General features: G+C 30.7%; 42 protein-coding genes, 1 tRNA gene and 3 riboswitches. Of the genes, 9 read left to right on the top strand and 34 right to left on the bottom strand.

Features of this window, described 5'->3' with window-relative positions; genetic code table 11:
- The coding region (locus tag B2694_RS16140; protein ID WP_346886612.1) for a DedA family protein at positions 1 to 644 on the top strand (644 nt) is incomplete at its 5' end.
- A gap of 63 nt (positions 645 to 707) precedes the next feature.
- Here the strand turns inward: B2694_RS16140 and asrC are convergent.
- The 19 genes from asrC to B2694_RS16045 form a co-directional block, all read right to left on the bottom strand.
- The gene (gene asrC, locus B2694_RS16135; protein WP_346886611.1) at positions 708 to 1,670 is read right to left on the bottom strand and encodes a sulfite reductase subunit C; all 963 of its coding nucleotides are present in this window, start codon (positions 1,668 to 1,670) and stop codon (positions 708 to 710) included.
- 15 nt (positions 1,671 to 1,685) lie between these two features.
- Entirely contained in the window at positions 1,686 to 2,480 is a 795-nt protein-coding gene (gene asrB / locus B2694_RS16130; protein ID WP_346886610.1) for an anaerobic sulfite reductase subunit AsrB, read from the bottom strand.
- The gene (gene asrA, locus B2694_RS16125; RefSeq protein WP_346886609.1) at positions 2,481 to 3,488 is read right to left on the bottom strand and encodes an anaerobic sulfite reductase subunit AsrA; all 1,008 of its coding nucleotides are present in this window, start codon (positions 3,486 to 3,488) and stop codon (positions 2,481 to 2,483) included.
- A gap of 9 nt (positions 3,489 to 3,497) precedes the next feature.
- Positions 3,498 to 4,271 (bottom strand): formate/nitrite transporter family protein, encoded by a 774-nt coding sequence (locus tag B2694_RS16120; RefSeq protein ID WP_346886608.1) that lies wholly within the window; start codon positions 4,269 to 4,271, stop codon positions 3,498 to 3,500.
- 73 nt (positions 4,272 to 4,344) lie between these two features.
- Positions 4,345 to 5,037: a Crp/Fnr family transcriptional regulator gene (locus B2694_RS16115; protein WP_035129674.1), complete on the bottom strand. Its 693-nt coding sequence runs from the start codon at positions 5,035 to 5,037 to the stop codon at positions 4,345 to 4,347.
- 437 nt (positions 5,038 to 5,474) lie between these two features.
- Positions 5,475 to 6,182 (bottom strand): CbiQ family ECF transporter T component, encoded by a 708-nt coding sequence (locus B2694_RS16110; protein WP_346886607.1) that lies wholly within the window; start codon positions 6,180 to 6,182, stop codon positions 5,475 to 5,477.
- Complete coding sequence (locus tag B2694_RS16105) at positions 6,176 to 6,487, bottom strand: energy-coupling factor ABC transporter substrate-binding protein (protein WP_346886606.1); 312 nt, start codon at positions 6,485 to 6,487, stop codon at positions 6,176 to 6,178. Before B2694_RS16105 ends, B2694_RS16110 begins: the two co-directional genes overlap by 7 nt.
- Before the next feature lies 1 nt (position 6,488).
- Positions 6,489 to 7,229, bottom strand: coding sequence for an energy-coupling factor ABC transporter permease (locus tag B2694_RS16100; protein ID WP_346879760.1), 741 nt, complete (start codon positions 7,227 to 7,229; stop codon positions 6,489 to 6,491).
- Positions 7,230 to 7,615: 386 nt separating this feature from the next.
- Complete coding sequence (locus B2694_RS16095) at positions 7,616 to 8,398, bottom strand: cobalt-precorrin-6A reductase (protein ID WP_346886605.1); 783 nt, start codon at positions 8,396 to 8,398, stop codon at positions 7,616 to 7,618.
- 21 nt (positions 8,399 to 8,419) lie between these two features.
- Positions 8,420 to 9,145: a precorrin-3B C(17)-methyltransferase gene (gene cobJ / locus B2694_RS16090; RefSeq protein WP_346886604.1), complete on the bottom strand. Its 726-nt coding sequence runs from the start codon at positions 9,143 to 9,145 to the stop codon at positions 8,420 to 8,422.
- Between the two features lie 16 nt (positions 9,146 to 9,161).
- Complete coding sequence (gene cbiG / locus B2694_RS16085) at positions 9,162 to 10,157, bottom strand: cobalt-precorrin 5A hydrolase (protein WP_346886603.1); 996 nt, start codon at positions 10,155 to 10,157, stop codon at positions 9,162 to 9,164.
- A 36-nt stretch (positions 10,158 to 10,193) separates the two neighbouring features.
- Positions 10,194 to 10,946 (bottom strand): precorrin-4 C(11)-methyltransferase, encoded by a 753-nt coding sequence (gene cobM, locus B2694_RS16080; RefSeq protein ID WP_346886602.1) that lies wholly within the window; start codon positions 10,944 to 10,946, stop codon positions 10,194 to 10,196.
- An 11-nt stretch (positions 10,947 to 10,957) separates the two neighbouring features.
- Complete coding sequence (locus B2694_RS16075) at positions 10,958 to 11,623, bottom strand: cobalt-factor II C(20)-methyltransferase (protein ID WP_346886601.1); 666 nt, start codon at positions 11,621 to 11,623, stop codon at positions 10,958 to 10,960.
- A gap of 104 nt (positions 11,624 to 11,727) precedes the next feature.
- Positions 11,728 to 12,291, bottom strand: coding sequence for a precorrin-6Y C5,15-methyltransferase (decarboxylating) subunit CbiT (gene cbiT, locus B2694_RS16070; RefSeq protein WP_346886600.1), 564 nt, complete (start codon positions 12,289 to 12,291; stop codon positions 11,728 to 11,730).
- Positions 12,292 to 12,897: a precorrin-6y C5,15-methyltransferase (decarboxylating) subunit CbiE gene (gene cbiE / locus B2694_RS16065; RefSeq protein ID WP_346886599.1), complete on the bottom strand. Its 606-nt coding sequence runs from the start codon at positions 12,895 to 12,897 to the stop codon at positions 12,292 to 12,294. It lies immediately after the preceding gene.
- A 10-nt stretch (positions 12,898 to 12,907) separates the two neighbouring features.
- Complete coding sequence (gene cbiD / locus B2694_RS16060) at positions 12,908 to 13,987, bottom strand: cobalt-precorrin-5B (C(1))-methyltransferase CbiD (RefSeq protein WP_346886598.1); 1,080 nt, start codon at positions 13,985 to 13,987, stop codon at positions 12,908 to 12,910.
- Positions 13,988 to 13,996: 9 nt separating this feature from the next.
- Positions 13,997 to 14,623, bottom strand: a complete 627-nt coding sequence (locus B2694_RS16055; RefSeq protein WP_346886597.1) for a precorrin-8X methylmutase — start codon at positions 14,621 to 14,623, stop codon at positions 13,997 to 13,999.
- A 58-nt stretch (positions 14,624 to 14,681) separates the two neighbouring features.
- Positions 14,682 to 15,998: a cobyrinate a,c-diamide synthase gene (locus B2694_RS16050; protein ID WP_346886596.1), complete on the bottom strand. Its 1,317-nt coding sequence runs from the start codon at positions 15,996 to 15,998 to the stop codon at positions 14,682 to 14,684.
- Positions 15,999 to 16,009: 11 nt separating this feature from the next.
- The gene (locus B2694_RS16045) at positions 16,010 to 16,840 is read right to left on the bottom strand and encodes a sirohydrochlorin cobaltochelatase (RefSeq protein WP_346886595.1); all 831 of its coding nucleotides are present in this window, start codon (positions 16,838 to 16,840) and stop codon (positions 16,010 to 16,012) included.
- A gap of 144 nt (positions 16,841 to 16,984) precedes the next feature.
- A riboswitch (cobalamin riboswitch) is annotated at positions 16,985 to 17,165 on the bottom strand.
- A gap of 204 nt (positions 17,166 to 17,369) precedes the next feature.
- Between B2694_RS16045 and B2694_RS16040 the strand changes: the two genes are divergently transcribed.
- Positions 17,370 to 17,636 (top strand): GIY-YIG nuclease family protein, encoded by a 267-nt coding sequence (locus B2694_RS16040; RefSeq protein ID WP_346886594.1) that lies wholly within the window; start codon positions 17,370 to 17,372, stop codon positions 17,634 to 17,636.
- 254 nt (positions 17,637 to 17,890) lie between these two features.
- Positions 17,891 to 18,268, top strand: coding sequence for a hypothetical protein (locus B2694_RS16035; RefSeq protein WP_346886593.1), 378 nt, complete (start codon positions 17,891 to 17,893; stop codon positions 18,266 to 18,268).
- A 97-nt stretch (positions 18,269 to 18,365) separates the two neighbouring features.
- Here the strand turns inward: B2694_RS16035 and B2694_RS16030 are convergent, their stop codons facing one another.
- The 6 genes from B2694_RS16030 to B2694_RS16005 all read right to left on the bottom strand — a co-directional run bounded on the left by B2694_RS16030 (position 18,366) and on the right by B2694_RS16005 (position 23,027).
- The gene (locus B2694_RS16030; RefSeq protein WP_346886592.1) at positions 18,366 to 19,517 is read right to left on the bottom strand and encodes an MGDG synthase family glycosyltransferase; all 1,152 of its coding nucleotides are present in this window, start codon (positions 19,515 to 19,517) and stop codon (positions 18,366 to 18,368) included.
- Positions 19,518 to 19,738: 221 nt separating this feature from the next.
- Positions 19,739 to 20,269, bottom strand: coding sequence for a hypothetical protein (locus tag B2694_RS16025; protein ID WP_150844086.1), 531 nt, complete (start codon positions 20,267 to 20,269; stop codon positions 19,739 to 19,741).
- 55 nt (positions 20,270 to 20,324) lie between these two features.
- On the bottom strand, positions 20,325 to 20,996 hold the full coding sequence (locus tag B2694_RS16020; protein WP_346886591.1) for a hydrolase: 672 nt from the start codon (positions 20,994 to 20,996) through the stop codon (positions 20,325 to 20,327).
- A gap of 290 nt (positions 20,997 to 21,286) precedes the next feature.
- Positions 21,287 to 21,362, bottom strand: a tRNA-Trp gene (locus tag B2694_RS16015).
- Between the two features lie 83 nt (positions 21,363 to 21,445).
- Positions 21,446 to 22,006 (bottom strand): DUF3867 domain-containing protein, encoded by a 561-nt coding sequence (locus tag B2694_RS16010; RefSeq protein WP_035129734.1) that lies wholly within the window; start codon positions 22,004 to 22,006, stop codon positions 21,446 to 21,448.
- Between the two features lie 400 nt (positions 22,007 to 22,406).
- Positions 22,407 to 23,027 (bottom strand): CBS domain-containing protein, encoded by a 621-nt coding sequence (locus tag B2694_RS16005; RefSeq protein ID WP_346886590.1) that lies wholly within the window; start codon positions 23,025 to 23,027, stop codon positions 22,407 to 22,409.
- A 270-nt stretch (positions 23,028 to 23,297) separates the two neighbouring features.
- Between B2694_RS16005 and B2694_RS16000 the strand changes: the two genes are divergently transcribed.
- The 4 genes from B2694_RS16000 (at position 23,298) to rimI (ending at position 26,247) form a co-directional block, all read left to right on the top strand.
- The gene (locus B2694_RS16000) at positions 23,298 to 24,551 is read left to right on the top strand and encodes an HD-GYP domain-containing protein (RefSeq protein WP_346886589.1); all 1,254 of its coding nucleotides are present in this window, start codon (positions 23,298 to 23,300) and stop codon (positions 24,549 to 24,551) included.
- A gap of 94 nt (positions 24,552 to 24,645) precedes the next feature.
- Positions 24,646 to 25,104 carry a tRNA (adenosine(37)-N6)-threonylcarbamoyltransferase complex ATPase subunit type 1 TsaE gene (tsaE, locus tag B2694_RS15995; RefSeq protein ID WP_346886588.1) on the top strand — a complete coding sequence of 153 codons (459 nt, stop codon included), beginning with the start codon at positions 24,646 to 24,648 and terminating at the stop codon, positions 25,102 to 25,104.
- Positions 25,101 to 25,808: a tRNA (adenosine(37)-N6)-threonylcarbamoyltransferase complex dimerization subunit type 1 TsaB gene (gene tsaB / locus B2694_RS15990; protein WP_346886587.1), complete on the top strand. Its 708-nt coding sequence runs from the start codon at positions 25,101 to 25,103 to the stop codon at positions 25,806 to 25,808. The genes tsaE and tsaB overlap by 4 nt, the downstream gene beginning before the upstream one ends.
- On the top strand, positions 25,801 to 26,247 hold the full coding sequence (rimI, locus tag B2694_RS15985; RefSeq protein ID WP_346847021.1) for a ribosomal protein S18-alanine N-acetyltransferase: 447 nt from the start codon (positions 25,801 to 25,803) through the stop codon (positions 26,245 to 26,247). Before tsaB ends, rimI begins: the two co-directional genes overlap by 8 nt.
- 136 nt (positions 26,248 to 26,383) lie before the next feature.
- Here rimI and B2694_RS15980 read toward each other — a convergent pair whose 3' ends face one another.
- Positions 26,384 to 27,013, bottom strand: a complete 630-nt coding sequence (locus B2694_RS15980) for an ECF transporter S component (protein ID WP_346886586.1) — start codon at positions 27,011 to 27,013, stop codon at positions 26,384 to 26,386.
- Between the two features lie 314 nt (positions 27,014 to 27,327).
- A riboswitch (FMN riboswitch) is annotated at positions 27,328 to 27,441 on the bottom strand.
- A gap of 147 nt (positions 27,442 to 27,588) precedes the next feature.
- Positions 27,589 to 29,763 carry a Tex family protein gene (locus tag B2694_RS15975; protein ID WP_346886585.1) on the bottom strand — a complete coding sequence of 725 codons (2,175 nt, stop codon included), beginning with the start codon at positions 29,761 to 29,763 and terminating at the stop codon, positions 27,589 to 27,591.
- Between the two features lie 124 nt (positions 29,764 to 29,887).
- Between B2694_RS15975 and B2694_RS15970 the strand changes: the two genes are divergently transcribed.
- A complete protein-coding gene (locus B2694_RS15970) occupies positions 29,888 to 31,231 on the top strand; it encodes a M28 family metallopeptidase (protein ID WP_346847019.1) in 1,344 nt (447 codons plus the stop codon).
- Between the two features lie 8 nt (positions 31,232 to 31,239).
- On the opposite strand, the gene prfB is transcribed toward B2694_RS15970, so the two are convergent.
- The 3 genes from prfB to hpf all read right to left on the bottom strand — a co-directional run bounded on the left by prfB (position 31,240) and on the right by hpf (position 35,635).
- Positions 31,240 to 32,347 (bottom strand): peptide chain release factor 2 gene (prfB, locus tag B2694_RS15965; protein WP_346886584.1). Its coding sequence is split into 2 segments (ribosomal slippage): positions 31,240 to 32,268 and positions 32,270 to 32,347, totalling 1,107 coding nucleotides; the frame shifts between segments, so codons are not numbered across the junction.
- 2 nt (positions 32,348 to 32,349) lie between these two features.
- Positions 32,350 to 34,851 carry a preprotein translocase subunit SecA gene (gene secA / locus B2694_RS15960; RefSeq protein ID WP_346886583.1) on the bottom strand — a complete coding sequence of 834 codons (2,502 nt, stop codon included), beginning with the start codon at positions 34,849 to 34,851 and terminating at the stop codon, positions 32,350 to 32,352.
- Positions 34,852 to 35,104: 253 nt separating this feature from the next.
- Positions 35,105 to 35,635: a ribosome hibernation-promoting factor, HPF/YfiA family gene (hpf, locus tag B2694_RS15955; RefSeq protein ID WP_150844074.1), complete on the bottom strand. Its 531-nt coding sequence runs from the start codon at positions 35,633 to 35,635 to the stop codon at positions 35,105 to 35,107.
- A gap of 410 nt (positions 35,636 to 36,045) precedes the next feature.
- Between hpf and B2694_RS15950 the strand changes: the two genes are divergently transcribed.
- Positions 36,046 to 36,222, top strand: coding sequence for a hypothetical protein (locus B2694_RS15950; protein ID WP_346886582.1), 177 nt, complete (start codon positions 36,046 to 36,048; stop codon positions 36,220 to 36,222).
- 683 nt (positions 36,223 to 36,905) lie between these two features.
- Here the strand turns inward: B2694_RS15950 and B2694_RS15945 are convergent.
- From B2694_RS15945 to metK, 4 genes are all read right to left on the bottom strand, one after another.
- Complete coding sequence (locus B2694_RS15945) at positions 36,906 to 37,586, bottom strand: ComF family protein (RefSeq protein ID WP_346886581.1); 681 nt, start codon at positions 37,584 to 37,586, stop codon at positions 36,906 to 36,908.
- Entirely contained in the window at positions 37,559 to 38,581 is a 1,023-nt protein-coding gene (locus B2694_RS15940; protein ID WP_346886580.1) for a hypothetical protein, read from the bottom strand. Before B2694_RS15940 ends, B2694_RS15945 begins: the two co-directional genes overlap by 28 nt.
- A gap of 14 nt (positions 38,582 to 38,595) precedes the next feature.
- Entirely contained in the window at positions 38,596 to 40,803 is a 2,208-nt protein-coding gene (locus tag B2694_RS15935) for an ATP-dependent RecD-like DNA helicase (RefSeq protein ID WP_346886579.1), read from the bottom strand.
- 310 nt (positions 40,804 to 41,113) lie between these two features.
- Positions 41,114 to 42,289 carry a methionine adenosyltransferase gene (gene metK / locus B2694_RS15930; protein WP_346886578.1) on the bottom strand — a complete coding sequence of 392 codons (1,176 nt, stop codon included), beginning with the start codon at positions 42,287 to 42,289 and terminating at the stop codon, positions 41,114 to 41,116.
- A gap of 97 nt (positions 42,290 to 42,386) precedes the next feature.
- Positions 42,387 to 42,489: riboswitch (SAM riboswitch) on the bottom strand.
- Between the last annotated feature and the right edge of the window lie 227 nt (positions 42,490 to 42,716).

The raw sequence follows: 42,716 nt of genomic DNA, 5'->3' as shown, positions 1-42,716 counted from the left end.
AGTTCATTATACAAGGTGCTTATATGGATTTTGTAAATGATTTTTTAAATACAATAATAACTACTATACAAGGATTTGGATATCCTGGTGTATTCTTAGCGGTATTTTTAGAATATTCCTGTTTTCCATTGCCTAGTGAAGTACTGTTACCTTTTATAGGTCTTTTAGCTTCTTATGGTAACTTTAGCTTTATTGGAGTTATTCTTCTTAGTACTGGGGCAGGATTAATTGGTTCAACTCTTTGCTATATCATTGGATACTTTGGAGGTTCTCCTATAATAAATTGGCTTTGTAGTAAATCATCTGGTGCAAAAAAGAGTTTCAATAAGTTAGATTTATTTCTTGATAAGTATGGAAAACCTGCTGTGTTTCTAAGTAGATTATTCCCTTTAACTAGAACTTACATATCACTAGCTGTAGGGGCTGTAAAAATGAGTTATTCTCAATTTATATTATACTCCCTTGGGGGTATAACTATTTGGAACATAATTCTTATATCTTTAGGATATTTTTTAGGTGAAAATACTGACCTAATTCAAAAGATTTTGAAAGATTACTCTATCGTAACCATAGCTATTCTTGTAATTTGTTTTGGATTCTTAGCTTATAAATTTATGAAAAAAAGAAAGAATTCCTTGGAGTAATTTTAAAGAGGCTATGTGAAAATAATTATTCTCATAGCCTCTTTTGAGATTAATTAATAATTTTTAATACTTAATTCCATCCCAATACATGGTTTCTTGAACAACAGTTTTATCAGAAAGCTTAACTCCCTCCATTGCCCACTTTTTAAATTCTGGGAATCCTGTTCTATCTACAATATATCCTATATGTTCCTTACCACCTGGTGCATCCTTATCTATATATTCCTTAACATAGCTGTAGGTGTTACAGATTATTTTTATTATACTCTCTTCGTCTACCCAAGCTATAAAATCCTTAGCTAAACGTGGATTTTTCTTTCCTGTTCTACCTAAAAGTACAAGCTTATAATATTTTTCTCTGCTTCTAGTCCATGCATCAGTTGGACATGCTATTACACACTCTCCACACCCTATACACTTCTTATGATCACGCTGGACTTTGTAGTTATTCATAGTTAATGCTCCAGTGGATTTCTTTGTACATGCTCTTATACAAGCTCCACAGGATACACATTTATTTATATCATATTGAGGTTCTGTCATCCCTATTATTCCAAAATCATTTAGTCTAACTTTTCCACAGTCATTAGAACATCCTGTTAAAGCTACTTTGAAGTGTAAATCATTGGGGAAGATGGCCTTTTCTATCTTCTTTGCAAATTCCGTTGTATTGTAATTAGCATATGGGCAGATATTGTTTCCTACACAGGCAGATATATTTCTAGTTCCAGCTGCAGAGTAACCCTTTCCTTCATCTGTTTGATTAATTTCTAATCCTTCAATGATTGGTTGCAATAATTCATTTACTTTATCTATATCTCCAACGCTAATACCTGGTACTTCAAAGCCTTGCCTCATAGTAATGTTTACAGTTCCATCACCGTATTTTTCTGCAATCTCTTGAATCATGGCTAAATATTTAGCATCCATCTTTCCCCCTGGAACACGAATTCTTGATGCTGTATATCCTCTTCTTTTTGTAACCCTAAATGCATTCTTTTTTAGGTTTTTAGTGTTTATATCCATGTAATTCACCTCCAATTAATCTATTAACTCTTTGCCCTTTGTATAGTTAAACACAGGTCCATCTAGGCATATATACGTATCATCTATCTTACAATGTCCACATTTTCCAATACCACAACACATTTTTCTCTCTTGAGAAATCCAAATATTTTTTTCTAGAATTCCTCTTTTTAAGAATTCAGCCACAGTAAACTTCATCATAATTGGTGGTCCTACCACAACTACTTGTACATCATTAATATCATCTATCTTCATATCTGGAATGTACTTAGTCACCATTCCAACATTTCCTCCATAGCTCTCCTCTGCCTTATCTACAGTAAGAATTAATTCCATGGTGTTATTCCATCTCTTAATATCTTCTTTAAATAAAACATCTTCAGGAGATTTAAATCCACAAATTAGAGAAAACTTTTTAGCATCCTGTGGATTATTACCAAAATAGTCCACAATTCCTCTTACTGGAGAAAGTCCTGTACCTCCAGCTACTACAATAACTTCATGATCTTTATAATTATCTATATCGAAACCATTTCCATAGGGTCCTCTTAAAAATAATTTATCACCTACATAGTTACTAAATATTTCATCAGTAACCTTTCCTACCTTACGTATTGTTAAATCAACAGTTCCTTCTCCAATACCACTTACTGATATAGGTGCTTCTCCATATTTAGGTATTGATACTTCAAAGAACTGTCCTGGTTTCACATCACCAATATAGCTCATTCTGAAGGTATACTCAATTTCTGTATGCTTTATTACTTCCTTTATTTCTGAAATAAAAGGTATATATTCATTCTTATTCATCTATTTCACCTCATCACATGCTGATTGCAATTTATTAATACAGTTACTAAATGAAATGTATTCCGGGCATATATCATTACATCTACCACAGCCTACACACATATGGTAACCCCATTTTTTCTTGTAATCATATACTTTGTGTAGCACCTTAAAACGCATTCTTTGACCCTTATTTTGTCTAAAACTATGTCCTCCAGCCATATCAGTAAATCCATCCACTTGACAGGAAGACCATACTCTTCTACGCTCTCCTACATTTTTATTATCTTGATAGAAAATATCTTGCATAGTGAAGCAAGTACATGTAGGACAGACAAAATTACAACGACCACAAGCAATGCATCTTTGATTATATTCCTCCCACATGGTGGATTTCATAACATCTAGACTAAGTTCTTCTGTAATGTTAACGGTAACATTGTTTTCAGAAATAAATTTAGGTTCTACCTCTAAAGTATCAGCCTCATTTTTCTCTAATAAAATGTCAAAAGTTTCACATTTACTATCAAAGTAAACTTCATGATTTTCTACCCTAATGTATCCATCATAATTATTTGATTTATTAGTTCCCATATCTACACAGAAACAATTTTCAAAGGTTCTTTCACACCCCATCAATATGAATTTTGTATTCTCTCTAAGTCTTTTGTAATAGTAATCTTCAAAGCCATTTCTTAAGTATATATCATCCATTCTTTTTACAGCATGTAAGTCGCAACTTCTTAAAAATACTATTGACCCTTTAGATTTAGGGGCTGCTTCCTTTACTTCATCTTCAGTAAAATAAAGTAGAGTTTCAGATTGTGGTAATAACACTTCCTTAAAGGAAAAATGAGATTTTTCATCAAATACTATATCTTCAACCTTTGATATTTGCCCATATCTAACCCTGTCTGTATCGGAAAAGTTTGCACCACCTTTAATTAATATAGGAGCATATATTATATACTCTGATGAAAGCTCTTTTAAAATTTCATTGAATTTTTCTAAATATAATTTGTAACCCATAATTCACCTCTAATTTACTTTTTTTCTTGATATAATGTAGTATGGAAGAGCTACGAAGAAAATACCTCCAACCATATTACCAAGTGTTACAACTAAAATATTATATATATATCCACCTATGGTGACATAAGCATCAAAAGGTGATAATAAACCTATTGTTAATACTGTCATATTAGCGATACTGTGCTCAAATCCTACTGTAATAAAAATAAATAAGCACCAAAATATCATAATTAATTTTGCTACTTCTTCTTTGCATTTAAATCCACACCAAACTGCTAAACACACTAATATATTGCAAAATACTCCACGGAAAAATAATGGTATAAGTGGTATTGTCATTTTTATTTCTGATGCCTTTGCAATGTATTCACCGACACTACCTGTAGCTAAACCTGATAATTTAAACATTACTCCTGCTATAATTGAACCTAGTAGATTTCCTAAAAAACATACTAACCATAGCTTCATAGTACCTTCCCATGGTACATCCTTATTTAGGGATGCTGATGCTAGTACAAAGTTATTTCCTGTAAATAATTCCCCCCCTGCCATTATAACTAGACTCAATGCTCCACCAAAAGCTAATCCCATAACAATCTTTACAGCACCTGAACCTGCTGATGTCAGTTGACCTCCTATGGTAAAGATAAGAATAGAACCTAATCCTATAAATAATCCCGCCAATATAGAAGAAATAAAATATCCTATAGGGTTTTCATTTAACAATTGCATCTTTGTTTTACCAGCTGCACATACTTTGTTAAAATCTCCACAAACCATAATAAATCCCTTCCCTCTTTTATAATTATAGCTTCATTATAGGCTTATAAAATTTAAAGCACCGTGATAAAAATCACGGTGCTTTAAAATATTCTAAAAGTTTTTCTTTATTTTTTATTATAAATTTTTTATTATTGTATTCAATTAATCCCAATTCACTAAGTTCTTTACATGCCCTTGATATGGTCTCCCTTTGTGCTCCAAATAAGTCTGCTAGATAGGTTATACTAATCTCCATATCTATTAATATACCATTGTCATCAGCTACCCCATAATCCCTACCTAGTTTCCAAAGCTTTGATGCAACTCTCTTTCCCATATTTAAAACTCCAGTAGTATTTTTAAATTGTCTATACATTCTTCTTACTTTTAAAGATAAAGATGACAGTACCATTTTTGTAAACTCAAAGTCTGATTCCATGACTTGTAAAAGCTCCATAGTGTTACAATACATTATTTGAGAGTCCTCTATGGTTTCACAATTTATAGATGCAGTAGAACTTTGTAATATAACTTCATTTATAAGATCACCTAGCCCCAATATAAATATAACCTTTTTTTGACCCTTTTCATTGAACTTATATAGTGATACTTTTCCCTTTAATACTATGTAGATATTATCTACAATATCCTTATCTCTAAATAGTACCTTCCCCTTTTCATACCTAGTGACTCTAGTAATATTAGATAACTTTCTTAAAGTATTTTCATCTATGTTATTAAAACCTGGGAGCTCTTTCAATTCTTCTAAATTAACATATCTCATTTTCTAAATTACCCCAATCATTTTTTAATTAATTTATTATCCATATCCCACATGTTTTTTTAAATTTATTTATATAAATGTATTACAAGTCTCCTCTTAATAATATATTAACAAGTATGTTTACTAAATACATTAATTTTTAATTGAAAATTATTTTCAATTATATTGACATATGTAAAATATTATAGTAATATGAATTTATTGATAATAGTTATCAATTATTAAATCCTTAATCTTTTATATTTATCTTATATAGGAAATTTCTTTCTATTTACTTCAGGAGGATTTTTCCTATTTTTTGTCCTTTTAAGTTCTATACTTTAATTTATATTTTTTTACAACCTATATTATATAGTATATACCTTTAACCATATAAACTACAAAATTCTATATTAAATTAAGAGAATTATCAAAAAAATAAAAAGTATACCCAGCTTCTAAAACCACTTAGGTATACTCACCAAAATAATAAGAAATGTAATATATCCTACTATTATAGATATTCTTTTATATGACAAACTGAATTCTTCAAAGCCATAATAAATATTTCCTCTATAGCCTCTACTGTTAATTCCATCCTTAATTTCTTTCCAACGTTTTAAAGTATTAATAAAAAGTAAAGCAGCAAGACTTCCTGAATCCTTAACCTTATTCTTAAAACCACCAAAGGCGCCTCTACATAACATACTCTTCCGTAATGTTTGAAATTCATCATCTATAAGTATTAAAAATCTCTCCATAGACTTTCCTATATCACAAATATCTCTAAGCCAACTTATCTTAGAGAATATATAAAATACATGATCTGTAGGTGTAGTTAAAGTTAAAAAACTAACGGATATCCCCCCAGACACCGCCTTTAATATAAGTATTAAAGTACTATACCATCCATAATCAAATACAAAGGTTATAGAAGAAACTAAAGCAAATAAAAAAGTTGCCTCTACAAAGTGTTTTACTATATGCATAGGGTTCTTATAAACAATATGAAGTACAAGAAAAAAAATTATATTTATAACCAAAGGATAGCACCTAGTACTAAAACTAAGTGCTATTATTGGTAATATACATAAAATTATTTTCTCTATAGGATGAATATTTGCTAATTTACTTAGCTTTGAATATGAAAGTACTGTCCTTAACATTCTTTCACTTTTCCACCTATATTAGTCTTAGCTCCCTTATTCTTTGAAGCTCCTTTTTTAACACCAATGTAGTATCCTATGAATCCAGCCCCAATTGCTGCTTGTAAACAGAAAAGGAAGCTTTCAATTTCTCCTGATGGTGGTTCCCACATAGGCGCTGCCCAAGGCTCATAATCTCCATTTAATTCTTGGATTTTAACTTCAATTTCTCCATCAGCACCATTAAATTCACCATTTCTACCTAAGAATAAAGATCCTACCACAATTGCTATACATAATAAAATTAATCCTATATTTTTTTTCATATTATCTTACACCTCCAACTTCTAATAACTCCTCAGAGGCATGTTTTTCTATAAAGTCAAATATCATAACAGTTATTATTCCTTCTACTACAGCAAGTGGAACTTGAGTTATAGCAAATATTGATACAAACTTTATAAATGCCGCTGCAAATCCACCTGTAGTAGCTGGGAATGCAAGTCCAAGTTGAATGGATGTAACTAGGTATGTTGCTAAGTCCCCTAAAGTTGCACCAAGGAATATTGCTAATTTTTTATTTTTATTTTTAAATACTTTATAAATTGCAAAGGCTACTATCGGTCCTGCAATACCCATTGATAAAACGTTAGCTCCTAAAGTTGTTAATCCTCCATGCGCTAGGAAAAGTGCTTGGAATAAAAGAACTACTATAGAAACCACAGACATAGCAAATGGTCCAAATATCATTGCTCCAAGACCTGTACCTGTTGGATGTGATGAACTTCCTGTAACAGAAGGTAATTTCATTGCTGATAATACAAAAGCAAAAGCCCCAATCAATGCTAATAGCATTTTTAAATCCTTGCTACTCATTGTTTTTTTTCTTATATCTCTAATTCCTAATGCTACAAATGGAATGCATGCTACAAAATAAAAAGCACACCAAGCCATTGGTAAAAACCCTTCTGCAATATGCATACCATAAGCTAATTTAGGCACTGTAAAGAATAGTGCTAATGCCCATATAAATACAAATGATTTTTTAGTAATACTTGATTTATTCATAATTTTTCCCCCTTATATTTAGTAAAATTGATTTAATTTAAATATAATACCGCTAGCATTGCTTATATTTAAATTTCTATATACTTAACTGTAGCTAATTAATGTGATTATAAGTAATATACTTAACGTGCACTTTAAATATATTAGTATACAATCTATAACATAACTTTTTGTTTTGTATAAAAAAGTTACTCCCACCGTCACCCGAGTCTTTCATTATACTTTGAAATGTTATTAATAATTTTCTTTAGGCATCTAAAAATAAATAATAAGTCAAAGATGGGAAGTATATTTTGAGTTAGACAAGGAAACAGGTTCCGCAGATAGTAGAACTATCTAAGGGTTCTGTTGACGCAGTATAACACAAAATAGACGAGCATTCTAACTTATTTATTTTTTGAAGATGCCTTATTGCTACAGATATAGTGACTTAATTTTTCTTCATCATTAAAGACAATGCCGTAATCCATGGTCTTTCTTTCTACTACAAAAACTTTAATTCCCATGTCTATGGCAGCCTTTATTTTTTCATAAGTTCCACCTTGTGGACCACTGTCCTTTGTTATTAAAGCCTTACCATCATATTCTTTTATAAAGGCTTTATTTAGTTCATAGCCTATAGGTCCTTTTATGAATATCAAATTCTCCACTCTAACACCTAACGCAAATACTTCCTCCATAACTTTTAAAGAAGGTAGCACTCTATGAACTATTCTATTTTCAAGTTTTAAATCTAATATCTTATCTATATTTCTACTTCCTGTAGTATTTAAAATACATCCATCTATATCTTTTAGGGCTTCTCCTAATTTTTCATAGGTTGGCACCTCTATTATCAAATCATTTTTAGGTAACGTATCTAAAGTACTTTGTCTTTCATACCTTACATACTCTATGCCCATGTCCTTTGCTATCTTCATAGCTGTTCCACTTATTTGAACTGCATAGGGATGAGATGCATCTACAATTACCCTTACACCACTTTTCATAAATAATGCTTTTAACTCTTCATAAACTAAAGGTTTATCATTTAATATTTTATATTTATAATCCACTAAAAGCTCTCCACCATAGGTTGTAGCTGTGGATACTAAAATGTTATCTGTATATTTATTTAGATGGGAAAGAATTACCTTTCCCTCTGATGTACCTACTATTAAAGCTATCATTGTAATTCTCCCCCTTAATGTCTACTTGTTTTCTAATTTATATCCTCTTGGAGTTATAAATAATCCATCTTTTATATAACTCTTAGTGTTTCCTATAATAACCATAGTCATCATATCTACTATAGAATCATCAAAAGTTCCTATAGTGCAAACTGTAGCTTCTTGACCTTCTCTTAAAGCATGCTTAACAATAGCAACTGGTGTATCTTCATTTCTATATTCCTTTATTATATCTATAGCTTCTCTTAAGTAGTGAGGTCTTCCCTTACTCTTTGGATTATAAAGAGATATTATAAAATCCCCTTCTGCTGCAAGCTTAACTCTCTTCTTTATATCTTCATATGGAGTCATTAAATCACTTAAGCTTATGTTGCAGTTATCATGCATAAGTGGAGCTCCAACTATTGATCCTGCTGAAGATGATGCTGTAACCCCTGGGATTACCTCTACTTCTTCATCCTTTTTCATTTCAAGAATTAACCCAGCCATACCATAGATTCCAGCATCTCCTGTACTCACTACAGCTACCGTTCCTTCACTAGTTAATCTTAAAGCTTCCTGGCATCTTGCCTCTTCACCCATCATTCCTGTAGAATAAACTTTCTTACTATCTAAAAGTGGCTTTATCATTTCTATATACTTTGTGTATCCTACTACTATATCACTTTCTTCTATAGCCTTTACAGCTTTAATTGTCATGTAATCAAGTCCTCCTGGACCGATTCCTACTACATATAATTTTCCCATTATTTTTCCTCCATTATCAGTAGACTAACTTTCCAATACAAAGGGTTATACCCTCAAAACTAATTTTATCTGTAAGTAACTCTCCCCCTGCTAATTCAACACAAGGCTCACATACCGCTCTCACACCTATAGATTTCTTAACAAAATCACTGCCCTTGTATTTATGTTCTATGCTTTCTATTTCTTTTAAAGAATGAATCTCCATAGGACAGTTTAAAAATTCACTTAAAGCAATTAATGCTCCTTCATTCTTTTTAACTTCCACTGTAGAAATAGTTTTTATGGCTCTTAAATCTATATTATATTTCTTTAAAGTATCCACAACAAAGTTTTTAACTTTGTCCTTATCCACATCTTTTCTACATCCCATACCTAATATGATGTTTCGCCTTATGAGCTTAAGGTGAATCAAGCCTTCAACAGGTGGCAAGTTATCCACATCCATTTTATTAGATACTGTAACCATACCCTTAATATCTCCTTCAGGAATTACATATCCCTTTGGCATTTTTATTTGGCCTTCATCATCTAAAAAACCAACCTTAGCTTTATCAACTAATTTGGCAGCTATGTCTTTAGCTATTTTCATATCATCTATAATCAGGTTATTATTCTTAGCAATCATATCTGGAGCATCTATTCCCATGGTATCTGTGGCTGTAGTTATAACTGGTGTAGCCTTAAGAATTTCTGATACCTTTAAAGCAAGTTCATTAGCTCCTCCAAGATGTCCTCCTGCAAGACTTATGGCGAATCTGCTTTCACAGTCTACTACTACCACTGCTGGGTCCTTATCCTTTCCTTTTAGAAAAGGTGCTATTCCTCTTACTGCAATGCCTGTAGATGAGATAAAAATTATTCCATCTACAGTATTCATAAGCTCTTCACATACAGATTTTAGTTTGAAGTTTTTGTTATTATAACTAGAGTAAAGCTTAAGCTCTAAAGTTTCACTTAGTTTTTTTGCAATATTATCTCCTTGTCTTGTTACAGACACCGCTGCTAACTTCATAACTCTCCTACTTTCTAGAATTGTACATTCTAAGAATTATTTTTGTCCTTCTCTAAACATATGAGTAAAGGATTTATCATATAGAAGACTCTTATCATAATCACAATTTATAAAGTCCCCTACTAATATTTGAGCACATTTAGTGATTCCTGCTTCTTTAACCTTTTCTGCTATATCATCTAAAGTTCCAATTATAGCTCTTTCATCTTCCCAAGTAGCTCTTTCAACTACAGCTATATTAACATTCCTTCCATAACCTTTTCTTAGCTTTGCAACTACCTTATCTATCATGCTAATAGAAAGGAATATAGCCATGGATGCACCAATTGATGCAAGTTTTTCTAAGCTTTCTGTTTCTGGTACTGGAGTTCTTCCCTCAACTCTAGTTAATATTACAGTTTGAGTTACTGATGGAAGTGTAAATTCCTTTTTTATTACAGATGCTGCTGCTGTAAATGAGCTAACTCCTGGAATTACCTTGTACTGAATATTTAATTTATCAAGTTCATCCATTTGTTCTTTGATAGCTCCATATATAGCTGGATCACCTGTATGAAGTCTTACTACCATTTTGTTTTCTTTTTCAGCCTTATTCATAACTTCTATAACTTGTTCTAAAGTCATAGATGCTGAATTATGTATTTCACATCCAGCCTTACAATAATTCATATGCTCCTTGCTTACAAGAGAGCCTGCATATATAACTACATCCGCCTTTGCAAGTGTATCTCTTCCCTTTACTGTGATTAACTCTGCATCTCCTGGACCTGCTCCTATAAAATAAACCATTCTTCTTCCTCCTAATCTCTATTTGCTATTATAAGTGACATATATTCTTTATTATCTAAAATATCTTCTCTCTTATGTAAAATCTCTTGCCCTTCTCTTCCAGCTTTTTTTATATATACATAGTTAAAGCCTTTTTCATCAAGAACGTCTAATACTTCTTCTTCTCTTTTATAGACCTTCATTAAAACTACATACTTTTCATCCTTTATATCCGAAACTCTGCTAGCTGGGGTAATAAGTAATGGTTCATCACCTATAACTAATGGTTTTTGTGCAAGACTAGCACTAGCACAGAAGGAAGTTATCCCTGGAATTGTTTCAACTTCAAAGCCATGCTCTTCTATATATTTCAGTAAATATATATATGTACTATAAACAAAAGGATCTCCTAAAGTTAAGAATGCTACATTCTTTCCTTCCTTAAGCTTCTCTTCTATAGCTTTAAAGGCTTCATAGATTTTTTCTTCTTGGTCTTCTCCACCCATTGGAAATTGCTTTATCATAACTTCTTTATCCTCTGATATAAAGTCCTCTGCAATGCCTAAAGCTATACTTTTTCCACCTTTCATAGCACTTGGTGAAACAATTACTTCACACATTTCTATAGTTTTAACCGCCTTTAAGGTTAATAGCTCTTTATCTCCTGGTCCTACTCCAACTCCATATAACTTTGCCATCTATTTCACTCCTCTATTTCTACTATAAAACAATATTTTCAATTCTCAACTATTTTCTATTTATGTATTTCCTTATACTGCAAACCTACTATATAACAATATTTTTAATTCTTATAAGCCTCTACAATAAAAATTGGATTATATCCAAATAACATATAACTTTGGCCTCTTGTTTTACTGACACCAACTTGAGTACAGCTAATTTTCATGTTTAATTCTTTTAAAGTACTCATTGCTTTATATACATTATCAATGGTTATAAAATTTAAAACCATTACTCCATCATCTTCAAGAAGGTTATGGCATTTCTCAATTATTTTTTCAAGATTTCCACCACTACCTCCAATAAAAATACTATTAAACTTTTCCTTAATAGAGTCTAAAGCTTCTAAAGCTTCACCTTCTATAACCTCTAAATTATCACAATTAAATTTATCTTTATTTTTATAGATTACCTCTAAGGCTTCTTCATCTCTCTCTATTGCAACTACGCTACCAGAAGTGCAAATTTTACTTCCTTGAATTGATATGGAACCAGTTCCAGCTCCTACATCTAGAAGTTTAGAATTTTCCTCTAAATTAAGTTTTGCTACACTTAGAATTCTAACTTCTTCCTTTGTCATAGGACAGTTTCCTCTTATAAACTCTTCATCTTTTATATATTTCATTTAAACTTCCTCCACTACAAAGACACTTAATGAAGAAAATTCCTTCTCCATTATCTCCTCTGGTGTACCTACTGTTATTTTCTCATCTTCATAGGATAAATTTTCTCCTACCCATATATTACAACTTATATTTTCTATAAACAGTTTATTCGCTAAAACCTTAGGTGAATTTTTACTATCTGTTAAGAATATACACATACTATTTTCTTTAACAACAGTTAAAAAATCTTCTTCTCTTCCATGGACACTGCCTAAAAATTTTCCATTCCAACTCTTCCCTATCTTGCTCATTAGATATTGAAAAGAGCTAAGTCCTGGTATTATCTCTATAGGATCCTCTTTTATATTTCTCTTTATATAATCAGTAACTCCATAAAAACATGGGTCTCCCGATGCAATTATAGATATTTTCTTGCTCTTATTCTCTTCTACTATTTTCAAAATATCTGATAAAGACTTAACTGCCACTCTTTCAGTACTTATAAAATTTACACTTTCCAAAGCTCTAGAAAATCCTACTAACATATCACTATTTTCTAAAGTTTCAACGGCCTTAGGAAGTATATACTCCCTACTTCCTGGACCAAGTCCTACTACATAAATCATCTTTCCACCTCTATAATGTTGTAGCTAATATCTTAGGATTAGTTGCACCCCAATACATAACTACATCACATTTAAGTTCACCATAGCTATAAAGCTCCATTCTTTTCTTCACTTTATCTACAATAGTTTTATATATCTCACTATATTCACCCTTTAAAGCTTTTATAGCACCCTCTGTAGTCTTTTCATTATATATACTTCTAACTAAGTCATGTGGAGCTCCTGCTAATGCTAATTCTAATGCTATTACTTCTAGTCTTACATCACATACTCTACTGTGAGTGTTAAAGCTACCAGCAGATATCTTACATATCTTACCAATATGACCTATTATAATTATCTCTTTAACTCCACAGCTAACACAACATTCTATAGCAAATCCAACAAAGTTTGATATTATAGCCACTTGATCTATAGAATATCCCATAGATTCTGCAACCTTTTCTCCCATGTTTCCAAAGGCTAATATAAGAACCTTATTTTTTAAAGCCTTTTGAGTTATCTCAATTTTTATTGATTCTTTAATTGATTCTTCAGACATAGGATAAACAATTCCTGTAGTTCCTAATATGGATATTCCTCCTATTATATTAAGTCTGGGATTAAAGGTTTTCTTTGCTACTTCTTCTCCCTTTGGTACAAATATAGTAATAGTAACTCCTTCATCCTCTGGAAGCACACTACTTACCTCTTGCTCTATCATAAGTCTAGGTACTGGATTAATAGCAGCTTCACCCTTTTCAATATAGAGGCCTTCACCATTAACTACTCCTACACCTTTTCCACCTTTTAAAATATATCTTTCTTCACCCTTTTCAGCTCTCGCCCATATAGGTAATCCGTGGGTAGCATCTATGTCATCTCCACCATCTTTTATAATGGAACATTCCACATAGTCATCACCAAAAACTACTTCATCTATTACTAAATTTAAAATTATTCCCTTTGGTGTATTAATTTCTATCTCTTTAATCTTTTCACCAGTAAAAAGCATGTAAGTAGCTGCCTTAGCAGCAGCTGCTGCACAGGACCCTGTAGTATAACCACATCTTAACTTTTTACCATTACTGTTAACATATAAGTCTAACATTCTAATACCTTATCTTTCTACTAACATATACATAAGCGCATTGACTATAGCTGCTGCTACTGCACTTCCGCCCTTTCTTCCTCTAACTGTCATCATATCTATATCTTTCAATTTTTCTATTTCTTCTTTTGATTCAGCTGCTCCTACGAATCCTATTGGAGCTCCTATAATAAATTTACAATTAGACTTTCCTGATTCAATAAACTCTTTAAGTTTGAATAAAGCCGTTGGAGCATTTCCAAATACAAAGAACTCTACTCCATCTCCTACTGCCTTTTCTACTGCAGCCATAGAACGAGTTATGCCTCTTTCCTTTGCAATCTCTGCAACTCCTGGTTCTGATACATAACATACAACCCTGCAATTTAACTTTTCTAAGGCTCTTTTATTTATTCCTGAAAGTGCCATATTAGTATCTGTATATATAGTTGTTCCCTTTTTTAGAATTTCTAGGGCTGTATCTATAGCATCATCTGTCATATAAACTAAATCCTTATATTCAAAATCTGCTGTAGTATGAATAACTCTCTTAATTATAGAAAGCTCTCTATCATCGAAATTATGAGATCCCATTTCTTCTCCTATAATTTCAAAACTTCTCTTTTCTATGTCCATTGGTATTTTTATATAATCCATTTCTCCTCCTACTTAAGGAAATAACTTCCCCTTATAAATCTCTATTTTAAAATTACATCTACTTAATTAAGCTATTAAAAAAATCAATATTAGAAAAGAAATGTATATGTCCATAAGCTGCTAAAACATTATTTTTTACATACCCACACTTCCACTTCTTTGTGGTTCCATCGTAGGCTTTCTTTTCTAATTCATATATTTCTTCTTCTTTTAAATCTACCAGTGATTTATGGAATTCATGACAATTAATCATCATATCCTTTGGCACTATAGAATTTTCTTCTTTTATCTTTATAGTTGCGTATCCAAAATTATTAAGTTTTCCAGTCATATAAGATGTTCCATTAAAGAAACCTACTGTTTCAACTCCATCTATACTCTCTGTAAGATACATAAGTCCACCACATTCTGCATAGCATTTTACTCCACTGTTTAAGGCTTTTCTAATACTATTTAACATAGATTTATTAGAAGATAACTCTTCCTTGAATACTTCTGGGTATCCTCCACCTATATATATAAAATCTACATCCTTTGGCACTTCTCTATCTTTTAGGGGGCTAAAATACTGAACTGTTCCAACCTCTTCCAAAAGCTCTATATTCTCTTTATAATAAAAACTAAAGGCTTTATCATAGGCTACTGCAATCTTTATATCTTTGTTTTCAGCGTGGAAATCTTCACTGTTAGTAGATTGAATATCTGAAGCTTTAAATTCTTCTATAAGGCTATCTACATCTACATACTCTTCCATAAGGCTACTGCATAACTCTATCTTCTTTGATAAATCTTCAACCTCGCTACTCTGCACAAGGCCTAAATGCCTACTTTTTAAAGCTAACCTCTCATCCTTAGGTATGTATCCGAAAACTCTAATCCCGCTGCAATTTACTTCAATAGCTTTTTTCAAAAGTTTATAGTAACTTTCACTAATATTATTAAGTATTATCCCTACTATGTTCACATTTTCATAATTTCGAAGTCCTTCTATTTCAGCACATAAAGTTGCTGATTGAGCTTTAGGAGATAATACTAATACCACAGGCAAATCTAAAGTTCTAGATACATGAGCTGTAGAAAAACTAGTATCTATACCTTTTCCATCATAAAGTCCCATAACACCTTCAATGATTCCTAGATCACCCTCACCTCTTAGATAACTCTCCTTAACCCCTGGTTCTCCCATTAGAAATAAATCTAAGTTTCTTGTAGCTACTCCTGTTATTTCTCTATGAAAGGCTGGATCTATATAGTCAGGTCCAACTTTATATCCTTGAACCTTATATCCTCTATCTATAAGAGTTTTCATAAGTGCTAATGTAACAGTGGTTTTTCCACCACCACTACTATTTGAAGAAACTATTATACTTTTCATAATTTACTCCTTTACGGTGTTTTCTTCGTATCTCCTAAATGAAGATATTTATTATCTATTACATCTTGTACATGATTCACATATATATGTCTAAACTTCTCAATCTCACCTAAACCATGAAGATATATGTCTACTTTAATTCCAGCTTCTTCTAAAATAGTCTTCCATGAATCTTCTTCATCAGAAGCCATATCATTAGTTGCATGATCTCCAGCTACTAGCATAAGTGGTGCTAACTTAACATGATCAATACCTTCTCTTTTAAGAATTTCTACTATCATATCTATGGTAGGATATCCTTCTACTGTTCCAACGTATACATTATTATAATTTAAGTAAGTAAATACGCTTTGAAGTGCTACAAAGGCTGAGTTAGCTGGATGATTACTTCCATGCCCCATAAATACCATAGTCTTATCCTTTGGTATAATTTCTTTTATAGCATCTATAAACACCTCATAATCATTAGGTGTTTCTTCCCCTCCTTGAAAGTGAAGGGCTGGTCTACCTACTTTTATTGATTTAAATTTATTACTACCTCTAAACTTATCAACTACTAATCTAACATATTGGAACTCTTCCCCTGGTATTATATGGAGTGGCTGAACTATAACTTCTTCATAGCCTTCTTTGTATAGTTGCTCTAAAGCTTCCTCCGGAGTAGGTACAATTATTCCATCTCTATTTTTTATTTTTTTAATTATCATATGGGCTGTAAAAGCTCTCATAACATGATACTCTTTAAATCTTTCTCTTATTTCATCCTCAATTTTTTCTATAGTTAATTTTAATGTATCCTTATAAGTAGTTCCAAAGCTTACTACTAATATAGCCTTTTTCATTTTAGTTCCTCCAAATTTAATAAATTAGTGCAAAATAAAACCTCTACCCAAAAGGTAGAGGTTAAAATTCAATTTAACTCATAACAGAAATATAATTTGTAATAAATATACAAACTAAACTATTAACTCCCTTCCCTCCGAAGTGTCATATCTATGCTTTAGGCAGGTCTCCTGACTCACGTATCATCCTCCATCTCACCTTCCCAGAAATACACTCCAGTGGTTTTTCTATGAGATTTCGTCTTCGTACACAGTAGCGGGGGCTGTAGCGGACTTTAACCACTTTCCCTATTAAACATAATGTACCTAAAACTATACTTTATTCAATTTAAATCAACATATTATTTACTATTTATCTTTAATCCAATTTAATTATACCCTATGATTTAATTTAATTCAATATGAATATACTAGTATTTATAAAATAGTATAATATATTCATGCTAAAATAATGATATACTATTTAAATAGTATTATACAACAGTAATAATTATTCTAATTTTTAATATATTTTATATGAGGTAAAGATATGTTTTTTGTTTATATATTAAGATGTAATGACAATACTTTATATACAGGATGGACAACTGATTTAAACAAAAGGCTTAAATGCCATAATAGTGGTAAGGGAGCTAAGTACACCAGATGCAGATTACCTGTAGAAATTGTTCACTATGAAAATTTACCTGACAAATCTTCAGCTTTAAAAAGAGAATGTGAAATAAAAAAACTTTCTAGAGCAGAAAAACTTATTCTTATAGAAAACACCATAAATAGCACGGAGGGAAATCAATGAAAAATACAAAGTCTTCTTTTTCTTTATTTTTCAAATGGATATTTAGATCAATTTTATTAATACTATTTGTTTATTACTCATTTGTAAAAACTGATAATAATTCAAATTACATCAGCAACATTCTATTAATTCTTATCACGTCCTTTATACCAGATATAATTTTATATATATTTAAAGTTAAATTATCTAGTTTATCTGACTTCTTATTACAATTCTTTATATTTTTAGCTCTACTCTTAGGTAGGATGTACAATATGTACTCAATACTACCTTGGTGGGACATATTTCTTCATTTTGCTTCAGGGGCTCTTTTAGGGTTTTTATCTTTAATAATTTTAAAACCTCTTATAGGTGAAAATAATATCAAAACCCTTCCACCATTATTCATAGGTATATATATATTACTCTTTACTGTTTCTGGAGCTGCACTGTGGGAGTTCTGGGAATTTGCAGGAGATCAACTATTTGGGTTTGATTCTCAACTTAATAGTCTTACGGATACTATGACAGATATGATAAGTGGTTCTTTAAGTGGTGTTATATTATCTATAATGGGATTTTTACACATTAAAAATGGTTCATTTAAGTTTTTAGATAAATTTATTAATGCCATTAAAAAATCTCATAAATAAACCTAAAGACTTGTATTACAAAGTCAAATTCCAAACATTTACATTGCAGGATTAAAAGACCAAGGTCTTAAAAACCTTGGTCTTAATTATTTAAGTTTTATGCAATTTCTGAATTACATTCAGCTTCATTTTCTTTCATTAATCTTCTTATAAGTTCTAGTAACTCATTTGTTGAATTTGATTTATCGAAAGTCATACAGTTTTCTTTAATCTCTCTTAATTTGTTTTTGTCCTTAATTAAAGCCTCTATAGCTTCAGTACAATTATCACCTCTGCCTATAGATATGGACATGCCATGATCTAATAGAAACTTTGCATTTGCTTCTTCTTGTCCAGGTATTGCATCAAAGGTAATTAAAGGAAGATTTGCTGCTAACGCTTCTGATACTGTAAGACCTCCTGGTTTAGTAATTAAGACGTCTGCTAAGTTCATATATCTATGAACCTCATTTGTAAACTTAATAAGCTTTGTTTGTTTTTTACTAAACTTAATCTGTTCCTTAATTTTATTATATAGTCTTTTATTATTACCCGTTAGAATTACAATTTGAAAATCCATAGGAATATTATTTATATTCTTATAGATTTTTTCTATGTTATATACTCCGAAGCTTCCAGCCATCACTAACACGGTCATTTTATTTTCGCTTAATCCCAGCTCATCTAATAGTATTTTTTTATCATCTTCATCTTGATGAAAAAAACCATCATATACAGGGATTCCATAAGGATGAACTTTTTCTGGAGGAACTCCTCTATCTACCATACCTTCTACCATATCTTCACATGCTACACAATATTCATCTACATTAGGTTTTATCCATGTTTTATGTGGTGCATAATCAGTCATTATACATATTGATGGCACCTTTATACTTTTATTCCCTTTTAATATAGAAATCATTTCTGTAGGAAAGGGATGAGTAGTTATGATTACATCTGGAGCAAATTCTTCTATTAGTGGGATCAATTTTTTCGAAAATAAATAAATTAACTTTGTCACTAAACATGTTAAGACCCCAGACTTGTCCGTTAAACTATATAAATTCTTATACAAGGCATTTAAATACTTTGCCAGTACTATATATCCCTTAGTTACTACTTTATTTATAAATGGATTAACATACTCTAAGGTATCCACTACTTTTACTTTAGCACCTAACTCATTTTCTAAAATATATGATTCTAAAGCCTTTGATGCTTTTAAATGTCCTCCACCAGTAGATGCAGATAAAATAAGAATATTCATATTTACAATCCTCTCTCTATTTACTTCACATGGTCTTATGTAGTAAATTTAACTATTCTATTTTACCACACCTATTATGCTTTAGTCCAATTAATTAAATCTAACATAATCCATTTAAAATCATAAACATTTCATATACTTTTATTATCAAATACAAATTTGATAATCCATTCATAGTAACACTGTCTTAGAATAAAATATATTCACTATAAATATTTATATTACTTATACTTTTCTATAGATAGTTCTAACACTACGGATAAAATGTTCTTTTCTATTGTATTTAAAACTTCTATCAATGTATCTACACAAGTTTCTACTTTTTCAGAAGTAGTACCGTAGTTTTCTCTATCTTTTAATTCTACTACTATTGTTTGGCATAACTTAAGTACATTTTGTGCATATTCATTTATCTTTTTGTCATTAATATAACCATTTACAAATTTATAATTATTTATAATCTCTTCAAATTCTATTATAAATTCGTCTCTATAATAGCTTTCTACGTTTATCCAATTAGGTATTGTGTTATTTTTAATTTTATCTCCAAAGACTTTAATTTTTTTATTTAGTTCAAATAACTCCTTATAACTTTTTATTTTATCGTTATTAATATCTATAGCACGTTCTTTCTTAGATTTTTTTCTCTCTTCCATAATTAGTTTTCTCATAATTAATAGAGATATACCTCCACCAAATGCTGCAGATATTAATGGAACTATTATTCCTAACATCCAAGTTGCCTTGTCCATAAATAAATCACCTCAAATATAATATTCGTTGCAAATATTACATTTCTGAATGAAATCAGTCTTCATATCTTTTTCTATGTTTAATCATTATTTCATTTAATATATCACTAGTACTTTGTGGTGTATATGTTATAGCATTAGCCCCAGCAATTATAGTTTCACGTATGCTCTCATCTGTAGGACCTCCTGTTGCTATAATAGGTACATCTGGGTACTTACTTCTTATATGTCTAATAATATTCGCAGTTTCTTTAGCTCCTGATACATTAAGTATAGTTGCTCCTGCTGCTATTCTTCCATCTATATCATCTTTTTCTGAAACAACAGTAACTAATATTGGTAAATCTATAGTTTCTCTCATCCCTGCAATAACATCATTGCCTATAGATGAATTAACTACAACCCCCATAGCTCCCTTAAATTCAGCATCCAATGCTAGATTTATTACCCTTTTACCTGTAGTAATAGATCCACCTACCCCACAAAATACTGGGATATCTGATGCTAGTAATAGTGCTTCAGTTATTCTGGGTTGAGGCGTAAATGGATATACTGCAATAACAGCATCTGCATTAGTATTTCTTATAACTGCTACATCAGTTGAAAACACTAAAGATTTAATTCTTTTCCCAAATATAACAATTCCAGTAGCGTCCCTAATAACCTTAGGTAACTCAATCATATGACTTCTTAGTAAACCTTTAAATTCTGGCACACGTTTTTCCATAAAATTTCTCCCTTCACCATATAAAGCTATGTCCTTTCTAAAAACATAGCTTAAATCACGCCTCACATAGATAACTTTAACTTACATATATAAACTTAAAATGTGATTAATAACTTATTTTATTTTCTTAACTTACAGATTATATCACAGGTTTATTACTTCCTCAATAAATTTATTTAATTATTTTCATGGAATTATACGGTACATTTTTACTCTCTTTATCTATGTAAAAATAAGATAAAAGAAAACAATAAAAAAACCTAGTGATTACTAAAATCACTAGGTTTCTATGGCAGGGGCACGAGGACTTGAACCCGGAACCAACGGTTTTGGAGACCGCTACTCTACCAATTGAGCTATACCCCTTCGTTACTCGTTTATTATATTATATAATAAACATAAATGCAAGAGGTTTTATATAAATTATTCAACATATTCTTAAGTCAATATTAGTATAAATAAGTGGAAGTATTCTCACATATTGAAATATTTAGCATCTTATTATTCATTACCTTTTTATAGGAACATAAAAATTCATTTAACTCATTATCAGTTAAATCTATTTTCCCAAAACTTTTTAATATAACATTCTCATCTTGAAGCATTAACTCTAAATCATTCTTATCATTTTTAATGCTATATGAAGTTACACTTTTTACTTTAAGCTTTCCTTTATACTTTTCTTGAAACCCAACCATTTTTCTTGCATCTTCATACTCAATACCTAATCCACTTAGAGGATTTTCTATACCCATAGACTTCATTTGGCTTTCTACATCTTCAGTAGAAATTCCATACCTCTCCATAACCTTATTCTGGATATTCATAAATTTCTCTTGAGATATATTATTTTCCTTCATATACTTAAATATTTCTCTGCTCATTTCCGCCATAGATAGCTTCCCTTGAGCCATTGAGTAATACATAGAATATATGTAATCCTCAAATTTGTCTACATCTTTATCTGTAGCCTTATTTTTCAGTTCATTAAAATCTATTACATCACTAATTTTAACCAGCTCCTTGAATACAATATTTCTTCTATCACATTATTTATTTTATCCCATTAATTTGTATTTTAGTATCTTATTATTTATTAAATCTAATTTATAATCACTTTTATTCCCCATAATCATAGAATATTGAAAATAAAAGTGTCACGAATCTACTTAAGTATAACTGAGGTTAAAAGATGATAAACAGAGCTCCTTACTCCCACTTTAAAGAAGGTGGGAGTATTAGAGCTGGTAGTCATCGGATAAATTTAAGAAACATGTTTGTAAATCAGTATATTATAAAAGTATTCAAATTACTACTATATTAATTATGTATTTAAAATATATTAATCTTTTCTTAATATATAGTTATGTACTGTTGAGTATGTAGTTCACCTACATACTCAACGATATGCTACTGTATCTTGAATCCAGCTTCTTTCACCTTGTCAAGAATTTCATCCATATTGTCTGTGCTTAATCTTATTACTATCTCTTTAACTTCTGTTATGCTCTTAGGATCAACAACTACAAAGCTTATAATTTGCCCTTTGTTTTCAGTAATTATTTTTGATAGTTTAGATATTTGTCCAGGTATGTCATAAGCAATTACAGCTAATCGTTTACCTTTATTTAATCCAAACAATTCTGTAAATTGATGAAAAATACCGTGATGTGTTACTATTCCTTGCATTTCTCCATTTTTATTTATTACTGGTACAAAGGAAACACTTTTAGTTTCTAGGAAATGTGCAGCCTCTTCAATTTCATTAAAAGGAGTTATTGATGGTACATCAGTTCTCATTACATTTTCAACTAGAAAATCTGATAGTAAACACTGTCTCTCTATAGATTTTTCATAGTAGTATGTGTATATTTGCTCTTTTGAAATTACTCCACAGAATTTATCTCCTTCTACTACTGGTATGGATAAAAACTTATTTTCTTCCATTACCTTAAGAGCTTCTCCTATGGTTACCTTTGGTGTTACAGTTATTAACTTTTCTCTAGATAACATCAAATTATTTACAAACATAATTTATCCTCCTCTACTTATTTGTTATTCTATATTATACCTTATTTTAGTATACTATGTTAGTATTTTAATATATTTCATTATTAATATATTAAATATATTTTGATTATTGCATCAATTATTACTATTTTACGTATCCAAAATATAATACGTAAAATATATAGATTTGTTTACTTAAATATAAATTTACTTTTACAATATTTAGTACCATTCCACTGCCAAATATGCTAAAATTTTTATATAGATAAATGGTATGCTTTGGAGGACAAAATGAATATTAGTATAAAGAATATAGTTTCTGCTCTATCATTATCCTTGGATCTTACAGACAATGATTGGGGTAAATTTGAGGATGTTATAAACCCAACACATGCTAAAGATATTTCAAATAAGCAATTTTCTAATCATTCTAGATGCACCTCATATATAGCCTTAGAAATTGCTCAAACTATGAAACTAGATGAAAATTCTTACTACAATTTATATATTGCTTGTATGATTCATGATATTGGAACTCAAAATATATTTGATGAGTCTCACACCTCAAAATGGTATATAAAAAAGCATTGCATTGCTGGCTCTGAAATGATTCAACGTATTCCATCCTTAATACAAGTATATGATATAATACGTTATCATCATGAAAATTATGATGGTAGTGGATGCTTAAAATTAAAAAGTTCACTAATTCCTATAGAAGCTCAAATTCTCAGAATAGCTGATTTAATTGAAATCCAGGTAGATTATTCTAAACCTTACCACATCCAAAAGGATATTCTTATTGATTGGGTAAAACTACACAATGAAACTTTATTTTCACCACAGGTTGTAAAAGCTTTTCTCATGGTAGCTGACAAAGAAGAGTTTTGGTTAAACCTTATAAATCTACCTAATATGAATTTCATACTTGATAATATAATACCGGAGAAAGATATTTTTATCTCTCTATCGGAATTTGAAGCAATTGCTGATGTATTTGCAAGCATTATTGATAATAAGAGTTCTTTTACTGCAGAACATTCTAAAGAAATTGCTACTTTAGCTTATAATGTTTCTAAGCATTTAGGCTACACTGAAGAAAAGTGTCTTAAAATGAAAATTGCAGGATTACTTCACGATATTGGAAAATTAGCTATTCCCATCAGTATATTGGACAAGGATGGTCCTTTAACCGAAGAAGAATATTCTATTATCAAATCTCATACCTACTATACTAAATTAATTCTAGATAAAATAGACCACATATCTGATATTAGTTTATGGGCTTCTAGTCATCATGAAAAATTAAATGGTAAAGGCTATCCACGAAGACTCAAGGCTGAGGATCTTAGTGAAGAATGCCGCATTATTGGAGTATGTGATATATATCAATCTTTAACTGCTGATAGACCCTATAGAAAAGGTATGTATATGTACGAAGCATTTAATATATTAGATGATATGGTAAATAGGAACTTAATTTGTAGTAATGCAGTAAGCCATTTTAAAAATACTTTAGTATCTCGGGTAGAAAAGAAACCTTAATTTAATTATTATACAGTTATTTAATGAAAAGTAATTTTACTATTTGCTTTTCATTTTTTTTCTTTTAGGCTAAAATATTAATGAGGTGAATCATATGGAATTTATAGTTAGTAATGTTGATGAATTAGATTCCCTAGGTATACAGCTAGGAAAAATGTGTAAAGAAAATGATATTTTATGCCTTATAGGTGATCTTGGTACTGGTAAGACTCATCTTACCAAAGGAATTGCAAAAGGTCTTGGCATAGATGAATGTATAACTAGTCCTACCTTTACAATTGTTAATGAATATGAAGGTAGATTAAAATTGTATCATTTTGATGTGTATAGAGTAAATGATCCCGATGAGATTGCTGCCATCGGCTTTGATGAATATATATTTGGAAATGGAGTTAGCGTCATTGAATGGGCTAACTATATAGAAGATTTAATACCAGAAGAAAGTTTAACTATAAACATAGCTAAACTTCCAAACTTAGGTGAAACCTATAGAAAGATTACTCTTTCCTATACTAATGATAGATATAATTATATAAAGGAGTTGAAGCTATGAAGATTTTATCCTTAGATTCTGCAACCGAATGTGCAACTGCGGCTATTATTGATAGCGATAAGATATTAGGGGAAACTATTATAAATTATAAAAAGCAGCACTCTGTAATTATGATGCCTATGATAGATAACCTTTTAAAAAATTGTGGTTTATCCATATCAGATATAGAAGGCTTTGTAATTTCTAGCGGCCCTGGTTCTTTTACTGGTCTTAGAATCGGTATGTCCACTATAAAAGGTCTTGTGCAAGCAACTAATAAACCCTTTGTGTCTATAAATTCTTTAGATGGACTTGCAAATAATCTCTTTAATATCCAAGGTATTATTTGTCCTATAATTGATGCGTTGAGGGGTAATGTATATACTAATTTCTATAAATTTGAAGATAATAATTTAGTAGTCTTAGGTGAGCCTGAATTATTATCAATGGAAGATGTAATAAATATCTGCTCAGGATTTAATGAGCCTATTACTTTTATAGGTGATGGTACATCAAAATTTAAGGATGCCATATTAACTTCTCTACCTAATGCTTCCATAGCACCTAGTCATATCAATGTGACAAAGGCATCTTCTATAGGCTACTTAGGCTATCTTAGATTAATAAACAATGAAGGTGATAATGTACTTAGCAGTTCACCTATATATCTTAGACTTTGCCAAGCCGAGCGTGAATATGAAGAAAAGGTAAAAAATCATGACTGATGTAACTGTTGAAAGAATGAGTTCTCTTAATATATTAGGAGTTAAAGAAATTTCTGACCTAAGCTTCTCAAGCCCTTGGTCTCTCCTATCTATGGAAAAAGAACTAATTAATAAAAACGCTGTCTATATAGTTGTAAAGTTAGGTAATAAAGTTGTAGCCTTCGGTGGAATGTGGGTTGTCTTTGATGAAGGTCATATAACCAATATAGCAGTTCATCCCGACTATAGAAGAAATAATTTTGGAGATGTGGTAGTAGAAAACCTCATTACAATTGCTAAGGATATAAATATTGTTTCTATGACTCTAGAGGTTAGAGCCTCTAATATAGCTGCAATAAATCTTTATAAAAAACACCATTTTTCTGTAGAAGGTATAAGGAAAAACTATTATCAACATCCAAAAGAAGATGGATACATTATGTGGAACCACAACATATAGGTGGTATATATTAAAATTTTAAAGACGATAAAAGAATTTTTCTTTTATCGTCTTTTTGTAAATTATCTTTATATATTTTAATTTTAACTTCAACTTATTTTTTAAATTGTTAAAGATATGATTTAGTACATTTTTATTAGGCACCCTTTTTCATAGCTTGTTCAGCTAAAACATTCTCTCTATTTAGTAGTGGTGATATTCTCTTATAAGATACAAAGGTTATAAGAGATACTATGGCCCCTTTTATAATGTTAAAAGGAGTTATTCCTAGAACAATTATTCCTGTTAAGCTAGAAATATTAGAGTTTCCTGCTGCTGATGCTCCTATAACATTAGCCATACCACCCATTATTGTAGCATATAATGGAATTAGTATAAAGTAATTAAATACTGCTCCTACTATAGTCATTATTATAGTTCCTAAAATTAATCCTATAATTGCACTCTTTTTAGTTTTATTTTTATGATAAACATATGATGCTACAAACACAAAAGACCCACCAATTAAAAAGTTAGCAAATTCTCCAACTCCACCGGTGTAAGTGCCATGAAAAACTAGATTTAATATTACTTTTCCACCTTCTATAATTACTCCTGCCACTGGTCCCAAGGCAAATCCACCTATAAGTGCTGGTAAATCACTAAGATCAAGTTTTAAAAATGGTGGAAATCCCGGTATTGGAAATTCAAATAACATTAATATAAATGCTATTGCTACTAATAAAGAGATTTTTACTAATTTGTTTACATTTTTAGATGTGTTCATTATTAATACCCCCTAAATTTATTGCATACTTCATAGGGTGAATTTATCCGATGACTATCCACTCCTAATACTCCCATCTTCTTCGAAGTGGGTGTTAAGAGTGTCTACGTCCCTGGATAACGATTTCTAAAACTTCAAAGAAGCTAAGAACTCTGTTTATAGTACCCTAATGCCCTCAGATTTGTTATTTCTCTAATGACTATCTCATTAATACTGTTCATTATAACTTAATTGTTAAAAATAATACTTATAACAAATCTAAAAAAGCCCTGATTAAAAATCAGGGCTAAAACAAGCATCACTAAAATACTATATACCTACTTCTTTCATCCAGACTATACTGTCGGCTTCGGAGTTTCACCGAATCAGCCTTTCGGCTCGCGGGCTTTACCGCCGGTGGGGAATTACGCCCCGCCCTGAAGTGCATTATTAACTTTTATTACACTTTCATCTTACCATGAAAATCATTACACTTCAATATATTTTTTAAAATTCATAGATAAAATAGATATTTTTTTAACGATATTTTTAAACTTATATCTTACTTTTTAAGTGTTATTCCACATAAACAGAGTTTATTTTAACTCTACATCTTTTTTCATTGATAAAGATATCCTATTTCTCTTCTCATCAATATCTATTACTGTAACCTCTACTACATCTCCTAGCTTAACCACATCTAGTGGATGCTTAACAAATCTATCACTTAATTGACTTTTATGAACAAGACCATCTTGGTGTACTCCAATATCTACAAAGGCACCAAAATCCGATACATTTCTAACGGTTCCTAATAATTTCATTCCTTTTTTAAGCTGAGATAATTCCATAACCCCAGTTTTAAATATTGGTTTTGGCATTTCTTCTCTAGGATCTCTTCCTGGTTTTTTAAGTTCTTTTATGATATCTAAAAGAGTTGGTTCTCCTATACCTACTTCTTTAGCTAAATTAAATACTCCTACCTCTTTAACCTTTTCATCTATACCCTCTATATTTTTACTACTTAAATCTTTACCATCATATCCTAGGATAGTCATAAGTTTTTTACAAGCCTCATAGCTTTCCGGATGGACAGATGTACCGTCTAAAGGTTCCTTGCTACTATCAACTCTCAAAAATCCTGCACATTGCTCATAGGCCTTAGCTCCTAACCTCTTTACCTTTAAAAGCTCTTTTCTTGATTTAAACTTGCCTGTTTCATCTCTATAGGCAACTATATTCTGAGCTATACCAGAATTTATTCCAGAAATATAAGATAAAAGTGCTGGTGTTGCTGTATTTAAATCTACTCCTACATTGTTAACACAATCTTCAACTATATTTTTTAGAGATTCATCTAATCTTTTTACAGTAACATCATGCTGATATTGACCTACTCCTATAGATTTAGGATCTATCTTTACTAACTCAGCAAGAGGATCTTGAAGCCTTCTTCCTATGGATATAGCTCCTCTTACTGTAACATCTAAATCTGGATATTCTTTTGTTGCAAGCTCTGATGCAGAATAAACTGAGGCTCCAGCTTCAGATACTATTACATAATATATATCTTTACCTGTTTCTTTCTTTATCTGTGCTATAACTTCCCCTAATATCTCTTCTGACTCTCTACATGCAGTACCATTTCCAAGAGAAACGACATCTACATTGTGTTTTATCATCATCTTCTTTAATATTTCTTTAGCCTCTTTAACCTTAGCTTCACTTGCAGCTGTAGCATGAACTGTGACATACTCTAAAAACTTACCTGTGTCATCAAGAATTGCTACTTTACATCCAGTTCTAAAACCTGGATCAAAGCCCATTACAGTTTTCCCCTTTATAGGTGGAGACATAAGAAGCGCCTTAAGGTTTTCTTTAAATATTTTTATAGCCCCATCTTCTCCTTTTTCTGTAAGCATATTACGTACTTCTCTTTCAATAGATGGATATATTAATCTCTTTATAGAGTCATCAATACTGGTATTAATACACTCATTGCATTTCATATTATCAGTGACCATAAATTTGCTTATATAGCTTTTTATTTTTTCTACATCACAGGTAATCTTGACTGAAAGAACTTTTTCATTTTCTCCTCTATTTATAGCAAGAATTCTATGAGAAGGTATGAATTTTACCTTTTCACTATACTCATAATACATTTCATATTGAGTTCTCTCTTCACTACTTCCTTTAGTTTCTATAACTCCATTGTTTACCACATAATCTCTTATCCACTTTCTAAACTTAGCATTATCACTAATCTTTTCACTGATAATATCCATAGCTCCTTGTAATGCTTCATCTATAGAAGTTACGCCTTTATCTTCATCTATAAACTCTGCAGCATACTCCTCAGGAGATTTTTCTCCCCCTTCAGATAAGATATACTCACTTAATGGCACTAATCCCTTCTCTGTAGCTATTATAGCTCTTGTTCTCTTTTTAGGCTTAAATGGTCTGTAAATATCTTCTACTTCTGTTAAAGTTTCAGCTTTATCTAAAGAAATTTTAATTTCATCTGTTAGTTTTTCTTGCTCATCAATTAATCTAATAACATCTTCCTTTCTATTTTGAAGATTTCTTAGATATGTAAGTCTTTCTGAAAATTTTCTTAAGATTACATCATCAAGACCACCGGTTTTTTCTTTTCTATATCTGGCTATAAAAGGCACTGTATTACCCTCATCTAATAATTCTATTACATCCTCTACTTGAGACTTGCTCATAGGAAACTCTTTAATTAACTTCTGGTTTATAATTGACATCTTTTCTCCTCCTGATTGTTTTAAGCATAGTATTCTTTAATTTTATCACATTATTAGCAAATTTATCATAATCAAAATAACTTTTTCATACATATACTAATATAGTAATGTTTAAGGTGATGCCATGAAAAAATTTATAGTTTCTTCTCTTTTAACCTTTTCCCTAATCCTTTCTTCCATCAGTTATAATAGCCTAATGCTAACTAAAAACTTCGATGCTAAGGAAGTAAAAGAAACTATCCATTATCTATCTTCTGATGAGTTTAAAGGTCGATTAAGTGGAACCTTAGAAAATGCTTTAGTTGGCGCCTATATAAAGGATGAGTTTGAACACATAGGATTAGAACCCCTAAGTAATGGCTATTACCAAAGCTTTCAAGTAAATTACCCTAAGAGTTTGTCAGATGAACCTATGATTGCAGTTATTGATAAAGATAAGAAAATACATAAGATTTTAGAATACGGTGTTAATTACAAAGAAGATTTGCTTAACTTTAGGAATACAGAGATAGAATTTGATAACTTAGATGTCTCTTCTAGAAACAATGATGCAATAGCAGTTTCTAATGACATGGGAACAGCAATATTTTATACTTCTTCTAATAATACTCTTGGGTTTAGAAGTTCTTTTTACGAAGAGAGTAACAAAGGGCTGTTTATTACAGTGACAAAGGAAACTCTTGCCGAAATAGAAAGTTATTTAAATGAAGGTTTTTCAATCTACACCTATATCCCTTATTCTATAGAAGAAGCAAGTATCAATAATATAGTAGGTGTAATTAAAGGTAAAGATTCATCTCTTCCACCTTTAATCCTAGGTGCCCACTTCGATCATATAGGTACTGATCTAGGTGGAACTGTTTATAATGGAGCTTTGGATAATGCTTCTGGAGTATCATTTCTCTTAGAGCTTGCTAAGTACATTAAAACCTTAGGCATTCCTGATAGAGATATAATCTTTGTTTCCTTTAATGCTGAAGAATTTGGACTTAAAGGCTCTAAAGCCTTTGTAGAAGAATATAGGGACTTAATATCTGGAAGTAGAGTTTATAACTTTGATATGATTGGAAGCTATGACGGTACCCCTCTTTGTATTATGGCTGGTAAAACTAATACGGCTAAAACTCCTATAGTAGAAGAATTAACTAAGGCATTCCAAGATAAAAAAATATATTTTAATTACATCTTTGAGAATTCTAGTGACCATGGTTCCTTTGTCGATGCAGGGATTGAGGCTGTAACCCTTTGTGACTATGATTTATCTAGAATTCATACCCCAAATGATAAAATAGAATATATTAGTGAAGAAGCAATTGATAGATGCTTTAGTGTTATGAAAACTCAAATATTTAAAGATAGTTATTCTAGTAATATACTATATAATCATTTAGAATTAATTCTATTTCTATCCTTAGGTGCTTCTCTAATTCTAAGTGCTATCTATTACAACACAAAAAAGAGTAGTTAATTTTAAAACTACTCTTTTATTTGTTTTAGATATTCATTTATAAATATATCTATATTTCCATCCATTACTGAACCTACATTAGAAGTTTCAGCTCCAGTTCTATGATCCTTAACTAAATTATAAGGGTGGAATACATAGGATCTTATCTGACTTCCCCATGCATTATCTTTTATCTCCCCTGTTATATCTTCAATTTTATCCTTATGCTCACGAATTTTAATGTCTATAAGCTTAGCTTTCAGCATCTTTAAAGCATACTCCTTATTAGTATGTTGACTTCTTTCATTTTGACATTGCACTATGATATTAGTAGGTATATGGGTTATTCTTACTGCAGAATCTGTAGTATTTACATGCTGTCCACCTGACCCACTAGATCTATAGGTATCTATTTTTAAATCCTCTGACCTAATTTCTATATCTTGATTTTCAGTAAGCTCTGGTAAAATTTCACATCCAGCAAAGGATGTTTGCCTTTTTCCACTAGAGTTATAGGGTGATATCCTAACTAACCTATGAACACCCTTTTCTGATTTTAAATATCCATAGGCAAAATCTCCAGTAACCTTAATAGTAACTGCCTTAATTCCAGCTTCATCATCTGCTACACAGTTTAAAACTGTAACCTTAAAACCATGGGCTTCACACCATCTAGTATACATTCTGTATAGCATATTAGTCCAGTCCTGGGCATCGTTACCTCCAGCACCTGTATGAAGCTCCAATATAGCATTGTTTCTATCATATTCTCCACTTAAAAGAGTTTCTATATTAAGATTTTCTATCGCTTCTCCTATGGACTTTAATTCACTTTTTATATCCTTGTAAGAGGAGGAATCCTCCTCCTCCAAACTCATCTCTATCAAAATTTGAACATCCTCTGTTCTAATCTCCAAATCACTAAAATTATCTAATTTATCCTTTATCGATTTAGCATTCTGAGTAATTTCTTGTGCCTTATTTATATCACTCCAAAAATCCACTTCTTGCATTTTAAACTCAAGTTCAGATAATTTCTTTTCTTCTGCTGCTATGTCAAAGAGACACCTTCAATTCTCGTAATTTTCTACTGATGACATTTACTTCATTTAAGCATTCTTCTAATTGTAATATCACTTTTATTCTCCTCTTCCACAACAGTTCTTATATTTATATCCTGATCCACATGGACATGGGTCATTCCTATTTGGTTTAGCTTGTTTTTTTACTGGCTCTTTTTTTAAAGATTTATCCTCGTTAGTTGAAGTTATTTCAGCTACTCTTTCTCTTTCTGGAGCCTTCTCAACTTTAACATGGAATAGATACTTAACTGTTTCATGTTTAATGTTTTCTATCATTTCCGCAAACATTTCGCTACCTTCCATTTGATATGCTTGAGCTGGATCTTGTTGCTTATATGCTCTAAGTCCTATACCTTGTTTTAAGTGATCCATACTATCAATATGATCCATCCACTTAGAATCAACTATCTTAAGCAGGATAACTCTTTCAATTTCTCTCATTTGCTCTTCGCTAAATTCAACTTCTTTTTCAGCATATAGTTCCATTGCTTTATCTAGTAATAATTCTACAATTTCATTATTAGATAACTTAGCAATTTCATCTACTGTAACAGTATCTTTAGGTAGATATACATCTTCCATATATTTTATTAATTTATTTAATTCATCTTCAAAAGTATCATCTACACCACTAATATGAGTATTAACTGAACTTTCTATAACATCCTTTATCATTGTTTGTATTTGATCTTTTATATTAGCCCCCATAAGAACTTCTTGTCTTTGTTTGTAAATAATTTCTCTTTGTTTATTCATTACGTCGTCATATTTAACAACATTCTTTCTAACGTCAAAGTTATTTCCTTCAACTTTTCTTTGTGCACTTTCTATAGCACCACTAACCATTTTACTCTCAATGGCATCTTCTTCTTGAAGCCCTAATTTATCAATCATACCTCCAAGTCTCTCAGAACCAAATATTCTCATTAAATCATCTTCAAGACAAATATAGAATCTAGATTCACCTGGGTCACCCTGACGACCAGAACGTCCTCTTAATTGGTTATCTATACGTCTTGATTCATGTCTTTCTGTACCTAATATCTTTAAGCCTCCAAGTTCTACTACTCCTTCTCCAAGCTTAATATCAGTACCTCTACCAGCCATGTTAGTAGCAATAGTTACAGCACCCTTTTGTCCAGCTAATGCTACAATTTCTGCTTCTCTTTCATGGTACTTAGCATTTAATACTTGGTGTGGTATTCCTTTTTTCTTAAGCATAGCAGAAATTACTTCAGACTTATCTATACTTACTGTACCAACTAAAACTGGCTGACCTTTTTTATGAGTTTCTGCTATCTCATCTACTAAACACTTATATTTTCCTTTAATAGTCTTATAAACAACATCTGGATGGTCTACTCTTGCTATCGGCATATGAGTTGGTATTACTATTACATCAAGACCATAAATATCTCTAAATTCAGCTTCTTCAGTCTCAGCAGTACCAGTCATACCTGCAAGCTTAGTATACATTCTAAAGTAGTTTTGGAACGTTATAGTTGCAAGAGTTTTAGACTCTTTTTCAACCTTAACTCCCTCTTTTGCTTCAATAGCTTGATGTAATCCATCACTATATCTTCTACCTTCCATAAGTCTTCCTGTAAAGTCATCAACAATAACTACTTCTCCATCTTTTACTATATAGTCCTTTTCATTCTTCATTATGTGATTTGCCTTTAACGCTTGAACTAAATGGTGTTGAATATCCATATTTTCAGGATCTGCATAATTTTCTAAATGAAAGTATTTTTCTGCCTTTGCTATACCTTCATCAGTAAGAATAACGGAATTTCTCTTTTCATCTATTAAATAATCTTCTTCTAATAATCCCTTAACGAAGAAGTCTGCAATTCTATAAAAATCAGTAGACTTATCTCCTTGACCTGATATTATAAGTGGAGTTCTAGCCTCATCTATAAGTATTGAGTCAACCTCATCCACAATAACATAGTTTAATTCTCTTTGAACTTTTTCTTCTTTATAAACTACCATGTTATCCCTTAGGTAGTCGAATCCAAATTCATTATTAGTACCATAAGTGATATCACAATTATACATTTGTTGTTTTTCTATCTGAGTTTGACCATGAACTATAACTCCTACTGTAAGACCTAGAAATTCATGAACTCTTCCCATTTCATCTCTATCTCTCTTAGCAAGATAGTCATTAACTGTGATTATGTGCACACCCTTACCAGCTAAAGCATTTAAATAAGATGGTAGAGTGGCAACTAAAGTTTTACCTTCTCCTGTTCTCATCTCTGAAACTCTACCTTGGTGTAAGACAACTCCACCTATAATCTGAACATCATAATGTCTAAGACCAAGAACTCTTTTAGATGCTTCTCTAACTACCGCAAAAGCTTCTGGAAGAATATCATCTAATGTCTCACCCTTTTTTAATCTACCTTTAAATTCTTCTGTTTTTTGTTTCAATTCTTCATCACTTAATTTTTCTATAATCTCCTCAAGAGAATTAACCTTTTTAACTATTGGCATAATTCTTTTAATTTCTCTTTCACTGTAGGTACCAAATATCTTGTTAAATATTTTCATCTAAAATCATCCTCACTCTTTCTATCTAAGGTTTGTTAGCTATAATCATCACATAAATACTAATTTAGATTATATCAGTTATTCTTTGTCACTTCAACTTTATACCCACAATTTTCATCCAAAATAAGTAAATTTATGTTCTATTTTAATATAGTATTAATAATTTCTATTGCCATAAAAAACTCTATAGCTAATGCCATAGAGTTTTTATTAATATAATAAGTATATTTTAAACTTTTCTTTAAAACTAATTTTAGAAATCTTGTTCAATTAAACCATAATTTCCATCTTTTCTTTTATAAACAACATTTACTTCCTCTGTATCGCCATTCATAAATACGTAGAAATCATGTCCTAAAAGTTCCATTTGTAACACTGCTTCTTCTTGACTCATAGGTTTTATAGCAAATCTTTTAGTCTTTACTATCCTTGGCTCTTTTTCTTCATCATAGTCAGCATAGCGTTCTATATTGTTAAATCTTAAAGAATTGTCATAATTTCTTCTTTCAAGCTTAGTTTTTTGTTTTCTTATTTGACCTTCAAGCTTGTCAATTACAGTATCTATTGCATTATACATATCTCCATTTCTTACTTCTGCTCTTAATAATGCACTGTTAAACGGAATTATTACTTCAATTTTGTGTATATTCTTCTCCACACTTAGTGTAGCTGTAGCATTCTCATTATTTACAAAGAATTTATCCAATTTTGATAACTTCTTTTCTACTGCAGCTCTAAGCCCTTCAGTAACCTCGATATTTCTTCCTATAACTCTAACTTTCATAATTCCAGCTCCCCTCATATTAAAAAGGATTATTGTGGTTCCCTTTAATATTTGTATTTTGTAATTATATTTTAAGCTTTACTATAAATACTTGCAAGAAGACTTTACTTAATATTCTGAAAAGTTTTCTTTCTAGCCTTTTCTAGCTTACTTTTCCTTCACTCTACGACTTATATCGTCTTTACATAGTATATGATTTTTTTCATATTTTATGTTATAATAAAATTACATGTGCTGGATATAACATATCAAATAACTAAGTGTTACATAATTTATTAATAAAATCTAAAATCACATCTTATAATAACCATAAATAAATTTTCAATTTTAAATAAATAAAAGTAATCTAAAAGATTGCTCATTAGTATCACAAAATACTTTATGTATTTATATATGTAATGGAGATTACTATGAAAAAGATTAATGAAACAATAAAAAACACATCTCTTACTCTTTTGTTTGTTATTCCACTTATAACTATAGTTATGAAAAGTAATGGACTTACACTAATGAATAACTTATATATATGCATATCTAGCAGTCTATATATGCATAGCAATCATATACGTAAAAATAAAAAGAGATAAAGATATATCAATATTTACGGTTATACTAGTAACTATTTATTCAATAGCTGTTCTTCATAATTATATAGGCAAATATGAAATAAATAGATTACAAAATAATAATACAATAATAGTTAATCATTTTTATGATAGCTTTCTTGGTGGCGCTCCTGATGAAATAAGTTCTAAACTTTATAAAAGAGTATATTTTTTCTTTAAAAAAGATTTGAATGCACCCACACTTCATGGTAATTATTCTATATATCAAGAAGATAAATATATAGTAATATCAGGTGACGCTGCTAAAAATTTTATTGAATCATATACAACTTCTCAAGAGAACAGTTATTTTAAAAATACACTGAAAAATAAAAATTTCGAAATCCTTCCAGACAATCTCATAAAAATAAATTTAAATAAAACATAATATAGAGTCGCAAAAATAAAAAAAGTGCAGGTCCGTAAACCTGCAAACCCTAGAAAATAGGGCACTTTATGTCGTTTGACCTGGTCTTTGACCCCACACTCGCCTACTGGAGCTTTTGCTACCCAGAATTACCCTCTCACTACTAACCCTCTCGCATTATAATACGGCAGGACTTACTTCTAAGCCGCACCATGCTCATTAAACATTTTATTTAACTTACGTGGATCGTTTCGCCTGCGACTGGCATCGACTTTCAACCACAAACCCGACTCTTATATTATACTCTACTTTTCGCCGCTGTCAATATAAAAACTTCATTGGCCTTTATTTCCTTAATAGCTTTTGCCGCATAAAAAGTTGTAGCTCCAGATGTGATTACATCATCGATAATGAGTACTCTCTTTCCTTCTATTTCTTTTTTATTTTTAACTATAAAAGAATCCTTTATATTTTCCCATCTTTTTATATTGTCTAATCCAATTTGATCTGCGCTATCACTTGCTTTATAAAGCAATTCCTTGTAAGGAATTTTACAATTTTTACTTATATATTTACAAAGTACTTCACATTGATTAAACCCTCTACTTTTTAAAGCAGATTTACTACTTGGAATAAAGGTTAATATATCTACCTTATCCTTTAAATTTTCTAATATAAAATCACTCATATAACCTGCTAATATTTTTCCTGCTAAAAAACTCTTATTGTATTTAAGTTTTAAAATCAATTTCTTTAATTCATAGCCGTAGAATCCTAAAGAATAGCTTATAAATTCCTCATCTTGGTAAGTTATTGAGGACTCTATATTAATTATATTAATGCTCTTTTTACATTTTTCACAAATATAATCCTTATCTTCATATTCATCACATATTATGCATTTATCATCTATTCCATATATAGTGGACAATATATTATCTACTATCTGTTTTATAGTTTCAAAACTCCCTCTTCCCAAGCTCTTTTATTTAACTCCCTTAAAATATTTTTACATCTATCCATATCCTCAGTTTCACTATTACAAAGAAAAATAACCTCTTCTCGCTCTGCCATAGATCTTCTATTTATCTTACTAGATATATAAACCAAATCCTTATAATTAAAGTTATCATTATCTGCAAAAAAAATCATAATATTCAAAGGATGCACTCCATAATAGTTCTCATTATAATTATTAGTAACCAATATACCATACTCTGATAGTAAAAATTTAGACAGTTCCTTCTTGTCACTATCTCCTGTTATATCTTTAAATATATTTTTTGTAAGCTTATGTTCTATATTATAAAGATAATTATAAACCTTATGAGTTTTCTCATCATCTGGAGTATATATTAAAACCTTCTTATTAGTATTTATTGACCACTCTAGGTATTCATATACACTCATAGGTATTTCTTCTTCTATATTTACTCTAGTTACCATAACCCTAGGTTCAGCAATAGGAACTTGTTTATCTTTTCTTAAATTATATAATATTAACTCATTATGAAATACTGGTTCCATGGAATAACTAATCATAGTTCCGTAGTTATTACATAAACACTCCATTAGCTTATTTATAGACTCATTACTATATATAGGTCTAGAATTTATTTCATCATATATAATAAAGTCAAATTTCTCCTTTAAGTATAAAGCTCTACTGTGGGTACATATATTAACTTTACCTATATATGCTATATCATTCTCACCTTCAATAGAATTTATAAAATTTTTATTAATGAATCCTAATATCTTTACCTCTTCTATATCTGTATTTATTATATATAATATCTTTTTATTTTCTTTAAAACACCATTTAAAAACCTTATTAAAGATTTGTTTTTTATTATTTAATGCAGAAATTATATTTATTTTATGCAACTTCTTTTTAGCGCTATCTAATATGGTATCTTCTATAGATTTCTTTAATGCCTCCACTATCTCTCTATTGGTTTTTATAAATGACATAAAATCTCTCCTACCTACATATGAATTATCTCTCTTATTCTCCATTTAAGTCCTGAATATCTCTCAAAACTTCTATTATTATCTTTCATAAATTCAACCACTTTAGAATTACCTACCAATACAACTAACTTCTTAGCCCTGGTTATTCCAGTGTAAAGTAAATTTCTATTCATCAGTAGCGGTGGTCCCATAAACATAGGCATAATAACTACTGGAAATTCACTTCCTTGGCTCTTATGGATAGTAACTGCATAGGCTAAAGTTATTTCATCTAAGTCACTTTCCTCATATTCTACGATTTTATCATCTTCAAAGCATACAGTAATCTTATCCTCATCCTCATCAACTTCTGTTATATACCCTACATCCCCATTAAATACACCCTTACCTTCTTCACTGGAATTATTTTTGCTCCACTTTAGAGTATAGTTATTTTTAATTTGCATAACCTTATCTCCTACTCTAAAAATCATATCTTTAATCTCAACTTCATCCTTATCTTTACTTTTAGGATTTAACACTTGCTGAAGTTGTATATTTAAATTATCTATTCCCATAATTCCCTTACGCATAGGTGATAATACCTGTATATCTCTAACACTATCCCATTCCACATTAAACTTAGGAAGTCTCGTTTTTACTAATCCAATGATTTTTTCTAACATCACTTCACTATCTGCAGCTCTTTCAAGATAGAAATCACTATTTTTAGTATTTAAAATAGGCATCTTTCCTTCATTTATTAAGTGGGCATTTTGTACTATCATACTTTCTTGCCCTTGTCTAAATATCTCATTAAGTCTTACTACCTTTACTGCATCACTTTCTATGATATCCCTAAGAACATTTCCTGGTCCAACTGATGGTAGCTGATCTACATCTCCTACTATTATTAGTCTAGTTCCTATCTGCATTGCTTTTAAAAGAGCATTCATAAGACTTATATCTACCATAGAGGCTTCATCCACTATTAAAACATCACACTCTATGGCAGATGTTTCATTTTCTATTTCATCTACCTCTTCTTCACTATAACTTCCTATTTCCAAAAGTCTATGGATAGTTTTTGCTTCTCTACCTGTAGCTTCAGCCATCCTTTTCGCTGCCCTTCCTGTAGGTGCAGCCATAAATACCTTAAGTCCTAAACTCTCAAAAATACTTACAATGCAATTTATAATTGTTGTCTTTCCTGTTCCAGGTCCCCCTGTTATAACCTCTATCCCATTAAAAAAAGCACCCTCTATAGCTTCTTTTTGAGAATTGGCTAATTTAATATTTGCTTTACTTTCAAAGTCATTAATTTTCTCATTTACATTTAAACTTAATTTATCATAATTAGTAGTGGCTAGTTCTACTATTTTACGTGTTACAGACATCTCTAGATAAAGATAGGACATATTATATACCGCATCTATATTATCTACTACCTCTACCTTAATCTTTCCATCAATTATAAGCTCATAAACTCCTTCATCAAATTTCTCACTGTCTATCTCCAGAAGTTTCATTCCCTTATCCCTTAATCTATCCATAGGTATAAAGGTATTTCCTATAGCACAAAATTCATTAATTATATATATGACTCCACTTTTTATTCTAAATAGAGAATCCTTCTCTATGCCCAAGCTCTTAGCTATGGAATCCGCTGTTCTAAACCCAATTCCACTTATGTATTCTGTTAATATATATGGATTATCCTTAACTATATTTATGCAGTTAACTCCAAACTTCTTGTAAATCTTCATGGCCATATTAACAGTTATGCCGTAACTTTGAAAAAAAATAATAATATCCTTAGTAACCCTCTGCTCTAAATAAGATTTCATAATGGTATTTATTCTCTTTTTACCTATGCCAGGAATCTCTTCAAGCTTTTCTATATTACTATCTAATATTTTTATTGTATCTTCTCCAAAAAATTCTACTATTTTTTTTGCTGTAACCTTTCCTATACCTTCAATGACTCCACTAGCTAAATATTTTTCGATTCCACTAGTAGTTGTAGGTATTATTTCATGTATGCTTTCTATTTTAAACTGCTTACCAAACTTAGGATGAACAGTCCACTCCCCTTGAACACTATATTCTTGGGATTCATTTATAAATGGTATTATTCCAACAATGGTGATAACTTCCTTATCACACCTTAGTTTACATATTGTATACCCATTATCATCATTTCTAAATACAACTGTTTCAACTACCCCTTCAATGGTTATCATAAAATCTCTCCTAATACCTATTATTATCTATCTATAACTATTATTATACCAAATTATATCTCATATATATTAACAATATAATAAGATTTAGTAATATGACTCAGTTTAAAGTAAAAATAATTATCCTTGTTAAATTTCATAATCTATGCAAATTTAATTATAGTCTTTTTAATGAAACTCGACTCAGTACCTTCGCTGAGTAAGTGATTCACACCAAATCGTAGATTTGGGTTCTCTACTTAAAAAATCCACACTAACAAATCATATTGTTAATGTGGATTCTTATTGGTAAATATATATCTTTAATTACTTATATATATTTCTTTATTTCTTCAACCTTATTTAATTGCTCCCATGGTAGGTTTAAGTCATTTCTTCCAAAGTGACCATAAGCAGCAGTTTGTTTATATATAGGTCTTCTTAAATCTAATTCTTTTATAATAGATGATGGTCTTAAGTCAAAAACTTTATTAACTATATCTACTATCTTATCTTCTGAAAGTTTTCCAGTTCCAAAAGTATCAATTTGTATAGATACTGGTCTAGCAACACCAATAGCATATGCAAGTTGTATTTCTAGCTTATCAGCAACACCAGCAGCTACTAGGTTTTTAGCTACCCATCTTGATGCATAAGCAGCAGATCTATCTACCTTTGTTGGGTCTTTTCCTGAGAAAGCTCCACCACCATGTCTACCAGATCCACCATAGGTATCTACTATTATTTTTCTACCTGTAAGACCTGAGTCTCCTTGAGGTCCTCCAATAACAAATCTACCTGTAGGATTTATATAGTATTTTGTGCTTGCATCTAATAAATCAGTAGGTACTATCGGAGCTATAACACGCTCTTTTAAATCCTTCTCGATTTGTTCTCTTGTAACATCTGGACAATGCTGAGTTGAAATTACTATAGTATCTATTCTAACTGGCTTATTGTCTTCATACTCTACAGTTACTTGAGTTTTTCCATCTGGTCTTAAGTAAGATAAAGTTCCATTCTTTCTTACTTCTGCTAGTCTTCTTGATAATTTATGAGCCATAGAAATTGGAAGAGGCATATATTCTTCTGTTTCATTTGTAGCAAATCCGAACATCATACCTTGGTCTCCAGCACCTGTAGCCTCATCATTGTTCATTTGACCTGCTTTACTTTCTAAAGCTTCATCAACTCCCATAGCAATATCACCTGATTGCTCATCTATAGATGTTAATACTGAACATGTATTGCAATCAAATCCATATTTTGCTCTATTGTATCCAATCTCTTCAACTGTATTTCTAACAACCTTTTGGAAGTCTACATAGCAGTTTGTACTTATTTCTCCCATTACAAGAACCATTCCTGTAGTAGTTGCAGTTTCACAAGCTACCCTAGCATTGGGATCTTTTTCCAATATGGCATCTAGTATTGAATCAGATATCTGATCACACATTTTATCTGGATGTCCTTCAGTTACTGATTCTGACGTAAATAATCTTCTCATTGAATTTTCCTCCTTAAATATTTAAATATTACCGACCCTTAAAATTAAAACCTCTTCTTATAAGACAAGAAGAGGTTAGTATATTTCAAACTAAACTTTCTTATCTTGCAGAAAATACTGCAGGAATTGGCACCATTGCTTTTAATAGCCGGTTGCTGGGTTTCATTGGGCCTTTGTCCCTCCACCACTCTTGATAAGAGTTATATTATTAATTTATACATAGATAATAGCATAGGGAAATTTAACTGTCAACATACTTATCTATTAATATAAATAATTAATATTTACCATTATAACAACATTATATATTCCATTAAATATATTCTAAACTTAATAAACAGATTTATTCAATTCTTATTTTATATTTTATTAGAAATAAAATAAGACACTAAGTAAACTTAGTGTCTTATTTGGTGGAGGAGGACGG

It is taken from the genome of Clostridium sp. UBA4395, assembly GCF_002390995.1.
Taxonomy (GTDB): Bacteria; Bacillota; Clostridia; order Clostridiales; family Clostridiaceae; genus Clostridium_J; species Clostridium_J sulfidigenes.
Note: the sequence above shows the minus strand (reverse complement) of the source record. Positions and strands in the feature narration are given on the sequence as shown.

What these genes read in the sequence shown, in the direction of transcription:
- cbiG (WP_346886603.1), bottom strand. Translation starts at nt 10,157, where the DNA reads ATGAAGTTAGCAGCGGTGTCTGTAACAAGACAAGGAGATAATATTGCA.
- B2694_RS15970 (WP_346847019.1), top strand. Translation starts at nt 29,888, where the DNA reads ATGAAAAAATTTATAGTTTCTTCTCTTTTAACCTTTTCCCTAATCCTT.
- asrB (WP_346886610.1), bottom strand. Translation starts at nt 2,480, where the DNA reads ATGAATAAGAATGAATATATACCTTTTATTTCAGAAATAAAGGAAGTA.
- cbiD (WP_346886598.1), bottom strand. Translation starts at nt 13,987, where the DNA reads ATGTTAGACTTATATGTTAACAGTAATGGTAAAAAGTTAAGATGTGGT.
- B2694_RS16045 (WP_346886595.1), bottom strand. Translation starts at nt 16,840, where the DNA reads ATGAAAAAGGCTATATTAGTAGTAAGCTTTGGAACTACTTATAAGGAT.
- B2694_RS16030 (WP_346886592.1), bottom strand. Translation starts at nt 19,517, where the DNA reads ATGAATATTCTTATTTTATCTGCATCTACTGGTGGAGGACATTTAAAA.
- B2694_RS16050 (WP_346886596.1), bottom strand. Translation starts at nt 15,998, where the DNA reads ATGAAAAGTATAATAGTTTCTTCAAATAGTAGTGGTGGTGGAAAAACC.
- B2694_RS16105 (WP_346886606.1), bottom strand. Translation starts at nt 6,487, where the DNA reads ATGAAAAAAAATATAGGATTAATTTTATTATGTATAGCAATTGTGGTA.
- B2694_RS16035 (WP_346886593.1), top strand. Translation starts at nt 17,891, where the DNA reads ATGTACTCAATACTACCTTGGTGGGACATATTTCTTCATTTTGCTTCA.
- B2694_RS16055 (WP_346886597.1), bottom strand. Translation starts at nt 14,623, where the DNA reads ATGGATTATATAAAAATACCAATGGACATAGAAAAGAGAAGTTTTGAA.
- cbiT (WP_346886600.1), bottom strand. Translation starts at nt 12,291, where the DNA reads ATGAAATATATAAAAGATGAAGAGTTTATAAGAGGAAACTGTCCTATG.
- B2694_RS16120 (WP_346886608.1), bottom strand. Translation starts at nt 4,271, where the DNA reads ATGGTTTGTGGAGATTTTAACAAAGTATGTGCAGCTGGTAAAACAAAG.
- B2694_RS16000 (WP_346886589.1), top strand. Translation starts at nt 23,298, where the DNA reads ATGAATATTAGTATAAAGAATATAGTTTCTGCTCTATCATTATCCTTG.
- asrA (WP_346886609.1), bottom strand. Translation starts at nt 3,488, where the DNA reads ATGGGTTACAAATTATATTTAGAAAAATTCAATGAAATTTTAAAAGAG.
- B2694_RS16100 (WP_346879760.1), bottom strand. Translation starts at nt 7,229, where the DNA reads ATGAATAAATCAAGTATTACTAAAAAATCATTTGTATTTATATGGGCA.
- cbiE (WP_346886599.1), bottom strand. Translation starts at nt 12,897, where the DNA reads ATGATTTATGTAGTAGGACTTGGTCCAGGAAGTAGGGAGTATATACTT.
- B2694_RS16005 (WP_346886590.1), bottom strand. Translation starts at nt 23,027, where the DNA reads ATGTTTGTAAATAATTTGATGTTATCTAGAGAAAAGTTAATAACTGTA.
- B2694_RS16040 (WP_346886594.1), top strand. Translation starts at nt 17,370, where the DNA reads ATGTTTTTTGTTTATATATTAAGATGTAATGACAATACTTTATATACA.
- B2694_RS16115 (WP_035129674.1), bottom strand. Translation starts at nt 5,037, where the DNA reads ATGAGATATGTTAATTTAGAAGAATTGAAAGAGCTCCCAGGTTTTAAT.
- B2694_RS15935 (WP_346886579.1), bottom strand. Translation starts at nt 40,803, where the DNA reads ATGATAACCATTGAAGGGGTAGTTGAAACAGTTGTATTTAGAAATGAT.
- B2694_RS15950 (WP_346886582.1), top strand. Translation starts at nt 36,046, where the DNA reads ATGAAAAAGATTAATGAAACAATAAAAAACACATCTCTTACTCTTTTG.
- secA (WP_346886583.1), bottom strand. Translation starts at nt 34,851, where the DNA reads ATGAAAATATTTAACAAGATATTTGGTACCTACAGTGAAAGAGAAATT.
- B2694_RS16025 (WP_150844086.1), bottom strand. Translation starts at nt 20,269, where the DNA reads ATGGACAAGGCAACTTGGATGTTAGGAATAATAGTTCCATTAATATCT.
- rimI (WP_346847021.1), top strand. Translation starts at nt 25,801, where the DNA reads ATGACTGATGTAACTGTTGAAAGAATGAGTTCTCTTAATATATTAGGA.
- B2694_RS16075 (WP_346886601.1), bottom strand. Translation starts at nt 11,623, where the DNA reads ATGGCAAAGTTATATGGAGTTGGAGTAGGACCAGGAGATAAAGAGCTA.
- B2694_RS15975 (WP_346886585.1), bottom strand. Translation starts at nt 29,763, where the DNA reads ATGTCAATTATAAACCAGAAGTTAATTAAAGAGTTTCCTATGAGCAAG.
- B2694_RS15980 (WP_346886586.1), bottom strand. Translation starts at nt 27,013, where the DNA reads ATGAACACATCTAAAAATGTAAACAAATTAGTAAAAATCTCTTTATTA.
- B2694_RS16095 (WP_346886605.1), bottom strand. Translation starts at nt 8,398, where the DNA reads ATGATAGCTTTAATAGTAGGTACATCAGAGGGAAAGGTAATTCTTTCC.
- B2694_RS15940 (WP_346886580.1), bottom strand. Translation starts at nt 38,581, where the DNA reads ATGTCATTTATAAAAACCAATAGAGAGATAGTGGAGGCATTAAAGAAA.
- metK (WP_346886578.1), bottom strand. Translation starts at nt 42,289, where the DNA reads ATGAGAAGATTATTTACGTCAGAATCAGTAACTGAAGGACATCCAGAT.
- asrC (WP_346886611.1), bottom strand. Translation starts at nt 1,670, where the DNA reads ATGGATATAAACACTAAAAACCTAAAAAAGAATGCATTTAGGGTTACA.
- cobM (WP_346886602.1), bottom strand. Translation starts at nt 10,946, where the DNA reads ATGGTTTATTTTATAGGAGCAGGTCCAGGAGATGCAGAGTTAATCACA.
- tsaE (WP_346886588.1), top strand. Translation starts at nt 24,646, where the DNA reads ATGGAATTTATAGTTAGTAATGTTGATGAATTAGATTCCCTAGGTATA.
- hpf (WP_150844074.1), bottom strand. Translation starts at nt 35,635, where the DNA reads ATGAAAGTTAGAGTTATAGGAAGAAATATCGAGGTTACTGAAGGGCTT.
- cobJ (WP_346886604.1), bottom strand. Translation starts at nt 9,145, where the DNA reads ATGGGAAAATTATATGTAGTAGGAATCGGTCCAGGAGGACTTGATTAC.
- tsaB (WP_346886587.1), top strand. Translation starts at nt 25,101, where the DNA reads ATGAAGATTTTATCCTTAGATTCTGCAACCGAATGTGCAACTGCGGCT.
- B2694_RS16110 (WP_346886607.1), bottom strand. Translation starts at nt 6,182, where the DNA reads ATGTTAAGGACAGTACTTTCATATTCAAAGCTAAGTAAATTAGCAAAT.
- B2694_RS16020 (WP_346886591.1), bottom strand. Translation starts at nt 20,996, where the DNA reads ATGGAAAAACGTGTGCCAGAATTTAAAGGTTTACTAAGAAGTCATATG.